The sequence below is a fragment of the Vreelandella sp. L-15 genome (assembly GCF_056857635.1).
Map to the genome: position 1 here is coordinate 1 of NZ_JBSXNN010000022.1, position 51,082 is coordinate 51,082.

Consider the following 51,082-nt stretch of genomic DNA (forward strand, 5'->3'; position numbering starts at 1 on the left):
GAACGGCCTGTTCCAGGCGGCTCGGTCACGCGCACGCGGCTACCGGAACGAGGCCAACTTCATCGCCATGATCTACCTGATTGGCAGCCCAGTGGGCCGCCTGTTCGATCAGGCCAAATCCACATGAAGTGACGAAGAACCAGAAAAGGGGGTCTTCCAGGCTATTGTATTCGGTGGCTGTGCGGTTCATATCCACACACAAGCTCGAGGCAGTGCCGATATTGACGCTGAGGTAGCATCACATGGATTGGCTAAGAAGTCTGATATTATCGCCCTTCTGGGCGAAGATGCCTATGTGTTTACCGATGATGCTGGAGTTGTGCAAATATTGGAGCTAGATATCAGCTTTAACACGACATTAGCTCCATTGCATGAAGATTATGAAGATCGTGTCATTCGGTTGATGATCCAAAGTCATGCCCCTAACGTTGAAGTCTATGTCGCGAGTGCGCTAGATGTGGCAATCTCAAAGCTTGGTCGTTTTGGCGAACGCGACCAAAATGATATTCAAACATTGTTGCAACTCCCCTATGTTGATATCGAAGAATTCGAACGGTTAGCTCGGGAAGCGATCAGTTACTATGTTGGCGATGAAACTCGTATTTTAGGTAATCTGAAAATGATGCTGGATGAGTATCATCATAGCGAGGGTTAAAGATGCAGTTTTCCGTCACGCATAAGCAGCTATATCGGGTGGGGGCTCGTCCCCTTGAGAGTGCTGTTGAGGATATCAAAAAGCTGGCTGATTCCATCTGGTATAAAGGGTATCGGCCTACTTGGAGAGAGCTCGAAACCCTCGCTACTGCTATGCCTCATGAGCAGTTCCAACGTTCGCTCTGTGTTCTTGAAATGCTGAGCCAATATCCTGTTTGTCACCGTGATACTGCGCTAGATTTACAGCAGATGACTCAGCGGTACCATCAGCAGTTGTTAGGAAAAGATGAGGTTTTAACACCGGGCCGATATTCTCCTAGCAAAAGATGGGGGCTAAGTGATACCACCGTATCGCTTCGAAAAGCCCTGCTACCTTTGCAAACACGTACTTATGCTGACAAACACAGCCGCTTCCACGGGCTTAGCGCCTGAAAGATAAGAAAGCCCTTGCAGGGTCCCATTGCCCACCGTCTCAATCATCGCGAGCTAAAGCTCCCTCCTACAACAAGCCTGATCGATTCCAAGTAATGTGCCCCCACCGTGGGAGGCCAATTTATTGGGCGACGGCGGCGCCAGCCGCCCTTAGCCTGCCGAGGCACCGGTGCCCTCATCATCGCGAGCTAAAGCTCCCTCCTACAACAAGCCTGATCGATTCCAAGTAATGTGCCCCCACCGTGGGAGGCCAATTTATTGGGCGACGGCGGCGCCAGCCGCCCTTAGCCTGCCGAGGCACCAGTGCCTTCATCATCGCGAGCTAAAGCTCCCTCCTACAGCTGGCCTTATCGATCAAGTAATGTGCCCCCCTGTGGGAGGCCAATTTGTTGGGCGACGGGCACGCATGGTTGTCCATTTGGTCAGAACTTTACCCGGCTCACAACATGAAACATGCTCATGCACCACCTGACGCGGATGCGATGAAAGTCGCGTCAGGCTGCGGTATGATAGCCGCCTCGCTTCTCCATGATGATCCTTTCTAACGAGGTTCCCGCCGATGTTCAGCCGCGACATGACAATTGCCGGATTCGATGATGCGCTGTTTGATGCCATGCAAAAAGAAGTGGCACGCCAAGAAGCCCACATCGAACTGATTGCTTCTGAAAACTACGCCAGCCCCCGCGTACTAGAAGCGCAAGGCAGCCAGCTGACCAACAAATACGCCGAAGGCTACCCAGGCAAGCGCTACTACGGCGGCTGTGAATTTGTCGATATCGCTGAAAACTTGGCCATCGACTACGCCAAGCAGCTGTTCGGCGCGACCTATGTCAACGTGCAGCCGCACTCTGGCTCTCAAGCCAACAGCGCTGTTTTCCAAGCGCTGGTCACACCGGGCGACACCATCCTCGGTATGAGCCTAGACGCGGGCGGCCACCTGACTCACGGTGCCAAGCCCAACTTCTCCGGCAAGCACTACAACGCCATTCAGTACGGCCTGAACGAGCAAGGCCTGATCGACTACGACCAAGTCGCTTCCCTGGCCCGTGAACACAAGCCGAAAATGATCATCGCCGGTTTCTCCGCCTACTCACAAATTGTGGACTGGGCAAAATTCCGCGAAATCGCCGACGAAGTAGGTGCTTACTTACTGGTGGATATGGCGCACGTTTCTGGCTTGGTCGCTGCTGGCGTTTACCCTAGCCCGCTGCCCCACGCCCACGTGGTCACGTCCACGACGCACAAAACTCTGCGCGGCCCGCGTAGCGGCGTGATTCTCTCAGCCGAGAACAATCCGGACATCGAGAAGAAGCTGCAGTCGGCAGTATTCCCCGGTGGCCAGGGCGGCCCGCTGATGCACGTCATCGCCGCCAAAGCGATCTGCTTCAAAGAAGCCATGGAGCCCGAGTTCAAAACCTACCAGCAACAGGTGGTTAAGAACGCTCAAGCCATGGCTAAGGTATTCATGGATCGCGGTTACGACATCGTGTCCGGCGGTACCGAGGACCACCTGTTCCTACTCTCGCTGATTAAACAAGGCGTGACTGGTAAAGATGCGGACGCTGCCCTCGGCCGCGCGCACATCACCGTTAATAAAAATGCCGTACCGAACGACCCGCAAAGCCCGTTTGTCACCTCTGGCCTGCGTATCGGCACCCCGGCAGTCACCACGCGCGGTTTCGGTGAAGAGGAGTGTACGCAGCTGGCAGGCTGGATTTGCGATATCCTCGATGTACTGGCCAAAGGCGAAGACACCAGCAGCGTCGAAGCCCAAGTGCTTGATAAAGTCGCTGAAGTTTGTGGCCGCTTCCCGGTTTACAAATAAGCTGATTGTCAGTAAGTTCGTGTTAAGGCTCTCTCACAGTCTCTCCTAGGCTACGGAAAGCCCAAGAAACGGGCACCCTCAAACAGGGTGCCCGTTTCTTGTTGGCTGACTTAAAGCGGGAGGGTAGCTAGCGCCCGCAAACACTTTTGTACCAATGAAGAGGCTTTGGCCTGTTCATCAGATTCACAGTAACAGCGCAGCTCAGGGGCATTACCCGAAGGGCGAAGGTGAACGATATCCCCATTATCCAGCGTGGCGCGAAGGCCATCGGTGGTATCAATATGGGCCACCGACGCCTCCAACCCTAGTACTTGCACTAAGGTAGCTGGGGAGGTTTCCCACTCCGCCAAAAGCTCACGGCTTTTCTCGGTGGGGAACTCCGTTAAGCGATCACTCGCCGTATAACGGGCAGGCAATTCAGCGAATAGCTGAGAGAGCGGAACCGCTTTTTCAGCTGCCATTACCATTAGCGTGAGTGCAGGCAGCAGAGCGTCGCGGGTGGGTAATGCTGCGAGCTGGCGTTTATCCTCCTCCAGCGTACTGCCCAGTAAAAAGCCGCCGTTCGCCTCAAAACCCGCCACGCGGTTAAAGTCTGCTGAAAGCGCTGCCATGCCCGCCAATACATAAGGGGAGCCAATGCGTGTGCGCGCGACTTTCTTAAAAGCACCGCACTGCTCAATGACAGTATTACAACTCACCGGCACTGCCAGTGCCTCAATATTCAATGCGCGAGCGCATAGCAGCCCCACGATATCGCCACGCTGCCAAGTGCCCGTTTCATCGCCCACTAACGGCCTGTCGCCATCGCCATCGGTAGAAAGCAGGGCGTGTAAATGATGCTGTTTTGCCCAAGCGCGCCCTTTGGCTTGATCTTCTTCACTGACCGCTTCGGTATCAACCGGCACAAACGCATCGCTGCGGCCTAGCGTTACCACTTCCGCCCCCAGCGTTTCCAAAATATGCGCGTTTAGGTCACGGCCCGCTGCGGAATGCTGGTAAAGGCCAACCCGCCAGCCTGTTAGCGGCTCACCAGGGAACCAAGTGGCAAAGCGCTCCGCATAGGCTTGGTTAGCGGCATCCGATACCTCATTGCGCTCAACGGCAGCGAGTGAAGGCATAGCAGCATCGGCCTGTAAAATAGCCGCTTCATCCTCTTTGCTAATCTCACCATCTGGGCGGTAAAACTTAATCCCGTTACGGTCGAAGGGAATGTGGCTGCCGGTAATCATAATGCACGGAACGCCATCGGCCATGGCCTTCAGCGCCAGGGCGGGCGTAGGCAGCACGCCATAATCATCCACTGCCAATCCCATCGCCTTGGCGGCGCTGGTGCAAGCGGCAGCCATGCCAGGGCTGCTCGGGCGGCGGTCCAACCCCAAGGCAATGCGCTCAAATGTAAATGAACGCTTCATAGCGGAAATGAAGGCCACGGTAAAGGCCGCGCATACTTCGTCGGTGAACTGCTCCACCAAGCCACGTGCGCCGCTAGTGCCAAAGGCAATGCCACTTTGATTAATAATCTCGGAAGTAGAGCGAGATAAACTCAACATGAATCTCCCTGTGCAATATGGATCAGTCGCCATTATCGAAAGCATAAACAATAAGTTTAACACCCTTACCCGTCGGCGCTATGCAATGACAATGAGTTGTCGTGAAAGCGTCACGCTTTCGTCACTGTTGCATAGGTAAGCTCAAGGAATAGCAGCAATGCTTGAACCAAAAAGTACTTGAGCTAAAAAGGGAAGGGGTCGTTATCAATATCACGCGTAGCACGCTGCTGGATGTGCTTGAGCACGCGGTGGCTGCTTCAGCGCCGAGCGTAACAGCGGGGCAGTTTGCTCAAGTAGGCGGCATTCAATATAGCTACGACTGGAGCCAGCCCGCTGGCGAACGTATTCAGAGTGCCGTTATCCTCAATAACGATGGCACTGTGAATGATGTGCTTGTTGCTAATGGCAGTTTGGTTGGTAATGCCGAAGATACTATTAAAGTCGTTACGTTAGGCTTCCTGGCAGACGGTGGCGATGGCTACCCACTAGGAGAGGGTACCTATCAAAGCCGTCTAGATCTGATGGATGCATTTACCGACGATGGCCAGTTCACGTTTGCTGATAAAGGTACAGAGCAAGATGCTTTTGCAGAGTATATGGCCGCTATGTTCAGCGAAACACCGTTTAGTGAAGAAGAAACACCCGCCAGCGAAGACCTGCGTATTCAAAACCTTAATGAGCGCAGTGAGCTGATCTTCGATGAGCCAGTTGATCCGCTGCTACGCTTGTACGACGCGTCATTTGACCGAGAAGCTGATAGCCAAGGGCTAGCCTACTGGGTTGAGAAGAATGCCTCAGAAAGTCTGGGTGATATTGCCAATAGCTTTATTAACTCAAGTGAATTTAATAGCCAGCATGGCAATCTAGATAACAGCGAATTTGTTGAACTAATGTACGCTAACGTTCTCGAAAGAGCCTCTGACGCAGCAGGAAAAGAGTACTGGCTCAATGAGCTAGACGGTGGTGCAGAAAGAGGAGCAGTGATGATTGGTTTCACAGAATCAGAAGAAAGTATGCTACTGCTAGGTTGATTCTGCCTTCCTTAAAGAGCTGTTTTTTTTCAGTCTGATGGCTCTCCTCGCCAACGTCCCTACCCTTGGTAGGGGCGTTTCTGTTATGCTGCCGCGATTAGTTTTACCTGCACTTGACGCCTTTTCGATTCAACGGTGACCCCTTCATGGCAAAGCAACAGGAAGCAACGGATCTGCAGCGCGCGCTAAAAGCCTGCAAAGGTTCGTTTGTATCGGTCGGTTTTTTCAGTATGTTTGTCAACTTACTGATGTTAGTACCGCCGATGTACATGCTCCAAGTGTACGACCGCGTACTCACTACCCAAAGTTTCGACACCCTGCTCATGCTTACTTTGGTAGTGGTGTTCCTGTTTATGATTATGGGTGGGCTGGAGCTGGTACGCTCGCGGATGCTGGTGCGGGTAGGCAACCGGCTAGATACCGCCATTAACGAGCGCCTTTACAGTGCCATGTTCCGCCGCAGTTTGGTCGCACAAGGCAGCCAAAGTGCCCAACCGCTGAACGATCTAACCAGCCTGCGCCAGTTTCTGACCGGCAACGGCCTGTTTGCCTTTTTTGATGCCCCCTGGGTGCCGGTTTACCTGGGCGTACTGTTTCTATTCCACCCCTGGCTGGGCGTGTTTGCCACCTGCGCGGGGGGCATCTTGCTAGCGCTGGCCATTGCCAACGAAAAGGCCACCAAAAAGCTCCTCGCAGACGCCAACAGCGAGCATATTCAAGCTCAGAATCTAGCTAACTCAAACCTGCGCAACGCCGAAGTGCTGCACGCCATGGGCATGTTGCCCGGCATTATGGGGCGCTGGTCGAAAAAGCATCACGAGTTTCTATCCAAGCAGTCCCAAGCCAGCGACCGTGCCGGTGCGCTAACTAACACCTCCAAAATACTCCGCCTGCTGTTTCAATCGCTCATTCTAGGCTTAGGGGCGTTGCTGGTATTAAGGGGTGAAATGACCCCCGGTATGATGATTGCAGGCTCGATTCTGATGGGGCGGGCATTAGCACCTATCGACCAAATGATCGGCGGCTGGAAAGGCTTTGTTGGCGCCCGTGGCTCCTACGAGCGCCTAAACGAACTGCTCACCCAAATCCCCAGCGAGCAGCGCAAAATGTCGCTACCCGCGCCTAAAGGTGAAGTAGCCCTGGAAGGCGTAGCCGCAGCCCCCCCCGGTGCCCGCATGGCGACCATTCGCGGTATTAACTTCTCCGTACCTAAAGGTGAACACGTCGGCATTATCGGCCCAAGTGCGGCTGGTAAATCGACTCTGGCGCGGGTGCTGTTAGGTATCTGGCCCTCGCAAGTGGGCGACGTACGCTTAGATGGCGGTGTTATTACCCAGTACAACCGCGATGAAATTGGCCCCTATATTGGCTACCTGCCCCAGGATATCGAGCTGTTCGACGGCACGATTAGCGAAAACATCGCCCGCTTTGGCGAGATAGACCCACAGAAAGTGGTCGATGCCGCCAAGAAAGCGGGCGTCCATGAAATGATTCTGGAGCTGCCGAACGGCTACGATACCATCATTTCCTCCACCAGCGGCGCGCTATCCGGCGGCCAGCGCCAGCGTATTGGCCTTGCTCGTGCGCTTTACGGCAACCCGGTGCTGATCGTACTGGACGAACCCAACGCCAACCTGGATGACGCAGGCGAGCGTGCTCTGGCACAAACCATTGCCCAGCTAAAAGCGGAAGGCACCACGCTATTTGTGATTAGCCACCGCACCAGCGTACTGAAAAGCATGGACAAACTACTGGTAATGAAAGAAGGCCAGGTCAGCATGTTTGGCCCCCGCGACCAAGTGCTAGCCCAATTTGCCAAAAAGCCACGCTCCCAAGTGAGCCAGCAGAACTCGGCACGTTTATCAGCAATACCCGGCGGTCGCGGAGGTGAGGAGAAGTAACATGAGCAACGACCAACGCAACCTACCCGCAAACCGGGAAATAGACGTCACTCCCAGCGGCCCCGCCACCATTGATGGCGAAGCCTCGGAAAAACTACCCACCAGCGACAAAGGTTACCGCAGGTTAGGGTATGGCATTCTGCTGGTTGCCCTGGGCGGTTTTGTTCTGTGGTCAATAACGGCCTCGCTAGCGATTGCTGTGGTAGCGCCAGGCAGTGTTTCTATTGAATCCTTCAAACGCACCGTACAGCACCTGGAAGGCGGCATTGTGCGCGAACTGCTGGTCGAGGATGGCGACAAAGTAGAGGCCGGCGAGCCGCTAATTGTGCTAAGTGACACCCAGGCGCGTTCGCAGCTGGAAATTGCCCGCTCGCAATACCTCATCAACCGCGCCATGGAAGCCCGCCTGCTAGCCGAGCAAGAAGGGGCAGAAATGATGGTGATACCTGAAGATATTCAAGACGCCGACAGCCCCCGCGTGCAGCAGATTATTGCCGTACAGCAAAGCCTGTTCACGGCGCGCCGCCAATCGCTGATCAGCACGCTGGAATCCCTGGATGAGCAGATCATCCAGATGCAGGAACAAATCGACGGGCTAGAGCAGCGCATTTCGGTGAATACCCAGCGTATCTCCTCGCTACGCTCGGAAGCAGAAGACTTCCGCTCGCTCTACCGTGAAGGCCTGGGCGACAACCAGCGCCTGCGCGAGCTAGAGCGCCAAGTGCTGCAGTACGAAGGCGACAACGCCGAATTCCGCGCCAACATCGCCCAGCTGCGTTCGCAAATCAGCGAAAACCGAATGCAAAAAGAGATTCAGCAGCAAGAGTTCCAGAAAGAAGTGGGCGAACAGCTGCGGGAAGCCCAGGCGCAAATTGCCCAAGCCGAAGAGCAGATTGTCTCGCTGAGCGACCAAGTAGAGCGCACCGTGATTACCGCACCGGTTTCCGGCACCGTGGTAGGCCGCCAAGTGAACACGGTAGGCGCGGTGATTCGCGGTGGCGATACCATTATGGAGGTAGTGCCCTCTAACGATGGCTTTGTGGTGGAAGCCCGCATTCCCACCCGCGATATCGACAACATCTACATCGGCCAGTTTGCCGAGATCCGCTTTAGCGCCTTCAACCAGCGGCTGACCGATGTGATTGACGGCGAAGTGATCCATGTCAGCGCCGACAGTTTTGAAGATGAAGCCACCGGCGAGCGCTACTACCGTGCGCGGGTTCGCGTGACCGAAGAGGGTTACACGCAAATGAACGAACACATGCAACTGCTCTCGGGTATGCCGGCTGAAGTGATGATCCGCACCGGTGAACGCACCTTCGCCAGCTACATTGCCAAACCCATCACCGATATGCTGGCACGCGCCCTACGCGAGGACTAATGACACAGATGCTAACACGCCTCACTCCGTTGGCACTGGCTATCGGCATGCTCGCGGCACCTTATGCCCACGCCCAGCAAGACCCGCCCGCAGGCAACGAGGCGATGGCAGAGCTAGCCGCCTTAGAGCAAAACAGCGAACTGCCCGCAGCATTGCCATCGCTGCCCGAGCTATTTGCCCGTGCGTTAGAGCACGACGCCGACCTCTCCCGCCAGCGCTATGAGCTAGCCGCCACGCGGGAAGAAGTTCCTATGGCGCGCTCGCAGCTGCTGCCGCAAGTCAGCGCCACCGGCGGCTACCTATGGCAAGACTCCACCAATATTCAAACCTCACCTGATGATTTTGGCCTCGACCAGCCTGCCCAGCGCCCAGGAGAGATAGAAGAAGAGTATTGGCAGCTGCAGCTACAGCAGCCGCTGTTCAGCCTAGAGCGCTGGCGCGGTATGGATGTCGCCAGCGCCCAGGTGGATGCGGCAGAGCTGCAGCTTGCGGTGGTGGAACGGGACCTCGCCCTGCAAGTAAGCGAAGCCTACGTGCAAGCCTACCTCGCCTCCCAACGTTTGGGGTTGTTGGAATCCCAGCAGGAGTCGTTAGAGCTGCAGGTGCGCCAAGCACAGCGAGCCTTTGATTTAGGCGTAGGCGACCGCATTAACCTGCTGGAAGCTCAATCGCGCCTAGACCAAGCAATATCGGATGCCGTGCTGGCAGAGAACGAGCTGGATAACGCCCTAAGCACCCTGGAACGGCTGACCGGCACGCTGCCCGAGTTTCGTGGCCTAGCGGTAGGGGAGCTATCAGAAGTGACCCTGCAAAACGAATGGGGCAGCCAGGATGACTGGATTGCCCGCACCGGCCAAAATTTAGACGTGTTGCTTGCCCATCAAGAGCAGCGCATTTCTGAAGCTGATGCAAGCACCCGCCGGGCAGGCTACTACCCCGAGCTAAACCTCAACCTCAGCTACTCCGACCGCCAAAGTGACGATGAGCTAAGGGAGAGCGAAGACTACCGCGCCAGCGTAGAAATGAGCGTGCCCATTTACCGGGGCGGCTATACCACCGCCAGTGTGCGCCAGGGTGAACGGCGCATTGATGCCAGCCAAGCAGCGTTTGATAACCAGCGCAATTTAGCGGTACAAGAAGTACGCCAGCGGCTACGCTCATTAAATGGCCACGTACGCCGTATTGAAGCGCTGAAACAGGCCATCGCCTCTAGCGAGCTGTTTCTGGAAGCTGCTGAACGTGGCGAACAGCTTGGCCTGCGCGATTTAGTCGACGTACTGGATGCCCGCGCAAGCCTGTTTGACCAACGCATACAGTACGTAGACACCATTGGCGAGTATGCCCTGGATAGCCTAGCGCTACAGTCAGCGGTAGGTGAGCTAAGCAGCGATGACTTATCAGGCGTTATGAACCTGCTAGCATCATTAACAGTAGTTGATGGCGCAATCTAGGGACACAATGACGGCATGGCTGTAACAAAAGGTACCCAAAGTAACGATTGGCTCAGGCGTGCCATGCGCTGTTTTGATGCAGCTATCGCCATGCTCGTTTCGCTTACCACGCTATGGTTAATGCCTCATGTGACGGCGGTAAGCGATGATTATCTTTTTCTCATCGTCATTGGCAGCTTGCTGCTTCCCGCAGTAGGGGAGCTGATCGGCTTATACCAACCATGGCGCGGTCGCAGCCTCTACACCATGTTAGGCACCTATGGTTTAAGCTGGATTGCCGCGATAGGGCTGATTAGTCTTCTTTTGGTGGCTACCCAAACAACGTCTAGTTTTTCTCGGCTATGGATGGGGCTAACGGCGCTAACGGTGCTGTTTATTGGAAGCGCGGTGCGCACCGCGCTATACGGCTATCTTCGTCACGTCCGCTCATCAGGTAGAAACCTTAAGCGGGTCTTGGTGGTTGGGGTTCCTGACAATATTGCACTGTTGGAAAAACGCGTCGTTGAGCAACCTCAGGCTGGGTATTTAATTGTCGGCCACCACATCGACACCGGCGATGAAGCGTTTATTTCAGAGATGGAAGCCTTTGCCACTCACAACATATTTCAGCGCTCTTTCGATGAAATATGGCTAGGCTACTCCCTGGTAGAAGGTGATCGTGTTCGCCAGCTCATGAGCCTGTTTGCGGGTATTCCTACTACCATCCGCTTCTTTCCAGACCTACCAGATGTTCGCTTACTGAATCATCGTATTGCTCAAGTAGCAGGGCTCTACTCCCTGGAACTCAACTACACCCCCCTTAATGGGCCGATGAGGATAGTCAAAGCACTGGAAGATCGGCTGTTAGGCTTAGTGCTGTTTATCATCTTTTCGCCTGTCATGGTAGCGGTTGCTATTGCCATAAAATGGCAAATGGGCGGCCCTGTGCTGTTTAAACAAGAACGACACGGCTTGGATGGTAAATGCTTCAAAATCTACAAATTCCGAACCATGAAGCCACATAACAGCAGCACGACACAGCAAGCAACACACGCTGATCAGCGTATCACGCGCCTGGGTAGCTTTCTGCGGCGCACCAGCTTAGATGAACTTCCACAGCTCTATAACGTCCTACAAGGCCGCATGTCGTTAGTTGGGCCAAGGCCACATGCCATGGACCACAACGACCACTACAAGGACCGCATTGATATCTATATGCAACGGCACCGAGTGAAACCCGGCATGACTGGGTGGGCACAGGTGAACGGCCTGCGCGGTATTACCGACGACGTAAAGCTGATGCAAAAGCGTGTCGAATACGACCTTTATTACATAGAGCGTTGGTCGTTGGGGTTTGATTTGAAAATTTTAGCGATGACATTAACCCGCGGATTTATCAACACCCAGCCTTAAGTAGCTCGCTATACCAATGCCCGCGACGGCTTATCAAAAGATATATGTTTTCAAGGAGGATGTATGATTTTCCCCGTTATCCTATCTGGTGGTTCAGGTTCACGACTCTGGCCTGTGTCACGCGAGCACTACCCCAAGCAGTTTTTAAACCTGCACAAGGAAGACCGCAGCCTATTACAGGAAGCAGCGCAGCGTCTAAATAATGTCGAAGATACCGGCACACCGATCGTAGTGTGTAACGAAGAGCATCGGTTTTTGGTTGCAGAGCAGATGCACCAAATAGGCCAGCAAAATACACAGATTATTTTAGAGCCCTGTGGGCGAAACACTGCCCCCGCGCTTGCACTAGCCGCATTGGCAGCGCGCAGCGTTAGTGCCGATGCTGAACTGCTAGTAATGCCCGCAGACCACGTCATAAAAAATGAAACAGCATTTGCACAAGCGGTCGCAAAAGGGCGCGCACTAGCTGCTGGTGGTAAGTTAGCCACGTTTGGCATTACCCCTAGCTCACCGCAAACAGGCTATGGCTATATACGCCGTGGTAACAGCCTAGATGAAGGCTACGCCGTGGAAGCCTTTGTCGAAAAGCCCGACCTAGCCCGCGCAAAGCAGTACTTAGAAAGCGGCGAATACCTATGGAATAGCGGCATATTCCTGTTTAAAGCAAGCGACTACCTTGCCGCTTTGAGTCAGTTCGCTCCCGATATTCTAGAAGTATGTGAGCGCGCCTTTGAAGCTCGCAGCGAAGACCTCGACTTTTTGCGGGTTGACCAAGAGATATTTACCCAATGCCGCAGTGAATCCATCGACTACGCGGTAATGGAACAAACCAAAGACGCTGCGGTAGTACCTATGGACCCCGGCTGGAGCGACATTGGTGCCTGGGATGCCCTGTACGCCCTCAAAGCTGACGAAGACACAGAAAATGGCAACGCCGTGCATGGCGATGTCATGCTACATAATACGCATGACAGCTTAATCCACAGCGAATCACGCCTTGTGGCCGCCGTTGGCGTCAGCAACCTAGTGATTGTGGAAACCGACGACGCTGTGCTAGTAGCCGACCGACACCAAGCTCAAGACACCAAACTGATCGTCAATGCCCTAAAAGCTGCCGGACGCAAAGAGTCCCAATCGCACCAGCGTGTATACCGCCCCTGGGGTAACTACCGCACCATGGTGCTCACCGACAGCTTTCAGGTCAAAGAGATCGTCGTTAATCCCGGTGCCAAGCTCTCCCTACAAATGCACCACCACCGCGCAGAGCACTGGGTAGTGGTGCAGGGCACGGCGAAAGTAACCCAAGGAGAAGGGCACGGCGACCTCAGCAAGCTAAAAAGTTTTCTGCTCTCGGAAGACGAATCAACCTATATCCCCTTAGGTACAGTTCATCGCCTTGAGAACCCGGGTGTGATTCCCTTACACCTTATCGAAGTACAAACCGGCTCTTATTTAGGGGAAGACGACATCATTCGCTATAACGACGAGTACGGTCGCGAATAACGCTTGCGCACACCTACCGCCGTGAATAGGAGCCAATAACGGTAATGAAAGTCGCCATTGTCCACGACTGGCTGACCACTTGGGCCGGGGCAGAAAAAGCCCTGGCCCAATTGATTGCCTGTTACCCCGATGCAGAGATATTTACCACCGTCAACTTCCTGAAGACGGAGGATATTCCCTGCCTAACGGGCCGTACCATCCATACCAGTTTTATTCAAAAACTCCCCGGTGCACGTAAACACTACCGGCGTTACCTACCGCTCATGCCACTAGCGGTAGAGCAGTTTGACTTGAAAGGGTTTGATCTCATTCTCTCCAGCAGCCATGCGGTTGCCAAAGGTATTATTCCTGACCCAGCCGCTCTGCACGTTTGTTACTGCTACAGCCCCATGCGCTACGCCTGGGACATGCAGCATCAATATTTACGTCAGTCAGGCAATGAAAAAGGGCTCGTGGGAATGCTAATGCGCTGGCAACTGCACCGCTTACGCCAATGGGATTACCTAAGCGCCCAGCGTGTAGACCACTTTATTGCCATATCGGCCTACATTCAGCGTCGGGTTGAGCTGTTTTATCGTCGCTCTGCCGAGATAATTTACCCGCCCGTCGATATTGAAAAATTTAACGCACACCGCCAGCGAAGCGACTTTTATCTAACCGCAGCGCGAATGGTGCCCTATAAACGTATTGATTTAATTATCGAAGCATTTAACCAAATGCCTGATAAAAAGCTGGTAGTGATCGGAGACGGCCCCGACTTTGCCAAGCTAAATGCTCAAGCAGGCCCTAACGTGAAGCTACTGGGCTACCAGCCCGATAGTGTGCTCATTGATCATCTGGAGCGTGCTAAAGCATTTGTCTATATGGCAGAAGAAGATTTCGGCATCTTGCCGGTTGAGGCGCAAGCAGCTGGGGCGCCCGTCATTGGCTATGGCAAAGGTGGCTTGGCAGAAACCATAGTGCACCAGCAAACAGGCCTGTTAGTTGAAGCACAAAGTAGTACAGCGCTAAAGCAAGGTGTTGCACAGTTGGAGCAGCAACAACAGCCAGATAGCCAACAGCGAATGGCCAGTCTCTGCCGACAGAACGCGCAACGATTCGCAAACAGTGAATTTACTCAAGCCATGCAAAACAGCATCGCGACAGCCTACAGCGCTTTACATTCAGCAAAAAATCGAGGGTGAAGTGGAAGCATATATTCGACAGTTATGGACGTACCGAGGTTTTATACTCGGTAACGTAAAACGTGATTTTCAGAGCAAATACCTAAACTCCATATTAGGTGTGGCATGGACAGTGATACAGCCGCTCTCCATGATCTTTGTCTATACACTCATTTTCTCCCAGATCATGCAGGCCAAGTTGCCAGGAGCCGACGAAGTGTACGGCTACAGCATCTACCTGTGTGCTGGTATTTTAACCTGGGCGTTGTTCTCAGAGATCGTCAACCGTTGCCAGAATGTGTTTCTTGAAAACGCAGGAATGATCAAAAAGATCAGCTTTCCGAAAATTTGCCTGCCTGTCATGGTGGTCATTAACGCCTGTATCAACTTCTGCGTTATTTTCGGCCTGTTCTCTCTATTTTTAATCATTTCGGGCAACTTCCCTGGCTGGGTCTACTTGCTGCTGCCCATCATACTTGCCATTCACATTATGTTTTCGGTTGGGCTAGGGATGACCCTGGGCGTGCTCAACGTATTTTTCCGAGATGTTGGTCAGCTGTTTAGCGTCGTGCTGCAATTCTGGTTCTGGCTCACGCCTATTGTTTACCCCATTACCATTTTGCCCGAAAAATTTCAGGCGTTTATGGAAATCAACCCCATGGTGGGCTTGATGTCGGCCTACCAAACGATCTTAGTCTCTGGGCGCATGCCCGACTGGTCAGCGCTGGTGCCTATCTGTGTGCTGGGTATTTTATTTTGCATCAGCGGCATGATCTTGTTTAAAAAGCACAGCGGCGACATGGTGGATGAACTCTAATGGGAAAAATTAGCATTAACGGCTTGGGCAAAGCCTACAAAGTCTATCCCAATCGCTCCGCCCGTTTAAAAGAGTGGGTTATTCCCGGCAAGCAAACACGCCACGAACTCAAGTGGGTGCTTAAAGATATCTCGTTTCACGTAGAACCGGGAGAAGCGGTTGGCATTATCGGGATCAATGGAGCCGGTAAAAGTACGCTGCTGAAAATGATTACTGGCACCACCAAGCCCACCACCGGCAGCGTTGAGCTAGTGGGCCGCGTGGCTGCCTTGCTAGAGTTAGGGATCGGCTTCCACCCAGATTTTACCGGTCGGCAAAATGCCTACATGGCAGGCCAACTGCTGGGCTACAGCGTAGAAGACCTACACCGGTTAATGCCCGCCATTGAAGAGTTTGCTGAAATTGGCGATTACATTGACCAACCCGTGCGTGTTTACTCAAGCGGCATGCAAATGCGCTTGGCATTTAGTGTGGCGACGGCGCATCGCCCAGATATTCTCATTGTTGACGAAGCGCTCTCGGTAGGGGATGCCTACTTTCAGCATAAAAGTTTTGATCGCATTCGCGCGTTTCGTGAGCAGGGCACAACGCTACTACTCGTCTCCCATGACAAGCAGGCCATCCAAAGCATTTGCGACCGAGCCATCATGCTCAACGCAGGTAGAAAAGAGCTGGAAGGCACGCCAGAAGAGGTGATGGATTACTACAATGCCATGCTGGCGCAAAAAGCCAACAGCCGCCTGGAGCAAGTCGCCCAGGACAACGGCCGAGTGCAAACCGTCTCAGGCACTGGTGAAGCCACAGTAAAAGATATCGCGCTATACAACATGGCCGGAGAGCCGGTAGACACCATCAACGTGGGTGAAAAAGTTACCCTAAACGTGGTGGCCGATGTCCACCAAGACCTACCACGGTTAGTGCTCGGTTACGGCATCAAAGACCGCTTGGGACAGGTCATGTACGGCACCAATACCCAGCTCACCGACCAAGTCATCTTCAATGTTAAGAAAGGGCAGACCGTCACATTCAGCTGCACTTTCAGTGCCGATTTAGGACAAGGCAGCTACTCGGTACAAACAGCGCTGGTTAGCACCGATACTCACCTTGTGGATAACTACGAATGGCGCGATTTAGCACTGGTCTTTAACGTTCTCAATATCGACAAGCACCACTTTGCTGGCTGCAACTGGATGCAGCCCACCATAGGGGTCCAAGTTCAATGAGTTTTGTTTCCTACGCGCAGAATTTTGAAGATGTCATGCTCTGGCGTGCACTCGGCTCCATACAAAACGGCAGCTATATTGATATTGGTGCCCAAGACCCCGTAAAAGACTCCGTCAGCCTTGCCTTTTACCAGCACGGCTGGCGCGGCTTACATCTAGAGCCAACTCACCAATATGCCACAGCGCTACAACAAGCCCGCCCTGACGAACGCGTACGGCAAGCCGCAGTAGGCAGCGCACCAGGCCAGCTAACGTTTTACGAGTTTGCTGATACCGGGCTATCAACGGGCGATCAACACATCGCCCAGCAGCACATTGCCCAAGGCTACACGCCCACCACTCATACGGTAGAGGTGGTCACGCTTGATCAACTGCTAGAAGAGTGGCAACAAGAGCACCGCAGCGGCTCACTCCACTGGCTTAAAATCGATGTTGAAGGCATGGAAGGGGAAGTAATAAAAGGCTGGCAAAACTCGCCAGTACGCCCCTGGGTCATTGTAATAGAAAGCCACGCACCGGGCTCTCAGCAACATGCCCATAACGCTTGGGAAAAAGCCCTCATTGAAAAGGGCTACCAGTACGTTTACACCGACGGCATCAACCGCTTTTATCTTGCTGAGCCGCACCTAGCGCTGGCCGACGCATTTGCCTACCCGCCCAATGTCTTTGACGAGTTCGCGCTGAGTGGGCAAGCCAGCCACGCCTTTTGTAACGAGGTAAAGCACCAGGTACACCTCACCGAAGTGCGTGCCGCCGAAGCAGAAGAAAAGCTCTACCACACCAACCTGCGTTTACAAGCCTCCGAGCGTGTCGCACAGGAGCTAAAAGACACCACACTGCGCCTGGAAGCGAGCAACCAATACTGCAACGTCTTAGTGCAAGAGAATGCAGAGCAAGCGCAAACCATCGCAGCCCTGAAGGCAGACATTCACCAACTGCTGAATAGCCGCTCATGGCGTATTACTTATCCCCTACGTATCGCCGCCAAGCCACTCAAGCAGTTGAAACACAGCGTATGGCTGTTAAAAAACGACCCCACACAGTTTAAAGCCAGCACCAACCGTAGGGCTGACCAAGGGCTAAAGTGGCTAGCATGGCAAGTGGCCAGCCGCCCAAGGCTCAAAAAAACGGCCATGGCGATACTCAAGCGGGCTCCCTGGTTATTTGAACGCCTCACCCGGCGCTTAAATCGCGCCGCCGTACAAAGTAACCACGACAAGCAGCCGCTGGCATACCACCAAGCCAAACTGACCGCCCGCGCTCGCCAACTGCAGCACACGCTTACCCGAACACCGCCACGCGCCAACAGGGAGTCGCGCACATGAAAATCGTCATTGACATGCAAGGTGCCCAAGCCCAGAGCCGCAAGCGTGGCATAGGGCGTTATACCCTGGCGCTAGTGCGTGGCCTGGTGCGGCAGCGTGGTCAACACCAATTAGTGCTGCTGCTCAACCGCCGCTTTAAAGAGAGCTGTGACAGCCTGATTGAAGAGTTTGCACCCCAAATAGGGCGCGACAATATACAGTTATGGACAAGCCTAACGCCGGTACACCAAGTCGATACCGCCAACCAAGCGCGTTGGCAAGCCGCTGAAGCTCTCTATGAAAATGTACTAGGCGCACTCAATCCCGATATGGTGCTGATAACCAGCCTGTTTGAAGGGGTAGGGGACGACGCCGTGACCAGTATTAAAGCATGGCGCAGCGACTATCCAGTGGCCGCTATACTTTACGACCTGATCCCCCTGCTGCACCCATCACCCTACCTGGACAACCCAGCCCATGCCCGCTGGTACCACGAAAAAATACACCACCTAAAGCAAGCCGACCTGCTGCTCTCGATTTCCCAAGCCACACGGCAAGAAGGGCTGCAGCACTTGGGAATGCCCGACAGCGCGATTACCAATATATCCTCAGCGATAGACGACCTGTTTATCCCCACCGAGGTGAGTGACGAGCGCCAACAAGTACTGCGTGCCCACTACAGCATCCCCAGGCCCTTCGTGATGTACACCGGAGGCATCGACCACCGCAAAAACGTCGAAGGACTCATACGCGCCTTTGCCAAACTTCCAGAAGACCTACGCCAACGTCACCAACTAGCCATTGTGTGCGCCGTTCACGCACCTGAAAAAGAGCGCCTTCACGCCCTGGCAAAACGACACGGCCTTCGCGAAGACACCCTGGTGCTAACAGGCTACGTACCAGAGCAAGACCTGTTAGAGCTATATAACCTTTGCGAAGTGTTTGTCTTCCCCTCATGGCACGAAGGGTTTGGCCTACCCGCCCTGGAAGCCATGTCCTGCGGCGCCCCGGTTATTGCCTCTAACACCACTAGCCTTCCAGAAGTAGTCGGGTGGGAAGAAGCCCTGTTTGACCCCCACAGTGAACAGGCCATTGCGGAAAAAATTACCCGCGTACTCACCGACGACACCTTCCGCGCGACGCTAAAACAGCATGGCCTAGAGCAGGCCAAGCACTTCAGTTGGGACGCCACCGCCAAAGCAACGATCAACGCCATGGCCGCGTATGTGCCAAGCGATCATAGCGCAACACCCCCAGCGGATAGCCCCGCCAAGCCCAAGCTTGCCTACGTATCGCCATTGCCCCCTGAAAGAAGTGGCATCAGCGACTACAGCGCCGAACTGCTGCCCGAGTTAGCAGACTATTACGATATTGATCTCATTATCGACCAGGCAGACCTCGACCCCGCCGTTCAACAGCACGGCCCGCAACGAGACGCCGCCTGGTTACGCGACCACGCCCACGAATATGACCGCGTGCTCTACCACTTCGGCAACTCATCCTTTCATCAGCATATGTTTGACTTGCTTGAAGCGGTCCCAGGCGTGGTCGTACTTCACGACTACTACCTATCAGGCATTATTGCCCACCGTGAATGGTTTTTCGGCCTGGCCAACAGCTGGGTACAAGCACTTTACGAAAGCCACGGCTACCATGCCGTGGCTGAGCGCTGCCACCACCCGGATGCCGCTGAAATTGTATGGCGTTACCCCTGCAACCTGCGCGTATTGCAGCACGCGGAAGGCGTGATTGTTCACTCGCCAGCGAGCACCCGGCTCGCCAGCCAATGGATATCGCCATCGGCCGCCGAACGCTTCACCACCATCCCCCTCTTGCGCCAACCCCCAAAAGTGCAAGAGACTCGCGATGCAATTCGCCAACGGCTGGCGCTCCCGCAAGAGAGCCTCATCGTCGCCAGCTTTGGCTTTATTGGCCCCACAAAGCTCAACCACCGCTTAGTGGATGCCTTTTTAGCCTCAACGCTTGCGCAAGACCCCAACTGCTACCTGCTACTGGTAGGCGATACTGGCCAAGACACCTACGGCCAAGAGCTGCACCAGAAAATTCGTCAGGCAGGGCTAGGTGAACGCCTGCGCATTACCGGCTGGAACGACGATACCGATTACCATCGCTACTTAGCCACCGCCGATATCGGCGTACAGCTGCGCACCCGCTCACGCGGGGAAACCTCCGCAGCCGTGCTGGACTGCATGAACTATGGGTTAGCCACCATTGCCAACGCCAACGGCAGTATGGCCGACCTACCCAACGAGGCCGTGCTGAAAATTGCCGACGACTTCACCGATGCAGAGCTGATCAGCGCACTGGAAAGCCTGCACCGCGACTCTGCAAAGCGCCAAGCACTAAGCCAAGCCGCCACCCACTGCCTGCGCACCCAGCACGACCCCGCCAGCTGCGCCAAGCGCTACGAACAGGCCATTGAAGACGCCTACCAGCAGCGTATCAACCGTGCAGAAGCCATTGCCCACACACTCCAACGGCACCTGCCCACCGTTACCCAGCTCAGTGAAGCCGATACCTGCCAGCTAGCCGCCTGCCTGGATGCCAACTTTCCCGAACAGCCCCGGCAAGCCGTGCTGCACATTGATATCACCGAACACCTAAATACCCCCGGCAGCCAGCCTCTGGCCACCGCGCTACTGGCGCACTGGCTGCGCGAACCACCGCGCCACTACCGGGTAGAGCCCGTCTACGCCAATGCCGAAGGCAGCTACCGCTATGCCCGCCAGTATGCGCTGACCACGCTCAACTGCGACCCCAACCTGCTGGATGACGACCCTATCAGCCCCCGCGAAGGCGATGTCTGGCTGGCGCTAGGCCTCAGCGAAACCCACCAGCAGCGCGTCGCGGAACATACCCAATGGCTAGATTACCAAGGAGTGCACCTCGGCACGGCCAGCGCCCAACAGTTACCCGGCACGCTGGCAGAGCAAACCGCCACGCTGGTCAACCTGTTAGCACCGCTACCTAGTGCGCCCTCGCTATGGGTGGATATTTCCGAGCTGGCCAAACAAGATGTGAATACCGGTATTCAGCGGGTAGTGCGCAACATACTCGCGCAGTGGCGGGAAACAGCGCCCAATGGCTACCAACTACGGTTAATTGCCGCAGATGCCAAACAGCCAGGCTACTTCCACGCCACCCAATACCTACTGGCACACCAGGGGATGCCCGCCACGCTGCTACCCAACACACCCGCACAGCCGCAACCCGGCGACTGCTTTTTAGGGCTGGACCTTCAACCCGGGGTTGTCTCCCACCAGCGCGAGACCTACCGCCGTTGGAGAGAGCAGGGCGTGCATACCGCGTTTGTGGTGTACGACCTGCTATGCATTCACTACCCCGAATACTTCAGTGAAGGGGGCGAGCACAGTTTCACCCGCTGGCTGCACACCGTAGCGGAAAGCCAGCAACTGATCTGTATCTCCCAAGCAGTGGCCCACCAACTGCAAGCCTGGATAGCGCAGCAGCCTACTGCCGCCCCAGAACGAGTAACGCCACCGCAAGTGAGCTGGTTCCACCTGGGGGCCGAATTAGACAACCTGCCAAGCGACGCCCAGCCCGAAAAAAGCCCGCTGCCTGACGAGCGTCAGGCAGCCCCCACGTTACTCATGGTAGGCACCCTGGAGCCACGCAAAGGGCACCAACAAGCGCTCGCTGCCTGCGAGCAGCTCTGGCAAAATGGTCACGATATCAACCTTGTGATCGTAGGTAAGCCGGGCTGGCAAACCGAAGCGCTGTGTGAAGCGCTCAACCAGCACCCCGAAAAAGGGCGGCGGCTGTTTTGGTGGCAAACCTGCAGCGATGCCACCCTGGCTGCGCTCTACCAAACCAGTAGCGCACTGCTAGCTGCCTCCTATGATGAAGGTTTTGGGCTACCTTTAATTGAAGCTGCCCGCTACGGGTTAGCCATTATCGCGCGGGATATACCCGTCTTTAGAGAAGTGGCCGGGCAGCACGCCAGCTACTTCCAGGCGACAATCCCAGAAGCGCTTGCCCAAGCACTAGCTAACTGGCTTGCCGAGTACCGCGCAGGGCAGCATGCCCAATCGGCAGCGCTACCCTGGCAAACCTGGCAGGAGAGTGCTGCCCAATTAACAGCACGCCTACCCACGGCACGCCAAACGGCACCACTAAGCAATAGCATCGCTACGCACATTGCAGGCGAATAAGCAACGAAGCTTTATTAGCACGACACACTAGGAAACGTTATGAACGCAATTATTACCGGTATTACAGGCCAGGACGGCGCTTACCTCGCACAATTGCTGCTAGAGAAAGGCTACACGGTATACGGCACCTACCGCCGCACCAGCTCGGTCAACTTCTGGCGGATTAACGAACTCGGCATTGAACAACACCCCAACCTGCATTTGGTAGAGTACGACCTGACCGATCTCTCCTCCAGCATTCGCTTGCTGCAAAGCACCCAGGCCACCGAGGTCTACAACCTCGCCGCACAGAGCTTTGTGGGCGTCTCCTTCGACCAGCCGATCACCACCGCCGAGATCACCGGCCTAGGCCCGGTAAACCTGCTGGAAGCCATCCGCATCGTCAACCCCGCCATTCGCTTCTACCAAGCTTCCACCTCGGAAATGTTTGGTAAAGTGCAAGCGATTCCGCAAACGGAAACCACCCCGTTCTACCCCCGCAGCCCCTACGGTGTGGCCAAGCTCTACGCCCACTGGATGACCATCAACTACCGCGAATCCTACGACATCTTCGCCACCAGCGGCATTCTGTTTAACCACGAATCGCCCCTGCGCGGCCAAGAGTTCGTGACCCGTAAAATTACCGACACCCTAGCGAAAATTAAGCTAGGCAAGCAAGAGCGCCTAGAGCTGGGCAACATGGATGCCAAGCGCGATTGGGGCTACGCGAAAGACTACGTAGAAGGCATGTGGCGCATGTTACAAGCCGACAAGCCCGACACCTTCGTACTGGCCACCAACCGCACCGAAACCGTGCGCGACTTCGTCACCCTGGCCGCCAAAGCCCTGGATATCGAACTGGAATGGCAAGGCAGCGAAGAGAACGAACAAGGCATCGACCGAGCCACCGGCAAAGCCGTTGTAGTGGTTAACCCCAAATTCTACCGCCCAGCAGAAGTTGAACTACTCATTGGCGACCCAGCCCATGCCCGCGACGTGCTTGGTTGGGAGCCCACCACCAGCCTAGAAGAGCTTTGCCGCATGATGGTAGAAGCCGACCTACGCCGAAACCAACAAGGGTTTTCATTTTAAATGACCGCCAACGCCCCCCACACTACCAAGCCAGCCAAGCGTGTGCTGATTACCGGCAGCCAAGGGTTCACCGGGCGTTATTTGGCCGCGTTGCTTCATCAAGCGGGCTACTGCGTGCTGGGCACCTCCACCCGGGTACCGCCCAGCGGTGCAGGCGCACCAGCGGTGGCTCAGCTATATGAGATGGACCTGACCAACGCCGAGCAGGTGCGCCATGTGGTTAGCCAGGCACGGCCCGACTATGTGGTGCATCTGGCGGCCTCTGCCTTTGTGGGTAGCGGCAATGCCGATGCGTTCTATCGCACCAACGTGATAGGCACACGCCACCTGCTTGAAGCGCTGGCCGAAGGTGCCACCCAGCCGCGAAAGGTCATTCTTGCCAGCAGCGCCAACGTATACGGCAACCAGTATGAGGGGCAGCTTTCAGAGCACGCAATGTTAAACCCCGCCAACGACTACGCGGTGAGCAAAGTAGCGATGGAGCACATGGCATGGCTATGGGCCGACAAACTTCCCCTGCTGATTACCCGGCCCTTCAACTACACTGGGGTAGGTCAGGAAGAGCGCTACCTAGTGCCGAAGATAGTAGAACACTTTCGGCGGCGAGCCGACACCATTGAGTTGGGTAATATAAACGTAGCACGTGATTTTAGTGATGTACGCGCGATAGTAAGTGCTTACCAAGGGCTACTGGAAAACGATGCAGTTAACCAAGTGGTTAACCTTTGCAGCGGTACCAGCCACACCCTGCAAAGCATTTTTAACCTATGCGTAGAACAAACGGGCCATACACCCCAAATTGTCGTTAACCCTGCGTTTGTAAGAGCCAACGATGTAAAAGTGCTCTATGGCGACAATACCCGGCTAACGCACCTGCTGCCCGGCTGGGCGCCTACTCCTATGGCAGAAACGATTGCCTGGATGTTGAAAAAAGAGTGAACAAAACGGCCTAATTAGACTAATATGGCCCCTATTCACTGTAATACACTATGAGGCAGCGCTATCATTACCATCAGCATAAAAAAGTAGGCTTAAAAGGGGATAAGCCTCAGCCCTGCTTTAATGTGTTCTCTGGGCACACTGCTGCCTTGACAGTAATGAAAGACGGTGATGATATATGCCAGGTGGATAGCTTCGGGATGCTTTGGGCATGAAAGTGACCCCCCCGAATCTTTTGATTGCCCGGTGTATGGAATCTGAAGCTTATTTGCGGTAGTTTGCTTTTCGCAGTCTGCTGCTTTCCATGTAGCGTGACGCACTAACTCTAGAGGAAACACAAATGGAATTAACAGCACTCCAACAGCTGGTACACCAAATGTACATCGCTTACTACCAGCGTCCTGCTGACCCTGACGGTCTGCAGTACTGGGTAGACCAGCTTGAACAGAATGGCGACTGGACAGCTGTTTCCGCAGCGTTCGGTGCACCGGAAAACGAAGAGAACCAAGCACTGTATGGTGATCTGAACCGCGAACAAACTATCGCTGCTATCTATCAGTCCGCGTTCAATCGCGAAGCCGTGGCTGAAGAAGTTGCGTTCTGGGCAGCTAGCGAATTCTCTGCTACCGACCTGACCTTTGCCATCGTGAACGGTGCGCAAAACTCTGACAAAGCTACTGTTGACAACAAAGTGGCTTTCTCAGCAGAGCTGGTTGCCCAAGTGGGAACCAATGCTGCCTACGCAGAGCTGCAAGACCCGAAAGCACTGCTGACCGCTGTTACTGAAGAAACTGAAGTAACGGCAGGCTACGTCAGCGACGCTGTTGCTTCTGGCAAGGTTGGCGAAGCCTTCAGTCTCACTGCAGATGTTACTGGCGAAACGTTAATCGGCACAAGTGGTAGCGACACCTTTGAAGGCAGTGCAGCTGCTTATGACAACCAGGATCAGGTTGTAGACGCATCTACCGCAGACAACGATACATATAACCTAGCGCTTACTGGAAATGCTACACCAAAGGTTGTTAATGTAGAAAATGTTAACATTACTACCTCTGTAACTAACGGTACCAATCCGCAAATCACCGCTAGCTCTATGAGCGGCGTTGAGGTGCTGACCGTTACTGGTGGCGATGTGGTCGTTGGCGGTTCTACTATCGCTGGTGATAAAGATGTTGATGTAACCGGCCTGGACGCTTCCAAGGTTGCCAAGCTCGTCGCTGGTGAAGGCACTAAAGACGTTACCCTGGTGCAGGCAACTAAAGCAGGCGCTGAAGTGGATGCCTCAACAGCTACAGGTGCAATTGCCATCACTGGTGCTGCATCCCTGGCTGCAGATAATGCTGCATCTACCGTAAACTTTACTGCGTTAGGTAATGCTGCAGAAGATGCCAAAGCTATTTCTGTTGATGCAGCTAAAGCAACTTCCGTAACCACTGCCGCTGGTTTCACAGGCTCTGTTGCCATCAATGCAGCTAACGCAGGTGCGGTTACCGTAAACGGTGCTGAAGGCGGCGCAACTATCGACGCGCAGAAAGCAAGTGCTGATATTGATGTCTTAAAGATAGATGACTCTGGAGCTACTATTACAGCAGGTAGCGGCACATCCACTGATAGTGTCCAGATTCGTCTAGGTGGCTCTACCGGCTCTAACGATGCAGCCACAGTAAGTGCTGCAGGCAAGTATGTTGATCTCGTTACTAATCAAGGCGGGGCGCAAGTAGAGAACCTGACTCTTTCTGGTAATGGCGAGGCTGTTACTTATAACGTCACTGGTACTGCTACCTCCTACACTTTTGCCGGTGACCAGGACGTAACCATCAAGGATTCCGCTGCGGACTTTGACGGCGTTACGGTAACTGATTCTTCTTCAGCCACTACTGTTGTTGATCTGAACGGTGCTGTTGGCGGTGCGGAAGATTTGTCAAAAGTAGCTGCTGACAAAATTAAGGCTTCCGTTGATCTTGCTACTACCTCTACAGACACTTTGACGCTGGCGTCTGGTGCGAACCTTGAGATCGCTGCTGATCAGACTGACATCTTCCTTGATGGTAAAACAACTGACGCCACGGTAAACGTCTCCACTGGCGATGATACCAACGCATCTGGTGCAACCATCGATATCTCTGTTGCAGCCTTCGATGCCGCTACAAACTTCAAGACTGTTAACCTGGATGCAACCACTGGTAAATTCACGGCTACCGGTACTACTCTGGCCTCCACAGCTACTTTGAACATCGCTGGTACCAAAGACGTGGTACTGGGTACTGTGGTTGCCAAAGAGGTAAACGCCTCGGCTCTGACCGGCAAGCTCAACTTGACCTCTGCTACCACCGCTACCATTACTTCTGGTGCGGGTGCCGACACAATGGTACTTAATGACGCCAATGGTGCTACGACAAAGTTCACTGTTGATGCAGGGGCGGGTAATAACGATATCACCGTAGATAACGCCAAAGAAGCTTCTTCAATTTCTACAGGCGCTGGTGATGACAAGATTAAAATCGCAGAAGATAACGCTATTGTTGTAGTTACCGGTGCCGGTAATGATACGGTAACCATCAGCGATAACGTAAACTCTGATGCAATCGTCGTAGCAGGCGATGGGGCCTCAGATACCCTGGTCATTTCAGACACTAATGGCACTTGGGACCACGATAATAATAATATGACAGCTGAACGTGCCATGTTTGTTGACAACACAAACTTTAACTTCAGCGGTTTTGAGACTATTGATATCAGCGCCTTGACTTCTGGCAGCATCCAGATTTCTGCGGCTCAGTTCAACAATCAAGCGTTTACGCTGAAAGGTAACGCAACTGCTGACAACTTGAAAATTGTCGGTACCGATTCTGCTGATACCATCGACGCTTCCAATGTTACCGTCGATACTGCGATGGTTACGCTGACCGGTGGTAAGGGTAATGACACCATCACTGGTACTTCTTCCGACGATACTATCCTGTTCGACTTTGGTTCTGACACCATCGCAGCTGGCGCTGGTTCTGATACTCTGGATGCTTCCGCGAATATCCAGGGTGCTAGTGCTAGTGCTGGTACTGGCAGCGAAAAGGTTGCTGGTGTTATCGTTAACTTGGGTACTACTGCTGTCTCTGAAGCCTCTATTCAGGCACAGACTGGTAACTACCTTGGTGGCTCCGCTACTGAAGTTGCTTCTGGCACTGCTAACCTCGGTTATGCAGCAGATAAGACTACTAACATCAGCGAAGTTGATAGCCTGTCCGGCATCCTGAATGTGACGGGTTCTGCTGGAGCTGACTACATTGTCGGTAATGCTGCGGGTAACACTATCACTGGTGGTGCTGGCAACGATTACATTGCTCTGGGTGCTGGGGCTGACACCGTTGTCATTGATTCGGATGCAACCACTGACACAGTTGCCAGCTTCTCAGCCGGTTCTGGGGGTGATCAAGTAGCTCTGGATATCTCTGCAGCAGAAGGAGGTTCACTGGACTTGGTATTCTTGGATGACGCTGCTTCTGTGGCTACCGATGGCTCTGAAGCTGTCGCCTTCACAACCATTACCGGTGCCACTGACTTGGGTGCAGCTGCAACTGCAAACTCTCAGGTCCTGATTGCTAATTTGACGGCAAACATTGCAAGCACTGACGCTCTCGAAACAGCATTGGAGGTCGGCGGCGGTTTGGCGCTTACTGTCAACCAAGCTTGGGCTGTTAATGACTTCTTCTACGCAGCTTACGATGACGGTACCGACACTTATATTGCCAAAGTTGTTGTCGGCGGTGATGGTGCTGCTGATAGTGAAACTTTCGCTACCGGCGAATTGACCGCAACTAATGTAGCTAAACTTGCAGGTATCAGCGATGTTGGCACTTTGGACGTTGCTAACTTCGACTTCATCGCCTAATCCCTCTCCCTCTCCCTGAGAAGGATGCCTGTTCTCGATAGGTAAAAGCACTAAAACCCCCGGCCTCGGCTGGGGGTTTTTTCTCCTAGCAAGACCGTGTTTGACAACGTATTTTGCCCTGACCTTGTCGGGGCTTTTTTATTCAAAAGCGGAGGGTTTATGCCTCAGTGGATCGCACTTTCACGCACTCAACACGCCGACCATTTCTACCTTCCCCGCCAAGGCTATCGCTTTGCTGTGAATCAAGCGGTGGCACCGGTGCTATTGGCGGAATTACCCAAAGTGGTGCCGCACTACGCGCTGGGCTTTATCCAGCAGGAAGCCGGCTATCAAGCGGTTGCCTTATTGAGCCTGGATGGGCAAAACAACCTCTACCTGCATAGCGATGGGCGCTGGCTGGGCAGCTATGTTCCCGCCTCGCTACGCGGTTATCCCTTTACCCTCGCCAATACCGAGGAGGGGCAAAAAGCCTTGTGTGTGGATCAAGCGCACCTGAGCGAAGAGCAGGGCGAGCCGCTGTTTGATAAAGCGGGCAACTTGGCACCGACCGTTCAGCGCACGGTGGAATTTCTCAACCAGTGCGAGCAGAACCGTGAGCTGACGCAGCGCTCGGTCAACGCCTTGGCAGAAGCCGGTGTGATTGAGCAATGGCCTTTGAAACTTGAGCGCGGCGAAGGCCAAGCGCCGATCAGCGTAAATGGCTTGTTTCGTGTCGATGAAAAAGCCTTAAATGCCCTGGAAGGGGAGGCGTATGCCCAGTTACGCGGTGGCCCGATGGCACTGGCTCACGCCCAGATGTTTTCGATGAGCCAGCTTAGCCAGTTAAGCGAGCGCGCTAAGTTCCATGCCCAGCACGCGACCAAAGAAGTACCGGAAAACCTGGATAGCGTGCTCGATGGTGGGGATGATGATGAGCTAACGTTTGATTTTGACTCGTGAGAATGGGCATTTCGGCCAGAAAAATGCCGCTGTCGAACATTTGGCAGCGGTTTTTTGTTATTTGCCTATTGAATCAGGTTGTAGTGGTGAAAAATTCCTTGAGCGCTTTTTTGGTTAAACCGTGATCAGATCAAGGCTATCATGCGGCTTTGGTTGGGCCGCTTGGTGTATATTTCGGGATGTTCAATGTGCAGGACGGCTTCAGGTCCAGCGTTCACGGTGTAGCTTGCAGAATTACGGGTATGGGCTGGCCTTGGCTTTCGCCAATGAGTGCAGGAAGTGGGACGATTGGGTGTGTTGGCCTAGCGGATCAAGCGCTCAACCGATAGCTATGGTGAAGTCCTCCCAGCCATGGGATGGCTTCCAGGCGACAGCGGCTTGGGTTATGGCCAATGTCACTATCGTTCGCGGCTACCGGATCGATGGGCATAGGTGGCTCGCCGTCATTGGCCATGTGAGGGCGGGCGGTATTGTAGTACGTCCGATATTCGCTCAGCAGCCGGTTAAGCTGCCGGAGGTTCAGCACCACGATGGATGAGAGTAATTCTTCTTTCAGGGTGCGGTTGAAGCGCTCGACCACGGCGTTTTGCCATGGGCAGCGATAGGCAGTGCGCCGAACACGCATACCGAAACTCGGCAAGGTATGAGCGGCGATGTGTGCAAAGATGCTGTCCCGATCCATCAGCATGATACCGCCTCTAGCCTCGTCAAACGGGAATGCCTCGCGGATCTGCTGAGCCACCCAGGCGCTGGTGGGGTTATGGGTCGCTCGTGACCAGACCAGCCGTCGTCGTTTGTGGTCAACGATGTTCAGGATAAACACCTGGCGACAAAGCGCGTCCAGAGTGGTCTTGAAGTCCATGCTGTAGAAAGCATGGTTATGAAAGAGGGTTCGCCAGTCAGGATCTTGGTGGCGGCTTGTCGTGGTGTCGGGCGGGTGTGGCGTCAGGCCGTGTTTCTTGAGGATACGTGCCACGGTATTCTTGTCGATGGGATGCTTGAGGTCATGTCGCAAGATGGCGGCTATGCGGCGAGCGGAATAACCACGGTTATTGCGATGCAGTGTCAGGATCCAGTCTTCGACATAGTCCAGTGTTGGCGGGCGACCACTGCGCGGCCCTGCCAGAGACTTGCGGTGCCAGATCAGCCGTAACTGCCGATGGCACCATCCTACGATCGTCACGGGGCGAGGTAGAGTCGTTCCGAGGTACCAGGGCAGCAGCGGTGACAGTCGACGATAATGGCCGTGCTGATTCCCGAGAAGAAAGCCACCAAATCCAGATAGAAATACCAATACGACTATGACCAACATTCAGGCTCCATTTCCTCCCGTGTAAGGGCGTCGCATCCTAGAGGGGGATCCCATCCCACGACAGGAGGTAGAAGCATGTCGGTTCACTGTCCGAGCTGCGGCTCGCATCACGTCATCACCCGCAACGTCGGGCGCAAGATAGGCGGCGCTACCGGGGCCGCCGCCGGTACTGCGTCAGGTGCTGCCGGGGCTTTGTCAGGGGCCAAGGCCGGCGCCCTGGTGGGTGCCGTGGGCGGTCCCCTGGGGGCCACCATCGGCAGCTTGGCCGGGGCCGTCTTTGGCGGACTGGTCGGCGGCACCGCAGGCGGCATCGCCGGTGCCCGCTTGGGCGAGGAGCTGGATAGCAAGGTGCTGGATAACGTCGAGTGCCGTCAGTGTGGTCACGCCTTTCGTCCCCACGTCGAGTAGGCCCCGCTACCATGTCCGGGGTTACGTCGTTAGTGAGACGCTAGCTCGCTGAAGAAGGCGGGGTTGTCTTGAATCGTCGCCAGTACCTTGGCGGCCAGGCCGGTGGGGTTACGGCGTTTGGTCTCCCAGCTTTTGATGGTATCGATGCTGGTTCCCATGGCGTCGGCAAATTCAGCCTGAGACACGTGCAGCTTGGTACGGATGGCCCTGACATCAGCGACTTCGTGGCGAGTGACACGGCTAGCCTGGGCTTTGCCCTGCTTGATGTCGACGGCTTCCTGCAGCGATGTCTGGAGTTCGTCAAAAATGCTCATTCGGAAACCTCCCCCTTCAACTGGTGGGTCAGTGTTTTCAGTGCGGCCTTTTCGGCAGGCGTCAGACTGTCCTTCACGCTCTTGGGATAGGCCACTATCAGATAAATCACCTCGGCGGTCGCCAGGAAATAGATGACCCGAGCCCCGCCTTGCTTGCCCTGGTGTCCCAGGGCCATGCGGATTTTCCGCAATCCCCCCGTGCCTTGAATCAGGTCGCCCTTATCTGGTTGGGCGATGAGGATACGCTGAAGTTCCTTCAGCTCATCATCGGTCGCCATGCTCTGGATCTGCCGGGTGAAGGTCGGTGTTTCAATGAATTCAATGGCATGACTCACGTCGGGGTATCTCTCAGTCAGAGCATTGTTATGGTGTACATAGTACATCATACGATGTGGTATGTCGATACGCGACACCTCGCAATGAGCGTCACTCGCTCCCCACTCAACCCACGATCCCTCATGACGGCTTTGCCCGCTGCCTGCCGGTGGCGGGCCGTTATGCCGTGTTCGTTCTATTCATCAGGAGAGTTCCCATGAGCCACAACGCCCAAACCTACGCGACCCCAACAACGACTTCACCGGAACCTGCGCACCAGGACAAAAGATCGGTGATGATTCCGTTTGAACAGGCTGGCAACGATGCCCTGCCATCCAACTCCCACACCACGTCATCCGTTCTCGACGCCATCGAGCAGAGCGGTATGCCGTTACCCCCGCGTGAAACGCGCTCCCGGCGTCCCACACCGCCACCACGCCGTTACCGCGATCAGGCACGGCGTCTGGTGGACACCCGCGCCCTGGATCGTCAGGCGTGGCTGTCGATTCGTCAGAGTGGCATTGGCAGCAGTGATGCTGCCGCTGCGGTGGGGCTGCATCCCTACAAGTCCCAGCTCGAGCTGTGGATGGAGAAGACCGGACGCCAATGCGATGACAAGGAGCCTAGCCGAGGTGTGCTCCTCACCAGCCCGCTGCACTGGGGGCAGGTGCTGGAACCGTTGGTAGCCGACCATTACGCCCAGCACACCGGTTACCGGGTGCAGCGCGTCAACGCCATCCTGCAACACGTCGCGCATCCCTGGATGCTCGCCAATCTGGATCGCGAGGTGGTGGGCAATGACGCCGTGCAGATTCTGGAGTGCAAGACCGCCGGGATCTACGGGGCGCGGCTGTGGAAGGAGGGCGTGCCCGAGTACGTGCAGTTGCAGGTGATGCACCAGCTCGCCGTGACCGGGCAGCAGGCCGCCGATGTGGCCGTGCTGTTGGGCGGCCATGAGCTGCAGATCCATCGCATCGAGCGTGACGAGGCGATGATTGCGCAGTTGATTGCCCTGGAACGCCAGTTCTGGGAGTTTGTTGAAAACGACACCCCACCGCCTGCCGATGGCTCGGACTCGGCGGACAAAGCGCTACGGACGCTGTTTCCCCAGGATGACGGTGAAACGGTGGACTTTAGCCACGACGTGACGCTCAGCCAGACGTTTGTCGACCTGCAACGGGTCCGGCAGACCCTGGACGACGCCAAGAAGGAGGAGGCCAAGCTCAAGCACCGTCTGCAGCAAGCGATGGCGCACCGCCGCCTTCCAGCTGGATCTGGGGCTGTTCCGGCTGGTGTGCCTCAACGGCATGGTCACCCCGGTAGGCGACGTGGGCGGCATCCGCGTGCGTCACGGCCGCCACATCGTCGACGAGATCCTGGAAGGCTCGATTCAACTCAGCCATCAAGTGCCCCGCATTGCCGAAGGCGTCGAAGCGTTTCGCTCCACCCTGGTCAGCCAGGGCGAGGCCCAGCTGTTCGCCGAGGCCGCCCTGTCGCTGCGCTACGGCGACGACTGGCAGCAGGCCAGCCCCGTGCAGCCGGGGGACATCCTCGAAGCCCGTCGCACCGAGGACGCCAACGGCTCGCTGTGGAGCGTGTTCAACCGCACCCAGGAAAACCTCTTCAAGGGCGGCTTACGCGGTCGCTCTCAGTCCGGTCGGGCCACCCGTACCCGAGCCATCAACAGCGTAACCGAAGACGTGCGCTTAAACCGCGCGTTATGGAAGCTCACCGAGCGCTTCGCTGAGCTCAAAGGCGTTGATTTGGCGGCATAAATCGAGGGGAGTTTTTCTACGGATTTTTCTACAGAATCGCCTCCAGGAGATACCATGAACGCACGACTCAACGCCTCGCTACTCACGAACCCCCAACTGATCGCCGGGGAAACCCCCGGCACCTACCGCGTTAATGGCGACGTGACTGACGCCCAGCTGTTACACCTGGCCAAGATGATCGCGCAGAAACGGCTTAGTAAGGGCAATAAACTCGGCAGTCCCGATGAAGTTCATCGCTGTCTGCAAACCCTGCTGCTCGACTACTGTTGTGGTAAAATAAGGATATTGAGATAGGAGCGCGCATGGCCAGTAAAATCCACAATCGCCACGACCATAGCTACAAATTACTATTCTCTCATCCCGAGATGGTTAGAGATCTCCTGACAGGCTTCGTCAAAGAAGCCTGGGTCGAGCAGCTTGATTTCTCGACGCTGGAAAAGGTTAGCGGCTCCTACGTCACCGAGGATCTGCGTGATCGTGAGGATGACATTATCTGGCGAGTGCGCTGGGGCGACGATTGGCTCTACGTCTACCTGCTGTTGGAGTTCCAGTCTTCCGAAGACAAGCACATGGCCGTGCGGATCATGACGTATCAGGGGCTGCTGTATCAGGATCTGATTCGCCAGGAAACCTTCACCCCCAGCGGAAAACTGCCGCCGATCTTACCGATTGTGCTCTACAATGGGGAGAAGCGCTGGACAGCGGCACAAAATGTGGCGGAGCTAGTCGAACGGGTACCAGGAGGACTTGAACGCTATCGGCCAGACATGGCGTATTTGCTTCTCGACGAAGGGGCTATCGTCAATGATCCGGCGTGGTCGGATCAAATGCGAAACGTGGCTGCTGCGCTCTTTCGGTTGGAGCACAACCGCGACGAGCAAGACATGCTGGCGGTGCTCGGTACGTTGGTTGAGTGGCTCAAGGCGCCTGAGCAAACGGGTCTAAGGCGGGCGTTTGTGGTGTGGATACGTCGCGTGCTGTTGCCTAGCCGGGCGCCTGAGATGGAGCTGCCTGAATTTACGGATTTACAAGACTTGCACGAGGTACATGACATGCTGGCAGAACGAATTAAGAAGTGGCCTGAGCAGTGGGAAGAGAGAGGTCGTCAAGAGGGACGTCAAGAGGGGCGTCGGGAAGAACGACAGGAAGCAGAGCGGCGTGCTTTGGAAGAAAAGCGTGCAACTGTTCGCCATTTATTGGCGTTCGGTGTGCTCAGTGATGAGCAAATTGCCGAAGCGACAGGGCTATCGGTTGACGAGATTGCTAAGCTGCGTATTGAAGATAAGCACTAATTTTCCGGTGGGTTAAGTCATGATCCATTAGTAGGGAAGAAAAGCACATGCCTTACGTCAACTGTAGTGGTGAAAAACTCCTCAAGCGCTTTTTTGGTCAAAAAGTGATCAGGTGCGGGCTTTGATGGGGTTTCGAATGAGACGCTTGGCGTATATTTCAGGATGCTCAATGCGCAGGACGGCTTCAGGCTCGCCGCTCATGGTGCAGGTTTCAGAATTATGGGTATGGGCTGGCCTTGGCTTTCGCCAATGAGTGTAGGAAGTGGGACGGTCGGGTGTGTCGGCCTAGCGAATCAAGCGCTCAACCGATAGCTATGGTGAAGTCCTCCCAGCCATGGGATGGCTTCCAGGCGACAGCGGCTTGGGTTATGGCCAATGTCACTATCGTTCGCGGCTACCGGATCGATTGGCGTAGGTGGCTCGCCGTCATTGGCCATGTGGGGACGGGCGGTATTGTAGTACGTCCGATATTCGCTCAGCAGCCGGTTAAGCTGCCGGAGGTTCAGCACCAGGATGGATGAGAGCAATTCTTCTTGCAGGGTGCGGTTGAAGCGCTCGACTACGGCATTTTGCCATGGGCAGCGATAGGCAGTACGCCGAACACGCATGCCGAACCCTGGCAAGGTATGAGCGGCAATGGGAGCGAAAATGCTGTCCCGATCCATCAGCATGGTGCGTCCCCTTGCTTCGTCAAAGGGGAATGCCTCGCGGATTTGCTGGGCTACCCATGCGCTGGTGGGGTTATGGGTCGCCCGTGACCAGATCAGCCGACGGCGTTTATGGTCGACGATGTTCAGGATAAACACCTGGCGACAAAGTGCGTCTTTTGTGGTTTTGAAGTCCATGCTGCAGACGGCATGGTTATGAAAGAGGGTTGGCCAGCCAGGATCTTGGTGGCGGCTTGTGTTGGTGCCGGGCGGATGTGGCGTCAGGCCGTGCTTCTTGAGGATTCGTATCACGGTATTCTTGTCGATGGGATGCCTGAGGTCATGTCGCAATATGGCGGCTACGCGGCGAGCGGAATAACCACGGTTATTGCGATGCAGTGTCAGGATCCAGTCTTCAACATAGTCAGGTGTCGGCGGTCGACCACGGCGCGGCCCTGCCTGAGATTTGCGATGCCAGATCAGCTGTAGCTGCTGATGGCACCATCCTACGATCGTCATGGGGCGAGGTAGAGTCGTTCCGAGGTACCAGGGCAGCAGCGGTGACAATCGACGATAATGGCCGTGCTGATTCCCGAGAAGAAAGCCACCAAATCCAGATAGAAATACCAATACGACAATCACCAACCTTCAGGCTCCGTTTTCCCCGTGGCGGGGCGTCGCATCCTAGTGGGTGATCGGTACAATAGCAATTGGGCGGTGGTGTCCGGGTTACGGGCATCTCCGGCAATCAGATAAGGAGCTTGTATGTCTACCCCGCTCGTACTGAGCCCCAAGGAGTGCCAGGGCAAGACCTGGCATCCACCCCTCGATTTGAGCTTTGCAGCTAGCCAAACGCTAATCCCGCTACATGCCGGTGAGCTGGCCAAGGCCGCCGCCTCCATGCCCATTGCCCTGGTCAAGGAGGGTCGCGAATGGCGCTTAGTGGGCGTTTGCGGAATCGAGGCCGGGCATAATTTGTTCATCAAGGGGGGCAAGTGGCTGGGTCACTATCGCCCCGAGTGGCTTTTCACCTATCCCTTTGAGATCGTGACCGTGGGGGAGAAGGGCTTGGTCACGTTTGACCGTGATTCCGGCCTGGAAGACCCACATGGCGCCGGCGAACCTTTCTTCGATGAGCAGGGCCAGATGCGCCAGGCCGTGGCTACCCGCGTTGAGGCGCTCAAGATCCACCACCGCAAGCACCAGGCCACCCAGAAGGCCATCAAGGCGCTGGCCAAGGCCAAGGTGATTACCCCCTGGCCGGAAGCCTTACAGAGCCAGCTGGGCCTTGCCATCAATGGCCTACACATGATCGACGAGAAAGCGCTTAGCCAACTGTATGACGAAACGTTCCTGAGCCTGAGAAAAGCCCAGGCGCTGCCCATTGCCTATGCGGTGAATCTCTCCCTGCCCCAAACGCACCTGCTAGGCCGCTTGGCGAGGCTGAACCCCGGCTACGTCACCGCACCCGAAAACCTAGATAGCTTCTTTGATAACGATGAGGATTTGAGCTTTGATTTCGATGCTTAAGGTAAGCGTAGTGTTGCTAATATCTGCCATGCTGGGCGGCTGCGTACCCTTCGTGCCGATTATTTAATAGTCCATGATGACCAATGCCGCGCTGAGCGGCGTTCTATGCCACCTACTGCTACGCGCCGTTCACGCCTAAGGAAGATCCATTGAAGATCCACGTAAGCCTGGTCAGCTACAACACCCCCTTACGAGAAGCCCAGGTCAAGCTGATGGCCCATTCGTGCCGAAAGCTCCAGGCGTTGTGGGACGATACGCATACCGCGTTTGGAGCAGAAGCCGACTGGATCGAGCGGGAGTGTGTCCAAGCGTTCTTCCTTGCAGCCGAGGCGTGCGGCTTTGTCTGTAAGGAATGGGGTGTCATGGAGTCGCTGTCGACACGTGCCGTTGACTGGGAAGGGGTACCCGAAAAGGCGGATCTAAAGTGGCTGCGCTTCTTTATCCATTCCATGGTTGTTGACGAAAAGTCAGCGTTGGCGGGTGAGTTCGCATCGCGCATGTCATCTGTCACCTTTGAGCTTGGCAAGAAGCGCGGTTATACCGACTTGGCAGCGGCGCTGGAGGCGCAGCTTTCTTAACTAAGGCGTAGATTAGCGTAATGACATAAACGCGGCCTCAGGGCCGCGTTGAGCGTTCTATCGATTAGTCTGTGCGGCGCTCCACCTTCAAGTCTTTCTGGGAGTCGGCAATCGCCAGGGCCAGGGAGATCGCTTGCCCTACGTTATCGCTATCTTTAGCAGCCTTATCCAGATTGATGCTCAATGCTTTGTCATTGACCAGATAGCACTCGACGACTTCCCCCAAGTGCGTCACTTCTGCTTCTTCCAATACCCCCGCTCGATGCAGCAAGGCCACCAGCTCATGGGTTCGCGCTTCGTCCTGGGCACAGGCCTCTAGCGTCTTGATTAGCCCTTGCAGGTAAGGGGTAGGCTCGCCGTTCTCAAACAGCCTGAACCCCACGTCCAGCTGAAAATGCGGAGCATCCGTGGCCACCACCACGGCGGGCGATAGTTCGCGAACGCCTGGGGTCGAGGCCTGCCCAGGATGGTCGTCTCGCAACAACGAGGCCAACACCAGGGGATAGTGCCGCCACGCCACGGGCGTATGCTCGGCAAACAGGTTCTCGGTATCGGACGGTGTCACCAGGGCGCACAGGTCCAGTTGCGGCAAGGCTGAAATCACAATCGGAAACCGCGAGGCCAAGGGCTGGATGTCCGTGACCAGTAAATCAATGATGCGTTCCTTTGATGCTAGGACGGCATTGTCGATGGGGGTTAGGCGCAGATCGGCGTGAAGGTCGGGCGAAAGCCGCATGAAACGTCCTTTGTGTAATGGGGTAGTCCAATCGCCCGGTCAGGGCGCTATCGCATGCTTACGTTACACGCAAGCGCGTTACGGTGTCTTGGAGGGTGATGCGGTGTCTTCGATCACCACCGCCCAGCGTTTCACTTCGGCTTCACCGTATTCTTCTTTCCATTCCTGTAGCTTAGGTTTTCGGAGGCTCCGGGCCTCTACGACATCCCCTGTATGAATATTGGTGTAGCGCTTTAACGGCTGTGACTTACCCCCTTTTTGACGCGGTGTTTTGCGCGTGTTCTTTGGGGCAGAGTGGCCGAAGAGCTGTAACAGTTCGGCTTCGGTCTTGCCGTGTTTGGCCAGGACGTCCTGGATGTCTGTCTTGAATATCACGGCCTTTTTGTAGGCCTCGTCCTGTTCGAGCTTTTCAAGCTCGCGAGTGATGCGTTCTTGTTCGCTTTTGAGCTGTTCATGCTGCGTAATCGGGTCGGACATGAGTTGGCCTGACGATAGGAAGACAATGCGCGACAGAATAAAGCATCCGTATGACCAGGGCCAGCGATCCTCTGAACATCCGTCAGATGCGCTCAGTGTCCTGGGAGGTTGCCCCGTCAGGATGACAACTCACGTATCCTTTTCGCTAGCAATCCGCTGGCTGGCTTCTTCTTCGTGGCGCGTTTCTTGCCCGGACGTTGCGACGTCACCAGGGTTCGTGTGTGCGAGGGCATGTCGTAGTGCAGGTAGGTATCGTAATGGCTTAGATAGTGAATCAGTTGCTTCAGGCGTTGACGGTCTTCGTCGGTGTCAAGGGACCACACACCATTGATCCTGGGAGCCTCAGGATGTAGCAGCTCGCCTTCGGTCCAGGTTGTGCCGTGATAGTGCGTGGCATCGTGCCAGCGTTTAGCGAACGCCTGCAGCAACGAGGCACCTTCCTGAACGTATCGAGCGTCATACAGGAAGATCATGTCGTGTACCAACCCCTTACCAGGGAAGTAATGAAGCTTCCCCACGTAGCCCACTAAATAGTTGAACAGCGGATTCCCCCGGCGGTTCTTGAGAAACGTCTGGCGATCTTTCAGGGTTTGTGCCAGGTCAGCGTAGTGAGGGTTCCGATAACCCAGCTGTATCGGTACCCAGAGCAAGTACGGCGCTTGGCGGAAGGCCGCCCGCATCCACGTTCTCAGGGATGAAGCGCGTGACTTGGCAAGGGTCTCCGACTCCTTGACGCGACGTTTAAAAGCGGGAGAGGTGAGCTCCTGGGTCAACGATTCGAGCGATGCCTGAAAACGTTGACTGACCTGACGTGCCAGGGGTTCGGGTAGGGCCAGGTCACGACGTTCATAAGGTTCCTGGCAGCACCATTGGAGATGATGGAGAAACGCCCGCGCATACAAGCTGAGATGATAGCGCCCATCATTCAGCTGCATCAAGGTTTCCAGATGAAGGCGATATTGGTGCAACCGACTGCGCTCCTTCACTCGCCAACGTCGGTGATGTTTCAGTTGGGCCGGTGTCAGCGGCACCGCCACAAAGTCATCTTCCAGTAGACGATCCTGCAAGGGGCGCTGCGGGATCGCCAGGATGGCCTTGTCGATATCTGGCAACAGCTTCACGGGATCATGGGAGGGAAGTATCCACTCCTTCTTACCCGTGTCTTCACGACGATTAAACGAGCAGGCCATCGCTATCGAGCGATTGGCTGTGGGAGCGCCCTTGGCAGAGGCGGGATCGTCGGGAGGCAAGGTCATGGCAGTGGCTCGGCAGTGTCGTGATCGGGGAACAACCGGGAGCCAAAGAGTTTATCAGAATGGAAAATTATTTTCTCATAAACGCTAAAAAGATCTTGTCACTTGTTTGTCTGAGATAAATTCCCAAAAACAAAGAAACAATGACTTAGCGCCACTAATCGCCCGAATCCCCCGACCATTCCGCCTGCTCACTAGCCCAGCGTTCCAGCAGGGCACGCCCCACGCCTGAGGGCAGGCGACGGCCCTGTTCCCACTCCTGCCACGTCCGCTTGCTGACTCCCAGTTCATCGGCCAGTGCCGCCTGGCTGAGCTTGCGTAGGCGACGAATGGCAATCACGTCACGCACCAGTCGCCGGGTAGGCTCCTTGCGTTCCAGCATGGCCAGACGATGCTCGCTGAGCGGATCGTGGAAGGGAGGTTCTGCAGGCTGGGAGGTGTAGGGCATGGTGTGAGGTGGAGGGTGGGCATGAGCCCCCAGCGACGTTGCCCAAGGGGATGTTGGGACTGTTGGACACGTTGGCCTGTGCATCATGGCAGGACTCCTGTAAGGAGATTGAGGAATGAGAGTGATCCATCTTGTCAGCACGACAGGGTCCGCCCTTGACGGACCCCTTGCACATAGGATTAGACACGACTGGCGTCAAAGACATGCATACCCTGACCAATCGGCTTGGTGTAGGCCTTGCACAGGTAGCTCGCCATGTACATCGCCTCGTCCATGCTGAACCAATCGTCGCGATGCAGGATGCCCGTCCAGTATTCTCCCGTAATCTTGTTCTTGCTGACGTTCACCAGCTGCTGAAAGCGCGGATCGTCATGGTCATAGCCCATCGCCTTTAACCAAGCTCGCATCATGCGGTGGTAAAGGTTATCGCGTGAGTACATGTCGTACTCATCGGAGGCAAAGACCCCTAGGCTGTCGAAGGCATTCTTGTTGAGCAGAATCATCAGGTGGTAGTGCGGTTTGATGCTGGTGTCTTGCTCCCGCGCCCAGATATAGCGGAGCTGAGTGGTGTACTTGGTCTTGGCGGTCTTCAGTTCGTAGCGTAGGAAACGCAGGAAACGGGCGAGTACCTGGTTGTCGTCGTGCATGGGGAGACGAGGCATGACCTTGGGGAAGCGCAGCTCGATCCGAAAGGCAAAGGTGTTGTAGTTGATGTTCGTTGCCGTGTTGAGCATCAACAGAGAACTTTCCAGGTAGTTCTCAATCAAGGGGCCGTCCTCGACCTGCACGCTGTAGCCGTAGTAGGTATCGTCGTAGTACAGGCGCAGCTTGTCGTTTAAGAAATGACGCAGTGGTCGATGATCAAACATGGGGTTACACCTCGCGGATAGGTTGGATGAACAATCCGCAGCGGTGATCTTGTGGCGTATGGGAAGCCGACATGGCGATATTAAGAATCGCCTAGCAACCAAAAAGAACAACGTACTTGCCATCCGGCGTGTTGAAGACGCCTGATTGCCTAGGTTGCGTGTGTTGAGTAATGCATTGTCGAAGGAGTGGACGGTATGAGTCGTGGGCTATGGTGGCCGACGTCTTGGAGGATAGTGAGTCCCTTGAATGGGCTATCACAAGTGAGCCCATCAGTGCTCATAAAGACCTTAAGACACCCTCGTTAAATTCCTATATTACTCCCCCGTCATAAACGCTTATCTGCTCTCCCGGTGACGTCTATGCGTTGCTTCCCAATTCCCAGCAAAACCCTATCAACGTCTCAAAAGACACGTTATTAGAAAATTCCGTTGGGCAACCCAAACAAGACACCGTGACGGGATGACGTCACGGCTCGCTGCATCCTATTCGGGAAGGGGGTAAACAATTACATCGTCCTGTCCGTTTTCCTCGGTAGTGGCCGTCGCAGGCCGTAAAACCCCACCTTTTGCCGTGGCTGACGTATGGCTGGGGAAGACGGGCCTTGATGGCCACGTTGTTCTGGTGGGGAAGTCGATTCAAAAAAATCTCAGCCACACACTACCTCCATGAAGCTGTCAGCGGATGCCATCGCTGATCTCCTTTTCATCGCTACTGGAGGAAAACCCTTATGTCGATGCAATGCCCGCGCTGCGGCTCGCATCACGTCACTGCGCGCCAGGTGGGGCGCAAGTTTGGTGCGGCGACCGGTTCCGGTTGCGGTACCGCTATCGGCGCTGCCGGAGCGTTATCAGGCGCCAAGGCCGGGGCACTTATTGGCCTTGCGGCCGGGCCGATGGTGATGACCGTGACCAGTCTGGCCGGGGCCGTCTTCGGCGGGCTAGTGGGGGGTACAACTTTCGGGGTGGCCGGTGCCAAGCTGGGCACCGAGCTTGATCAGAAAGTGCTGGATAACCTTGCCTGCGCTGACTGCCAACACACCTTTCGCCCGTCAATCGAGTAAGCCTGTCACAACGGCGGTGTGAAGACCGCCATGATCCTTTTCCTTTCCAACATGACAAATCACGACGACTCGCCCGCTGCCTTTGAGGGAGCGGGCCGTTATGCCGTGTTCGATATAAAAACCTTTTCTCTAGGAGAAACACCATGAGCCACACCACGCACAGCAACGCCTACCCAGTGTCTCTTGATACGGTGCCAGCTGAACAACATCGGTTATCGGTCGTGATGCCGGTTGCACAGGCTGAACAGATAGACTCACCGGCTGCGCCTGCTTCCTCATCGTCGGTGCTGAAAGCCACCGAACAAAGCGGTATCCCCCTGCCTAAACGTGAGACGCGCAGCCAGCGTCCTACACCGCCTCAACGTCGCTACCGGGAGCAAGCGCGGCGCTTGGTGGATACCCGCGCCCTGGATCGTCAAGCGTGGCTCTCCATTCGCCAAAGCGGGATTGGCAGTAGTGACGCGGCGGCGGCTGTGGGGCTGCATCCGTATAAATCTCAGCTAGAACTGTGGATGGACAAGACCGGACGGCAGGTCGATATCAAGGAACCCAGCCGAGACGAACAGTTGACCAGCCCCTTGCATTGGGGCCAGGTCCTCGAACCCATTGTGGCGGATCACTACGCCCAGCACACCGGCCACCGGGTGCAGCGGGTCAACGCCATCCTGCAGCATGTGGAACACCCTTGGATGTTGGCCAACCTGGATCGCGAGATTGTCGGCAATGACGAAGTGCAAATCCTGGAGTGCAAGACCGCCGGGATCTACGGGGCCAAGCTGTGGAAGGAGGGGGTGCCCGAGTACGTGCAGCTACAGGTCATGCACCAGTTGGCGGTGACCGGCCAACAGGCCGCTGACGTGGCCGTGCTGCTGGGCGGCCACGAGCTGCAGATCCACCGCATCGAGCGTGACGAGGCGATGATCGACCAGCTGATCGCACTCGAAGCCAAGTTCTGGGAGTTTGTTGAAAACGACACCCCACCGTCCGCCGATGGCAGCGACTCTGCCGACAAGGCGCTGCGGGCGCTGTTCCCCCAGGACAATGGTGAAACGGTGGACTTCAGCCATGACGTCGGGCTCAGCCAGGCGTTTGTCGACCTGCAACGGGTGCGCCAGACCCTGGACGAGGCCAAGAAGGAGGAAGCCCGGCTCAAGCACCGTCTACAGCAGGCCATGGGCACGGCGACGCTGGCGACCTTTCCCAGCGGCGTGCTGAGTTGGAAGCAGACCAAGCCGGTCAATCGGCTGGATACCAAGACGCTGCAAAAGGAACACCCGGCCTTGTGCGCCGCCTACCTGCACGCCCACCCCGGTACCCGGCGGTTGGTGGTGCGTTAGTCGCCGTCAACAACCATCGTCAATCGCGCAACACAGCGCCGCTGTGCGCGGTTGCCGTACCAACCCACCCCCTAAGGTTACCTCAATCAAGCAAACGCCTCAGCGCGGCTTTCCGGCCGCCTGGGGCGTTGTGCGTTATGGGGCAGCGATTCTAAATCACCATTGATGTCGTCAGGAGGTTCCCATGCTCAAGGGACTCGCGATTACCCCGCCCATTCTGGGGCGGATTACCATCGGAAAGATGGTGGAAAATAACGGTAAGCGTCTGCCGCAAAAAGACGATCAATTTACTATCACCTCTCAGCTCCAGACCAAGGAAGGTTGGATACGCCACCCACTCGATGAGCAGCTGCGCAGCGCCCAGGAGGGCAAGCTCAGGACGATTCCCATTCGGCTGCTGTTCAGTGACCCCGACCTCAACCTGCGCGCCGAGTACGCGCTGTTTGATCGGCAAACGGCCAGACCGCTGTGCGTAGGCGACGGCGAGCAGTGCAAACGGCGTACCCAGGATGGCATGGTTTCTCTCGACTGTCCTTCCCCGGATGGCTGCCCCTTGGCCCAGGGCGGCGCCTGCAAGCCTTATGGGCGGCTGAACGTGTTGATTGGCGATGACGATCCGTTAGGCAGCTTTATCTTTCGCACCACCGGCTTCAACTCGATTCGCACCCTGGCCGCAAGGCTCGCCTACTTCAAAGCGATCTCGGGCAATCGACTCGCCTGTATGCCCCTGGAACTCAGGCTACGCGGCAAGTCCACCCGCCAGAGCCGAGGCACGGCGATCTATTACGTGGATATCACCCTGCGCGAGGGCTGGACGCTGGAAGCGACCCTGGCCGAAGCACAGCGCCTGGACGAGTTTCATCACTCCACCGGGTTTGATCAGAAAGCCCTCGATAAGGCCGCCAAGGCAGGCTTTGCCAATGGGGCCTTTGAAGACAGTGCCGAGGACTCCGCCGATGTGGTCGAAGAGTTTTACCCCGATGCCCCCGAGCATCCGCCGGGCAGGCAGGACGCCAATGCCCCGGTGACCCTGACTGACAAACTGCAGGCCAAAAGCCAGCAGGGCAAGCCTGAGCCATCAGAGCCGGAAAGTACCGACCAGGACGCCGCACCCCCTGTCGACCATCCCCCACAGACCTCGTCTCGTCAGGCCAAGCGCGTCTGAGTACTTTTCTCTGCTCCCTTACCCAATACCCAACTTAAACCTACCGCTGCTTTAACGCTGCCCGCTGCCTGTTTGGCGCGGGCCGTTATGCCGTGGATGACCGATAAGGAGATATTTCCATGCGTATTCTCACTCACGACCAACTTCACCGTACCGCTCCAGCGGTGTTTGCTAGCCAACCCGACGAAGCTGTGTCGGATCGCTACGGCTTTGTGCCCACCATCAATGTGGTCGATGCCCTACAGGCCGAGGGCTGGTATCCCGTGCGTGCTCAACAGACCAACGTGCGCCAAGCCGAGCGCCGCGACGTAGCCCGGCACATGATCCGTTTCCGCCAGGACCCCGACCGACAAATGACCGTGGGCGATAGCGTTACCGAACTGGTGTTGACCAATAGCCACGACCGCACGGCGGCGTTTCAGCTCGATCTAGGGCTGTTTCGGCTGGTGTGCCTTAACGGCATGGTGACGCCGGTGGGCGACGTGGGCGGTATTCGGGTGCGTCACGGCAAGCAGATCGTCGATGAAATATTGGAAGGCTCGATCCAACTCAGCCATCAGGTGCCCCGCATTGCCGAGGGGGTGGAGGCGTTCCAATCCACGCTGATCAGCCGGGGTGAAGCCCAGCTGTTCGCCGAAGCGGCCCTGTCGCTGCGCTATGGCGACGACTGGCAGCAGGCTAGCCCTATCCAACCGAGCAATGTCCTCGAAGCTCGACGCAGTGAGGACGCCAACGGCTCGCTGTGGAGCGTGTTTAACCGTACCCAGGAAAACCTCTTCAAGGGCGGCTTACGTGGTCGCTCTCAATCCGGTCGGGCCACCCGTACCCGAGCGATTAACAGCGTGACCGAAGACGTGCGCTTAAATCGCGCGTTATGGAAGCTCACCGAGCGCTTTGCGGAGCTGAAAGGTGCTGATTTAGCAGCATAAATCGCCGGATATTTTTCTACGGATTTTTCTACAAGATACCCTATCAGGAGCCACCATGAACGCACCGCTCAACGCCTCGCTACTCACTAATCCCCAACTGATCGCCGGGGAGGAGCCCGGCACCTACCGCGTCGATGGCGACGTGACCGACGCCCAGCTGTTACACCTGGCCAAGATGATCGCGCAGAAACGGCTTAGTAAGGGCAATAAACTCGGCAGCCCCGATGAAGTGCATCGCTGCCTGCAAACCCTGCTGCTCGACTACCCTTTTGAGGTATTTGGTACGTTGCTATTAGACACCCAGCACCGGCTGATCGCCTTTGATGAGCTATTCCGGGGCACGATTGATTCCGCGAGTGTCTACCCCCGCGAGGTCATCAAGCACGCCATTGAGAACAACGCCGCCGCCGTGATCCTGGTCCACAACCATCCCAGTGGTGATCCCGAACCTAGCGACGCCGACCGGCGCATTACCCAGCGGCTTCAGGAAGCGCTGGGCTTGGTGGATATTCGTGTCTTGGATCATGTCGTGGTGGGCCATGAAGGCTACACATCGTTTGCTGAACGGGGGTGGCTGTAAGACAGCAGTCATCACTTGTCCTCATGCCTCCCTGCCTCACGACTGCCCTGATCGGCAGCGTGGGGCGGGGCTTGTCGCGTGGCGTTCTTTTTTTCTTTACGCAGTGGATAGATAGCGTGAGGAGAAGTAACAGGCGATAGCGCTTGACAAGCGGCGCTGTGGTAGAATTAGAGCACTGAGATAGGAGAGCGCATGGCGGATACCACCCACAAGCAGCATGATACTGGCTATAAGGAACTATTCAGTTACCCTGAATTCGTGCAGCAGCTGATTGAAGGCTTCGCCCCGGCCGAAATGGCCGAGCTGATGGACTTCTCGACGCTCAAGAACCACAGCGGTAACTACATCACGCCGCTGTTCGAGGAGAAGTTCGAAGACGTGGTCTGGTCAGTGGAGGTCACTTGGCAGGGCGTCACCCAGCAGGTGTTCCTCTACATTCTGCTGGAGTTTCAATCTAGGGTGGATCGCACGATGCCGATTCGGTTGATGCACTACGTGGCCTGCTTCTATGACCACCTGCTCAAAAATGGAACGACAACCCCGCACAAGGGGCTACCGCCCGTCCTGCCGATTGTGCTTTATAACGGCTCTGAGCGTTGGACAGCCAGACAAGATATTTACGATATGGTGCATCCTGAACCGCCTGCGTTTTTACAGGTCTATCAGCCACACTTGCGTTACTATCTCGTCGATGAAGGACGCTATACTGATGAAGAGCTGAACTTACGCCAGACACCGTTGAGTGGTGTATTCAGCATCGAGAATGCGTCGATGGATAGAAAAGGGCTGCAGCAGGCTGTGGATCGGATTGTAGCGATCATTCAGGCCGACCCCCACAAGGAACGTATCGACAAGATCATTACCCGCTGGTTGAAGCGTCATTTGCAGCGGCTTGGGGCTGAGGTCAATCTGGATCAGCTCAACAGTTTGGTGGAGGATAAAGACATGTTGGCAGAGAATTTAGAGAATTGGGCGCAGCAAGAGCGTCGTGAAGAGCGTGAGAAGGTTCTGCAGGAAACCGAGCAGCGCTTAAGGGAAGCTGAAAAGCGTGCTTTGGAAGAAAAGCGTGAAACTGTTCGCCATTTACTGGCGTTCGGTGTGCTCAGTGATGAGCAGATTGCCGAAGCCACAGGGTTAGCGGTTGATGAGATTGCCAAGATGCGGATTGAAGATAAGCACTGATCCCACCTTCTACAGTTTGGTGGAGGACAAAGATATGTTGGCAGAGAACTTAGAGAACTGGGCGCAGCAAGAGCGCCAGGAAGAGCGCCGGAAGGTTCTGCAAGAAGCCGAGCAGCGCGTAAGGGAAGCCGAGAAGCGTGCGTTGGAAAGCAAGCGCAACGCGGCCCGCAAGCTGATTGCGCTGACCGAAATGAATGATCAGTTAATTGCAGAAATCGAAGAACTACCGGTGGAAGAAGTCGAAAAGCTCCGTGCCGAGACGCAGCACTGATCCCACCTTCTCCAGTAACCCGCCTGACGCACAAAAAAGGGCAGCCTCCAACCGGGGCTGCCCTTATCGTCTCTGCCTATTTTTTGTTGCCTTTCTAATCAGCGCCATTTCCTGATGCGCTGCTATCCCCGGTAAGTCCCTCCGATGATGCCAAGGGCGTCGGACTGTGGCCGATTAACGCCGGTCGGGGCGGTCGTGTAGGACGCGCGCCACTCGCGTTTATCGGCAACGAGGCTAATGCGGGCACGCTGTTCATCGCCGTACTGGCCGCTTCCAGTAAGGTTTCCTGGCTCAAGTGGGCGTAGCGCTGCGTGGTGCGGATTTGGGTGTGGCCCAGGATCTTTTGCACCTCATAGATCGACCGTCCCCCGTTCACCAAGAAGCTGGCAAAGCTGTGACGCAAATCGTGAATGCGCAGGTCAGCCAGTCCCGCTCGCTTTCTGACAGTGTCCCAGGCGTAGTGAATGCTTGTATATGGCTCTTTTGTCTGCGGATTGGCGAACGAATAGGGGCAACCTTCGATACGCGGCATGTTCTCGATCAGTTGGATCGCTGAATCGGACAATGGCACGTAGCGGGTCTTGCCGCTCTTGTTGAACTCAATCGTCCACACCTTCGCGACCGTATCAAAGTCTTTCCACTGGGCATTCAGCACTTCGCTTAAACGGGCGCCGGTCAGTAGCAGCATCGTCACGATGGCCCTTAACTGGGGCGCTTTCGTGGTTTCCAGTGCCTCAAACAGCTGTTTGGCCTCACCCTCGGTCAAATAACGCTCCCGCTTATTGTTTTCTTTATAACGCCGCACGTTCTTGAGCGGATTCGCGGTCAGTCCGGTCTCCCAACGGATCGCCAGATGAAACACCGTGTTCAGCATGTCGTATACGCGGTTGGTGCTCGCGGGTTTGTGGGTTAAACGGTGATCGGCGAACAGCTTGATCGCCCGCTGTTGCGTTATCTCATCCAGGTGCAGATGACCCCAGTGTGGTAGCACATGGGCGCGCAACAGTATCTGATCGGTCTCCCAGGAGCGTTTATGACTACGAATGTAGGGCATGTAGGTCTCATTAATGAACACTGATAGCGTCGGGATCGCTTTCATCGCCGCCTTGCGGTCAAAGGGATCGTTTCCTTTCGCAATGTCACTTAAGTGACCTCGGGCAAGCTCTCTGGCCTCCGCTAACGACAGCACTGAGGCCAAGGCCAGCTTTTTCTCCCTCATACGCCCATGATCGGTGGCATAGCGTAGATACCAGGTCTTTTGACCTGAATAGAGCACCTTTAGCAGCAGTCCTGTGACTTTCAGATCGAAATAGTCGACCTTTTTCTTGCCCTTTGGGCACAGATTGCTACGATCCACAAAGACTTGGGTTAGGTTCTGCGACGGCATGAGCGGTTCCTCTCTATTTGGCTAAATATCGTACTTATGATGCGAATACGCTATCAGTGATAGCGAATGCGTACTTTATAGCTTCAGAATCGTGAGGTGTAAACCCTAATGGAAGAAAAAAACCGTTTTGCGCTCGCCATGCGCATGGGCCGGGCTGCCCTCGGCATGAGTCAGCAGGAATTCGCAGATGCGTTAGGTGTGGCTAAATCCACGGTCGCCCGTAACGAAACCCTGGAAATGGCCATGCGGGCCGACACGCTGACCGCCATGATGCGGCTTTTCCGGGAGCGGGGGATCGATGTAGACCTATTTGGGGCCACTGACAGCCTGACCATTACAGTGACCGCAAAAGGCCTCGCAGCGTTGGAAGAGCGTCGAATGGAGAAAGGGAAGGACAAGTAGATGGGGAGAAGAAACGAAGAAACGGCGCGAGGCCGCACCAATGCTCGTTCTGAAGGTGATTCAAAATATATGTATCTGCTATCAAAAATAGATATAGCGAAGTAAGAGATCAGAGAGGTCTTAGGGGATTGGTAAAAAGCCTTGTAAATCAATAGGCGGGGGAGATAGGAGAGTCGCAGTCTCACTGCAGATGTTGATGATCTGGTAGGTACTGCCAACGATGACGCGTTTGCTGCTGGCTTGACCGTTGCGGGCACACAAACTCTGCAAAACTTTGACACCATTGATGGTGGTGCAGGCACTGATAGCCTGACAGCTACGCTGACAGGCGGTACTGTTGCTCCAACCCTGACAAGCGTCGAGAACATTTTTGCTCGCTCAGTGACGGGTGCTAGCGAACTGGACCTCCAAAACGCCACTGGCGTTGAGCAGGTTTGGACTGATCGCTCTCAGAACGATCTGACTGTCAGCAACCTGGACTCTCTGTCTACTATCGGCGCACAGAACATCGCTCGTAGCACCGGTCACACTTACACTGTTCGCTACGATGCCAACACTGTAGCTGCTGCTGACACCCAAGCGATTGTTCTGAACAATGCTGCTCTGAACTTGGCTGTTGAGCAAGGCGCTGTTGGTGCTGAGCTGAACACTGTTCGCAACGTCAGCATTGCTTCTGAAGGTGATGCTAACGCTGTTACCTTTATTTCTGACACTGCAGTGGAGACCAATTTGGTCGATAGTGCTGCTGTGCAGAACATCACCATTACTGGTGCCGCTGACCTGACTGTTGCCAGCCAAGATGACGGTACTAACACTACCGCCCTCACCGCAGGTACCATCGACGCTTCTGAAGCGACTGGCGACGTGTCTATCACCATCGCTGATGCAGCTGGTACCAACTTAGCGACTGGCGTGACCCAGCGTACCGTGACTATGGGCGCCGGTGATGATATCGTTGATGCGTCTGGTGCTAACCTTGCTAACAGCAAAATCGTGGGCGGTGAAGGTCGTGACACCATCATCGTTGACGGTGCTTCTACTACTTTGGTAGATGACCTAGTAGCAAACGTCAGCGGCTTCGAGGTGCTGAATCTGGCAGGTCTAACTCAGACTGTTAGTGCTGCCACTATGGGTAACATTGGCTTCGAATCGATTGTTGCTACTAACGCCAATACTGGCTCTGTAACTAATCTGACAGCTGAAAGTGATCTGACGCTTGTCAACACTAATGCCGGTGCAGACAGCATCACTCTGAGCGTTGCTGGTGCAGCTACCAACGACAATGCTGAATTGAACTTCGCCACTGTCGGTGCAAATGGCAATAACTCTACTTTCAACGTTACTGTTGCTGACGTTGAGAACCTGAACGTTTCTACTTCTGCGACTGACGCTGACACGTTCCGTTCTACTGAACTGTCCGTCACTTCTACAGAGCTGGAAAACCTGACAGTAACCGGTAACGAAGCGGTTATCTTCGACGGCACTGGTAACACTGCTCTTAAGTCTGTTGATGTTTCTGGCGTTACTGCTTCCAATGCTACAGATGGTGACTTGACTGCTGACATTACTGTTGACGACGGCGTAACCGTTACTGGTTCTGCGGGTGATGACAAAATCACTTTCGGTGAGTCTAATGAAATCACTGGTGGTGCTGGCGAAGACGTATTCGTTGCTTCAATTGTTAGCGTTACTGCTGCAGGCGCACCGCTCTTCAGCACCATCACTGACCTGAAGGCAAACGAAGACGACAGCATTGAGTTTGGTGCTGCTGGTACAGTGCTTTCCACTGCTACTACCGGTACTGATGTCAACATCATCACCGAAGCAGATCTGGGTCTAGCACCTGGCGTAAACGCCACGTTTGCTAACTTCTTGAATGCTGCATCCGAGTTGACTGCTGGCACTGTTAGCGGCTTTGAGTTTGCCGGTAATACCTATGTTGTCCAAGATAACGAAGGCACCGCCACTACCTTTAACGCAGCAACTGACTTTATCGTCGAGCTGACTGGCTCTGTAGACCTGACTGAGTTTACCTACGCCTAAGCACCATCCCCACTCGTCAATCATTGATTGACGCTTGGTAAAGAAAACCCTCGGCCTTCGGGCTGGGGGTTTTTTCACTTAAGGAGCCTCTATGCCCCAATGGATTGCGCTCTCAC

The 51,082-nt window shown here is 55.3% G+C and carries 44 protein-coding genes and 1 pseudogene; 34 read left to right on the forward strand and 11 right to left on the reverse strand.

Features of this window, described 5'->3' with window-relative positions; genetic code table 11:
• Positions 1-163: 163 nt before the first annotated feature.
• The 3 genes from AC13CY_RS01795 to glyA all read left to right on the forward strand — a co-directional run bounded on the left by AC13CY_RS01795 (position 164) and on the right by glyA (position 2,911).
• Positions 164-655, forward strand: a complete 492-nt coding sequence (locus AC13CY_RS01795; RefSeq protein ID WP_332102966.1) for a DUF6036 family nucleotidyltransferase — start codon at positions 164-166, stop codon at positions 653-655.
• A 2-nt stretch (positions 656-657) separates the two neighbouring features.
• Positions 658-1,086, forward strand: a complete 429-nt coding sequence (locus AC13CY_RS01800; RefSeq protein WP_044630554.1) for a hypothetical protein — start codon at positions 658-660, stop codon at positions 1,084-1,086.
• A gap of 559 nt (positions 1,087-1,645) precedes the next feature.
• Positions 1,646-2,911, forward strand: coding sequence for a serine hydroxymethyltransferase (gene glyA / locus AC13CY_RS01805; protein WP_062362843.1), 1,266 nt, complete (start codon positions 1,646-1,648; stop codon positions 2,909-2,911).
• Between the two features lie 110 nt (positions 2,912-3,021).
• On the opposite strand, the gene AC13CY_RS01810 is transcribed toward glyA, so the two are convergent.
• Positions 3,022-4,461, reverse strand: coding sequence for a phosphomannomutase (locus AC13CY_RS01810; RefSeq protein ID WP_483052227.1), 1,440 nt, complete (start codon positions 4,459-4,461; stop codon positions 3,022-3,024).
• A gap of 161 nt (positions 4,462-4,622) precedes the next feature.
• On the opposite strand from AC13CY_RS01810, the gene AC13CY_RS01815 reads away from it, so the two are divergent.
• The 15 genes from AC13CY_RS01815 to AC13CY_RS01885 all read left to right on the forward strand — a co-directional run bounded on the left by AC13CY_RS01815 (position 4,623) and on the right by AC13CY_RS01885 (position 28,655).
• Positions 4,623-5,492 carry a DUF4214 domain-containing protein gene (locus tag AC13CY_RS01815; RefSeq protein WP_172514708.1) on the forward strand — a complete coding sequence of 290 codons (870 nt, stop codon included), beginning with the start codon at positions 4,623-4,625 and terminating at the stop codon, positions 5,490-5,492.
• A gap of 146 nt (positions 5,493-5,638) precedes the next feature.
• Entirely contained in the window at positions 5,639-7,393 is a 1,755-nt protein-coding gene (locus AC13CY_RS01820; RefSeq protein WP_172514707.1) for a type I secretion system permease/ATPase, read from the forward strand.
• 1 nt (position 7,394) lies between these two features.
• A complete protein-coding gene (locus AC13CY_RS01825; protein WP_172514706.1) occupies positions 7,395-8,774 on the forward strand; it encodes an HlyD family type I secretion periplasmic adaptor subunit in 1,380 nt (459 codons plus the stop codon).
• On the forward strand, positions 8,774-10,225 hold the full coding sequence (locus AC13CY_RS01830; RefSeq protein ID WP_483052228.1) for a TolC family outer membrane protein: 1,452 nt from the start codon (positions 8,774-8,776) through the stop codon (positions 10,223-10,225). The genes AC13CY_RS01825 and AC13CY_RS01830 overlap by 1 nt, the downstream gene beginning before the upstream one ends.
• 15 nt (positions 10,226-10,240) lie before the next feature.
• Positions 10,241-11,617, forward strand: coding sequence for an undecaprenyl-phosphate glucose phosphotransferase (locus AC13CY_RS01835; protein WP_483052229.1), 1,377 nt, complete (start codon positions 10,241-10,243; stop codon positions 11,615-11,617).
• Positions 11,618-11,680: 63 nt separating this feature from the next.
• Entirely contained in the window at positions 11,681-13,120 is a 1,440-nt protein-coding gene (locus AC13CY_RS01840) for a mannose-1-phosphate guanylyltransferase/mannose-6-phosphate isomerase (RefSeq protein ID WP_253504006.1), read from the forward strand.
• A 44-nt stretch (positions 13,121-13,164) separates the two neighbouring features.
• Positions 13,165-14,304 carry a glycosyltransferase gene (locus tag AC13CY_RS01845; protein WP_253504010.1) on the forward strand — a complete coding sequence of 380 codons (1,140 nt, stop codon included), beginning with the start codon at positions 13,165-13,167 and terminating at the stop codon, positions 14,302-14,304.
• Position 14,305: 1 nt separating this feature from the next.
• Entirely contained in the window at positions 14,306-15,100 is a 795-nt protein-coding gene (locus AC13CY_RS01850; protein WP_253504013.1) for an ABC transporter permease, read from the forward strand.
• Entirely contained in the window at positions 15,100-16,323 is a 1,224-nt protein-coding gene (locus AC13CY_RS01855; RefSeq protein WP_253504017.1) for an ABC transporter ATP-binding protein, read from the forward strand. Before AC13CY_RS01850 ends, AC13CY_RS01855 begins: the two co-directional genes overlap by 1 nt.
• Positions 16,320-17,648, forward strand: a complete 1,329-nt coding sequence (locus AC13CY_RS01860; RefSeq protein ID WP_483052230.1) for an FkbM family methyltransferase — start codon at positions 16,320-16,322, stop codon at positions 17,646-17,648. Before AC13CY_RS01855 ends, AC13CY_RS01860 begins: the two co-directional genes overlap by 4 nt.
• Entirely contained in the window at positions 17,645-21,820 is a 4,176-nt protein-coding gene (locus AC13CY_RS01865; protein WP_483052231.1) for a glycosyltransferase, read from the forward strand. The genes AC13CY_RS01860 and AC13CY_RS01865 overlap by 4 nt, the downstream gene beginning before the upstream one ends.
• A 39-nt stretch (positions 21,821-21,859) precedes the next feature.
• Positions 21,860-22,891, forward strand: a complete 1,032-nt coding sequence (gmd, locus tag AC13CY_RS01870) for a GDP-mannose 4,6-dehydratase (protein ID WP_253504026.1) — start codon at positions 21,860-21,862, stop codon at positions 22,889-22,891.
• Positions 22,892-23,830: a GDP-mannose 4,6-dehydratase gene (locus AC13CY_RS01875; RefSeq protein WP_253504031.1), complete on the forward strand. Its 939-nt coding sequence runs from the start codon at positions 22,892-22,894 to the stop codon at positions 23,828-23,830. It abuts the gene before it with no gap.
• A gap of 340 nt (positions 23,831-24,170) precedes the next feature.
• A complete protein-coding gene (locus AC13CY_RS01880; protein WP_483052232.1) occupies positions 24,171-27,716 on the forward strand; it encodes a beta strand repeat-containing protein in 3,546 nt (1,181 codons plus the stop codon).
• Positions 27,717-27,875: 159 nt separating this feature from the next.
• On the forward strand, positions 27,876-28,655 hold the full coding sequence (locus AC13CY_RS01885) for a SapC family protein (protein ID WP_483052233.1): 780 nt from the start codon (positions 27,876-27,878) through the stop codon (positions 28,653-28,655).
• 310 nt (positions 28,656-28,965) lie between these two features.
• Here AC13CY_RS01885 and AC13CY_RS01890 read toward each other — a convergent pair whose 3' ends face one another.
• Complete coding sequence (locus AC13CY_RS01890; RefSeq protein WP_483052234.1) at positions 28,966-29,967, reverse strand: integrase core domain-containing protein; 1,002 nt, start codon at positions 29,965-29,967, stop codon at positions 28,966-28,968.
• Between the two features lie 75 nt (positions 29,968-30,042).
• Between AC13CY_RS01890 and AC13CY_RS01895 the strand changes: the two genes are divergently transcribed.
• Positions 30,043-30,375: a hypothetical protein gene (locus AC13CY_RS01895; RefSeq protein WP_289109557.1), complete on the forward strand. Its 333-nt coding sequence runs from the start codon at positions 30,043-30,045 to the stop codon at positions 30,373-30,375.
• Between the two features lie 29 nt (positions 30,376-30,404).
• Here the strand turns inward: AC13CY_RS01895 and nadS are convergent, their stop codons facing one another.
• Positions 30,405-30,689 (reverse strand): NadS family protein, encoded by a 285-nt coding sequence (gene nadS, locus AC13CY_RS01900; protein WP_172514694.1) that lies wholly within the window; start codon positions 30,687-30,689, stop codon positions 30,405-30,407.
• Positions 30,686-31,024: a type II toxin-antitoxin system RelE/ParE family toxin gene (locus AC13CY_RS01905; RefSeq protein WP_172514693.1), complete on the reverse strand. Its 339-nt coding sequence runs from the start codon at positions 31,022-31,024 to the stop codon at positions 30,686-30,688. Before AC13CY_RS01905 ends, nadS begins: the two co-directional genes overlap by 4 nt.
• 365 nt (positions 31,025-31,389) lie before the next feature.
• Here AC13CY_RS01905 and AC13CY_RS01910 point away from each other — a divergent pair.
• The 4 genes and pseudogenes from AC13CY_RS01910 to AC13CY_RS01925 all read left to right on the forward strand — a co-directional run.
• Positions 31,390-31,896 (forward strand): annotated as a pseudogene (locus AC13CY_RS01910) (YqaJ viral recombinase family nuclease); the annotation flags it as partial.
• Between the two features lie 415 nt (positions 31,897-32,311).
• Positions 32,312-32,779, forward strand: a complete 468-nt coding sequence (locus tag AC13CY_RS01915) for a DUF932 domain-containing protein (RefSeq protein WP_348665360.1) — start codon at positions 32,312-32,314, stop codon at positions 32,777-32,779.
• A gap of 54 nt (positions 32,780-32,833) precedes the next feature.
• Positions 32,834-33,073 carry a hypothetical protein gene (locus tag AC13CY_RS01920; protein ID WP_172514692.1) on the forward strand — a complete coding sequence of 80 codons (240 nt, stop codon included), beginning with the start codon at positions 32,834-32,836 and terminating at the stop codon, positions 33,071-33,073.
• Between the two features lie 8 nt (positions 33,074-33,081).
• Positions 33,082-34,071, forward strand: coding sequence for an Rpn family recombination-promoting nuclease/putative transposase (locus AC13CY_RS01925; protein WP_172514691.1), 990 nt, complete (start codon positions 33,082-33,084; stop codon positions 34,069-34,071).
• Positions 34,072-34,364: 293 nt separating this feature from the next.
• On the opposite strand, the gene AC13CY_RS01930 is transcribed toward AC13CY_RS01925, so the two are convergent.
• Positions 34,365-35,237, reverse strand: a complete 873-nt coding sequence (locus tag AC13CY_RS01930; RefSeq protein ID WP_288101761.1) for an integrase core domain-containing protein — start codon at positions 35,235-35,237, stop codon at positions 34,365-34,367.
• A gap of 246 nt (positions 35,238-35,483) precedes the next feature.
• Here AC13CY_RS01930 and AC13CY_RS01935 point away from each other — a divergent pair, with 246 nt between their 5' ends.
• Together AC13CY_RS01935 and AC13CY_RS01940 are read left to right on the forward strand one after the other, a co-directional pair.
• Positions 35,484-36,248 (forward strand): SapC family protein, encoded by a 765-nt coding sequence (locus AC13CY_RS01935; protein ID WP_172514689.1) that lies wholly within the window; start codon positions 35,484-35,486, stop codon positions 36,246-36,248.
• Between the two features lie 149 nt (positions 36,249-36,397).
• The gene (locus tag AC13CY_RS01940) at positions 36,398-36,826 is read left to right on the forward strand and encodes a hypothetical protein (protein ID WP_172514688.1); all 429 of its coding nucleotides are present in this window, start codon (positions 36,398-36,400) and stop codon (positions 36,824-36,826) included.
• A gap of 64 nt (positions 36,827-36,890) precedes the next feature.
• Here the strand turns inward: AC13CY_RS01940 and AC13CY_RS01945 are convergent, their stop codons facing one another.
• The 5 genes from AC13CY_RS01945 to AC13CY_RS01965 form a co-directional block, all read right to left on the reverse strand.
• A complete protein-coding gene (locus tag AC13CY_RS01945) occupies positions 36,891-37,562 on the reverse strand; it encodes a SapC family protein (RefSeq protein ID WP_172514687.1) in 672 nt (223 codons plus the stop codon).
• 78 nt (positions 37,563-37,640) lie between these two features.
• Entirely contained in the window at positions 37,641-38,039 is a 399-nt protein-coding gene (locus tag AC13CY_RS01950; protein WP_172514686.1) for a hypothetical protein, read from the reverse strand.
• Between the two features lie 116 nt (positions 38,040-38,155).
• Positions 38,156-39,295 (reverse strand): hypothetical protein, encoded by a 1,140-nt coding sequence (locus tag AC13CY_RS01955; protein WP_288101760.1) that lies wholly within the window; start codon positions 39,293-39,295, stop codon positions 38,156-38,158.
• A 154-nt stretch (positions 39,296-39,449) separates the two neighbouring features.
• Complete coding sequence (locus AC13CY_RS01960; RefSeq protein ID WP_232068255.1) at positions 39,450-39,827, reverse strand: helix-turn-helix domain-containing protein; 378 nt, start codon at positions 39,825-39,827, stop codon at positions 39,450-39,452.
• Positions 39,828-39,919: 92 nt separating this feature from the next.
• Entirely contained in the window at positions 39,920-40,609 is a 690-nt protein-coding gene (locus AC13CY_RS01965) for a YagK/YfjJ domain-containing protein (protein WP_172514683.1), read from the reverse strand.
• A gap of 728 nt (positions 40,610-41,337) precedes the next feature.
• Here AC13CY_RS01965 and AC13CY_RS01970 point away from each other — a divergent pair.
• The 7 genes from AC13CY_RS01970 to AC13CY_RS02000 all read left to right on the forward strand — a co-directional run bounded on the left by AC13CY_RS01970 (position 41,338) and on the right by AC13CY_RS02000 (position 47,134).
• The gene (locus tag AC13CY_RS01970) at positions 41,338-41,670 is read left to right on the forward strand and encodes a hypothetical protein (RefSeq protein WP_172514682.1); all 333 of its coding nucleotides are present in this window, start codon (positions 41,338-41,340) and stop codon (positions 41,668-41,670) included.
• A 143-nt stretch (positions 41,671-41,813) separates the two neighbouring features.
• Positions 41,814-43,007 (forward strand): YqaJ viral recombinase family nuclease, encoded by a 1,194-nt coding sequence (locus AC13CY_RS01975; RefSeq protein WP_232068254.1) that lies wholly within the window; start codon positions 41,814-41,816, stop codon positions 43,005-43,007.
• 184 nt (positions 43,008-43,191) lie between these two features.
• Complete coding sequence (locus tag AC13CY_RS01980; protein ID WP_483052235.1) at positions 43,192-44,172, forward strand: recombination directionality factor; 981 nt, start codon at positions 43,192-43,194, stop codon at positions 44,170-44,172.
• Positions 44,173-44,291: 119 nt separating this feature from the next.
• Complete coding sequence (locus tag AC13CY_RS01985; protein WP_172514680.1) at positions 44,292-45,101, forward strand: DUF932 domain-containing protein; 810 nt, start codon at positions 44,292-44,294, stop codon at positions 45,099-45,101.
• A gap of 55 nt (positions 45,102-45,156) precedes the next feature.
• A complete protein-coding gene (gene radC / locus AC13CY_RS01990; RefSeq protein ID WP_172514679.1) occupies positions 45,157-45,681 on the forward strand; it encodes a RadC family protein in 525 nt (174 codons plus the stop codon).
• Between the two features lie 192 nt (positions 45,682-45,873).
• Positions 45,874-46,863 carry an Rpn family recombination-promoting nuclease/putative transposase gene (locus AC13CY_RS01995; RefSeq protein ID WP_172514678.1) on the forward strand — a complete coding sequence of 330 codons (990 nt, stop codon included), beginning with the start codon at positions 45,874-45,876 and terminating at the stop codon, positions 46,861-46,863.
• On the forward strand, positions 46,847-47,134 hold the full coding sequence (locus AC13CY_RS02000) for a hypothetical protein (RefSeq protein WP_288101756.1): 288 nt from the start codon (positions 46,847-46,849) through the stop codon (positions 47,132-47,134). Before AC13CY_RS01995 ends, AC13CY_RS02000 begins: the two co-directional genes overlap by 17 nt.
• A gap of 94 nt (positions 47,135-47,228) precedes the next feature.
• Here the strand turns inward: AC13CY_RS02000 and AC13CY_RS02005 are convergent, their stop codons facing one another.
• Positions 47,229-48,521, reverse strand: coding sequence for a site-specific integrase (locus AC13CY_RS02005; protein WP_172514676.1), 1,293 nt, complete (start codon positions 48,519-48,521; stop codon positions 47,229-47,231).
• 108 nt (positions 48,522-48,629) lie between these two features.
• Here AC13CY_RS02005 and AC13CY_RS02010 point away from each other — a divergent pair, with 108 nt between their 5' ends.
• Together AC13CY_RS02010 and AC13CY_RS02015 are read left to right on the forward strand one after the other, a co-directional pair.
• Entirely contained in the window at positions 48,630-48,923 is a 294-nt protein-coding gene (locus tag AC13CY_RS02010; RefSeq protein ID WP_172514675.1) for a helix-turn-helix domain-containing protein, read from the forward strand.
• A 240-nt stretch (positions 48,924-49,163) separates the two neighbouring features.
• Positions 49,164-50,966, forward strand: coding sequence for a beta strand repeat-containing protein (locus AC13CY_RS02015; RefSeq protein ID WP_483052236.1), 1,803 nt, complete (start codon positions 49,164-49,166; stop codon positions 50,964-50,966).
• Positions 50,967-51,082: the final 116 nt, after the last annotated feature.

Coding starts and splice junctions, on each gene's coding strand:
- AC13CY_RS02005 (WP_172514676.1), bottom strand. CDS start 48,521: ATGCCGTCGCAGAACCTAACCCAAGTCTTTGTGGATCGTAGCAATCTG.
- AC13CY_RS01895 (WP_289109557.1), top strand. CDS start 30,043: ATGTCGGTTCACTGTCCGAGCTGCGGCTCGCATCACGTCATCACCCGC.
- AC13CY_RS01920 (WP_172514692.1), top strand. CDS start 32,834: ATGAACGCACGACTCAACGCCTCGCTACTCACGAACCCCCAACTGATC.
- AC13CY_RS01880 (WP_483052232.1), top strand. CDS start 24,171: ATGGAATTAACAGCACTCCAACAGCTGGTACACCAAATGTACATCGCT.
- AC13CY_RS02010 (WP_172514675.1), top strand. CDS start 48,630: ATGGAAGAAAAAAACCGTTTTGCGCTCGCCATGCGCATGGGCCGGGCT.
- AC13CY_RS01995 (WP_172514678.1), top strand. CDS start 45,874: ATGGCGGATACCACCCACAAGCAGCATGATACTGGCTATAAGGAACTA.
- AC13CY_RS01965 (WP_172514683.1), bottom strand. CDS start 40,609: ATGTTTGATCATCGACCACTGCGTCATTTCTTAAACGACAAGCTGCGC.
- gmd (WP_253504026.1), top strand. CDS start 21,860: ATGAACGCAATTATTACCGGTATTACAGGCCAGGACGGCGCTTACCTC.
- AC13CY_RS01970 (WP_172514682.1), top strand. CDS start 41,338: ATGTCGATGCAATGCCCGCGCTGCGGCTCGCATCACGTCACTGCGCGC.
- AC13CY_RS01825 (WP_172514706.1), top strand. CDS start 7,395: ATGAGCAACGACCAACGCAACCTACCCGCAAACCGGGAAATAGACGTC.
- AC13CY_RS01845 (WP_253504010.1), top strand. CDS start 13,165: ATGAAAGTCGCCATTGTCCACGACTGGCTGACCACTTGGGCCGGGGCA.
- AC13CY_RS01885 (WP_483052233.1), top strand. CDS start 27,876: ATGCCTCAGTGGATCGCACTTTCACGCACTCAACACGCCGACCATTTC.
- AC13CY_RS01820 (WP_172514707.1), top strand. CDS start 5,639: ATGGCAAAGCAACAGGAAGCAACGGATCTGCAGCGCGCGCTAAAAGCC.
- AC13CY_RS01865 (WP_483052231.1), top strand. CDS start 17,645: ATGAAAATCGTCATTGACATGCAAGGTGCCCAAGCCCAGAGCCGCAAG.
- AC13CY_RS01930 (WP_288101761.1), bottom strand. CDS start 35,237: ATGACGATCGTAGGATGGTGCCATCAGCAGCTACAGCTGATCTGGCAT.
- AC13CY_RS01935 (WP_172514689.1), top strand. CDS start 35,484: ATGTCTACCCCGCTCGTACTGAGCCCCAAGGAGTGCCAGGGCAAGACC.
- AC13CY_RS01925 (WP_172514691.1), top strand. CDS start 33,082: ATGGCCAGTAAAATCCACAATCGCCACGACCATAGCTACAAATTACTA.
- nadS (WP_172514694.1), bottom strand. CDS start 30,689: ATGAGCATTTTTGACGAACTCCAGACATCGCTGCAGGAAGCCGTCGAC.
- AC13CY_RS01950 (WP_172514686.1), bottom strand. CDS start 38,039: ATGTCCGACCCGATTACGCAGCATGAACAGCTCAAAAGCGAACAAGAA.
- AC13CY_RS01810 (WP_483052227.1), bottom strand. CDS start 4,461: ATGTTGAGTTTATCTCGCTCTACTTCCGAGATTATTAATCAAAGTGGC.
- AC13CY_RS01830 (WP_483052228.1), top strand. CDS start 8,774: ATGACACAGATGCTAACACGCCTCACTCCGTTGGCACTGGCTATCGGC.
- glyA (WP_062362843.1), top strand. CDS start 1,646: ATGTTCAGCCGCGACATGACAATTGCCGGATTCGATGATGCGCTGTTT.
- AC13CY_RS01875 (WP_253504031.1), top strand. CDS start 22,892: ATGACCGCCAACGCCCCCCACACTACCAAGCCAGCCAAGCGTGTGCTG.
- AC13CY_RS01985 (WP_172514680.1), top strand. CDS start 44,292: ATGCGTATTCTCACTCACGACCAACTTCACCGTACCGCTCCAGCGGTG.
- AC13CY_RS01915 (WP_348665360.1), top strand. CDS start 32,312: ATGGTCACCCCGGTAGGCGACGTGGGCGGCATCCGCGTGCGTCACGGC.
- AC13CY_RS01960 (WP_232068255.1), bottom strand. CDS start 39,827: ATGATGCACAGGCCAACGTGTCCAACAGTCCCAACATCCCCTTGGGCA.
- AC13CY_RS01890 (WP_483052234.1), bottom strand. CDS start 29,967: ATGTTGGTCATAGTCGTATTGGTATTTCTATCTGGATTTGGTGGCTTT.
- AC13CY_RS01860 (WP_483052230.1), top strand. CDS start 16,320: ATGAGTTTTGTTTCCTACGCGCAGAATTTTGAAGATGTCATGCTCTGG.
- AC13CY_RS01945 (WP_172514687.1), bottom strand. CDS start 37,562: ATGCGGCTTTCGCCCGACCTTCACGCCGATCTGCGCCTAACCCCCATC.
- AC13CY_RS01955 (WP_288101760.1), bottom strand. CDS start 39,295: ATGACCTTGCCTCCCGACGATCCCGCCTCTGCCAAGGGCGCTCCCACA.
- AC13CY_RS01855 (WP_253504017.1), top strand. CDS start 15,100: ATGGGAAAAATTAGCATTAACGGCTTGGGCAAAGCCTACAAAGTCTAT.
- AC13CY_RS01840 (WP_253504006.1), top strand. CDS start 11,681: ATGATTTTCCCCGTTATCCTATCTGGTGGTTCAGGTTCACGACTCTGG.
- AC13CY_RS01835 (WP_483052229.1), top strand. CDS start 10,241: ATGGCTGTAACAAAAGGTACCCAAAGTAACGATTGGCTCAGGCGTGCC.
- AC13CY_RS01800 (WP_044630554.1), top strand. CDS start 658: ATGCAGTTTTCCGTCACGCATAAGCAGCTATATCGGGTGGGGGCTCGT.
- AC13CY_RS01975 (WP_232068254.1), top strand. CDS start 41,814: ATGAGCCACACCACGCACAGCAACGCCTACCCAGTGTCTCTTGATACG.
- radC (WP_172514679.1), top strand. CDS start 45,157: ATGAACGCACCGCTCAACGCCTCGCTACTCACTAATCCCCAACTGATC.
- AC13CY_RS01980 (WP_483052235.1), top strand. CDS start 43,192: ATGCTCAAGGGACTCGCGATTACCCCGCCCATTCTGGGGCGGATTACC.